Raw genomic sequence first — 56,888 nt, 5'->3', positions numbered from 1 at the left:
TCGATGTGCGGTCGGATCCGGTGCCGATCGACCTTGCGTACACGCCGGTCGCGCTCACCGCGCACACCGACCAGCCGTACCGCCGACCGGTACCCGGCATCCAGTTCCTGCACACCATCGCCAACGATGCCCCAGGCGGATCTTCGACCGTCGTCGACGGCCTCGCCGCTGTACAGGCTCTGTCGGTCGCCGACCCCGAAGCGTTCGAGGTGCTCAGCACGTTGCCGATCGAATTCCGCTACGACATCGGGACCGACGTGAAGATTGCGCGTGCGCCGCTGATCGAGTTGCACCCTGATGGCTCGCTGCGTGAACTGCGCTATTCGCCGCGACTCGACTTCGCCCCCGCCGCGGACCCGGCAGTGCTCGATATCTACTATCGCGGCCGCCGGTGGCTGGCCGCGCAGTTGAACAGCCCGAGTCGGCAGATCAACATTCGCATGGAGGCGGGCGACGCCCTCGTGGTCGACAACCATCGTGTGCTGCATGGACGGACGTCGTTCGATCCAACTCGGGGTCATCGCCACCTGCAAGGGTGCTATATCGACCATGACGGCCCCGAGACCAAGTGGCGTCTCGCCCGCCGTCGTCAGCACGCTCGACAGACAGGACACCAATGACGCCCCAACCGACGACCGCCGAACCGACAGCAGAGACACCATCCGGTGTCGTTTCCTTCACCGAGATGCAGCACGGCACAGCGGACGACTACGCACTGCTCGACGGCTTCGAGCGGCAGCACGCTGCAGGGTTGGCCGATCGGCTCCTTGGTGTGCTCGAGCGGCTCGATGATTCACTCGGCGGGTATCAAATCACGCGCCTCGAACATTCGCTGCAATCGGCAACGCGCGCCCGCTTGGCGGGCGCGGACATCGACTGGGTCGTTGCCGCCCTGCTGCACGACATCGGTGATGAGCTGGCCCCGTACAACCATGCCGAGTACGCCGCGAGTGTGCTGCGCCCTTATGTCCGCGAGGAAGTCGCCTGGGTGATCGAGCAACACGGTGTCTTCCAGAGCTACTACTTCGCCCACCACCTCGGGGGAGATCGCAACCGGCGCGACGAGTTCGCCGACCATCCATGGTTCGATCTGTGTGCCGCGTTCTGTGCCGAGTGGGATCAGAACTCGTTTGACCCGAACGTATCGATCCACGATCTCGCCTCGTTCGAAGCCGACGTGCGCGCGGTGTTCGCCCGAACTGCGTGGGACGCCGAAGTGACTGCCGCGGGTCCTGCGGAGCTCGTTTCATGACTGCCGTTGGTCCAGTTGATCCGGCAACCGTCCGAGTCGGATTCATCGGGTTGGGCAACGTCGGCGGGAAGCTCGCCGGGTCTCTTCTCCGCAACGGCATCGCCGTCGTCGCTCGCGACCTCGACACGGCCCTCGTTGACCACTTCGTCGCCCTCGGAGCCGTCGGGGCCGAAAGCCCGATGGCGGTGGCCGAGCAGTGCGATGTGGTCATCACCTGCCTGCCTTCGCCTGCGGCGTCTGCTGCGGTGATGGAAGCTGGCGACGGCGTCATTGCCGGTCTGCGACCAGGAACGGTGTGGATGGAGATGTCCACGACCGACTCGGCCGAGATCACACGGCTCGGCGCGTTGGTGGTTGCTGCGGGGGGCTCGGCCGTCGACTGTCCTGTTTCGGGAGGCTGTCACCGTGCAGCGACCGGCAATATCTCGATCTTCGCCGGAACCGACCGGCCGACGTTCGAGCGAGTACTACCGCTGCTCACCATCCTGGGTCGCCGGGTCCTGCATACCGGCGACCTTGGCTCGGCTTCGGTGCTGAAGGTGGCGACGAACTATCTCGCCACGGCAAACCTGATTGCCGTGACCGAAGCCCTGACCACGATGGCTGCAGCTGGCGTGGACCTCGCCACCACCTACGAGGCGTTCCGCATCTCGAGTGGCAACTCGTTCGTGCACGAGACCGAAGGGCAGGTGATCTTGAACGGTGGTCGGGACATCAGCTTCACGATGGATCTGGTGTTGAAGGACATCGGTCTCTTCCAGGACATCGCTGACGCGGCTGGTGTGCCGCTGGAGATGAACCCGATGATGATCGACATTTTCAGCGATGCTGCCGCCCGGTATGGCGATCGTGAATGGTCGCCAAATGTCATTCGGCGACTCGAAGATGCCACCGGCGTCGCGGTCACTGCGCCGGGGTTCCCCGACGAACTGTTCGACGACGAGCCGGAGGAGGCGGGAGCCGAAATCGTGGTGCGGCGATGAAGCTCACCCGACTGGGTGACGGTCCGATCGTCGGGCCCGAGACCCCCGTCCGGGGTGTCGGACCGCCGATCGGCGCCAACATTCAGGGCCCGTCGCTGATCCGCACGCCCGAATGGATCGACAACCCGCTCGGTGCCTACTCGCTCTACTTCGCCGATCACAAGGGTGGCTACATTCGCCTCGCTCATGCCGACACGGTGACCGGCCCGTGGACCGTCTTCGCCCCGGGCAGCCTGCAACTCACTGACAGCACGCTGATCACCGAGCCGCCCGAGGCAACACCCGAGCAGCTCAGGGAACTCGAAGCGCTCTACACCAAGCACCTCGGGGCGACGAAGGCATCGGTGGTCCTGGTGGACGCGACCACACCGCACATCGCTTCGCCGGACGTGCACATCGACACCGAGCACGAACGTGTCGTGATGTACTTCCACGGACTCGCTCGCCTCGGTGTGCAGCTCACCAAGCTCGCAACGTCAACGGATGGCATCAACTTCACAGGTCAGCCAGAGGTACTCGGGCGGCCCTACATGCGGGCATTCGAGCACGCTGGCATGACCTACGCGTTGGCGATGCCCGGCGTGATGTATCGCAGTGCTGATGGCCTGACCGGCTTTGAGGAGGGTCCCAGCCTGTTTGGGCCCGAGATGCGCCACTCTGCAGTGGTCGTGCGCGACCGCACACTGCACGTCTTCTGGACACGTGTGGGCGATGCCCCCGAATCGATCATGCGGACAACCATTGACCTCGACGGAGACTGGTCGACGTGGACCGCATCGGACCCTGAGATCGTGTTGCAACCGGAACACGACTGGGAAGGCGCTGGTGCTCCGCTCGAGCCGTCGGAGCGCAGCGTCGCCCATGGGCGCGTGAACCAGCTGCGCGACCCGGCAGTGTTCGATGACGTTGACGGCCGGAGCTACCTGCTTTATGCAGTGGCGGGGGAGTCCGGCATCGCGGTGGCCGAGATCGATTGGGAGGAGCGGTCAGCTCGTCGGCGTCATCACTGATGGAACGAGCGGTGCTCGAACCACGACAGGAATTCGGTAACGGCAGCGCTGTCGCTCGCGGTGGTCTCCGGCGCGGCGAGCACCCCCGTGAGGTCTGCCTTGTTTGCCATCAGCGCAGCCCACAGAGTGGTCGACGTCGAGAGCTGTAGTCCTTCGTCGGAACCGGTGGTCGGGACGGCCACACCGCGGCGAACATGTAGCCCGGCGCGGTCGCCGCTGACCTCGATGGTGAGTTGTTGGTCAACGTCACCGCACAGTGTTGGGTCGAGCATCACGCGAACCGTTGCCAAAACGTCCGCGACCTGGGCCTGTTCGACCTGCGCGAGAGAGAACCGGTGGGCATGAAAGCGGTCGGTGTCGGCAGTGCCATCGAGGTGGCGAGCGCGGACGAGGCACCAGTTGCGGATGTTCGCCGCGGTCGTCCGTCGGGCAACCATGCGCAAGAGGCCGGCGAGTTGGGCCCGATCATCGTGGTCGGCCGACTCAAGGCGGATGAGCCAGGTCGCCATTTCGATCGCCCAGCGGATGTCGTTCGATTCGGTGGCCTCGGCAATCTTGTCCCGGACGGCCTCGGCGCCGCCAAACCCGCCGACAAGCTTGGTCGCTCGCTCTGCCGGAGGGACGGGGAACAACGCAGCCTCGTCACCATCGAACCAGCCGCGCAGTCCGGCGTGGATCTGACGGACGTGGTGTTCGACGACGCCATAAAACTGTGTTTGGAGGTACGACTCGGCGTACAGATCCGGTAACTGCACGGCCTCGGTCAACTCGCCGAGGGTGAGGCCCTTGTTGATGCCGCGGACCGTCTGATCCCACATGAACTGGATGGCATCCCTGCTGCGGAGTACCTCGTTGGACACGGTGTCTGCGCCACTGAGCGGCGGGCCGTGTGCGCCCACCAGATGCTCCGCACCGAGCGTGGCGATGTGGTCGAGTCCGACCAAGAGACCGATTGGATCGCGATACTCCTCGCCACGAATAGGGAAAACGTTGAACAGGACCGGCCACACGATGTTGTTGACGCAGACCGACAGTTCGGGGAACCAGATCGTGATCGAATCGTCAGCGTCCGAAGGCGCGGGCGCCATCTCGACGGTGAGCCCTGCAATCGTTGCCGTGGTCGGCGCGTTCAAGGTGTCGGTCGGGTCGAGGAAGCCCTCGGTGAATGGAGCATGCTCGGCGTTGCGGAAGCTGAGCCCGAGACCAACGTTGACGAGAGCGTCAGGCCCCTCGGCCGGCAACGTGATACCGAACTGGTGCACGAGACCCGATCGCGCCACGGGACCAACTTCAGAGCTGTTGCGCCGACGGTTGCCCACCACCCCGCTGTGGCTCCAGATCGGAACGTCGCCGACCATGTCAATGACAGCCTGCGTTCCGCCGACGTAGTGAAAGTGCGTGTAGATCACCGCGACCACCGGTGTGTCTGTCTCGGCAGCGACGGCATCGAGCGCGAAACGCATCTCCTCGTTGCACTCGCCCGTGTCGATCGCGATCAGACCGCCCGGGCCCTTGACAAACGTCTGGTTGGACAGTCCGTTGCCGACCATGCACCAGACGCCATCGCGCACTTTCCACAGCTTGCGTTCGAAACGTTCGCCATGGTTGGCGCTGGCGCCGTGGATGAGGCCGCCATTGGCGGCTTCGACGGTGAGACCGTCATCTGGATGAAAGCTTGCGGGCAACGTCGGCGACATCGGAACATCATCGCATGCCGGCGATTCGCGCTACGTTCCCGAGATGACCGCTCAGCAACGCACTCCACAGCAAGCACTTGGCTCCGGATTCGGGATGCGCTCGACGCCATCGGAAGTCATTGCGGGCGCCGACCTTTCCGGCAAGCTCGCTGTTGTCACCGGGGGCTATTCGGGTCTCGGCCTCGAAACGACAAAAGGCCTCGCAGAAGCGGGCGCTGACGTCATCGTCCCCGCCCGCCGTCCCGATCATGCACGAGAAGTGCTGGCCGGACTGGGTGACACCGCAGGCACCATCACCGTCGACGAGATGGACCTGGGTGACGTCGCGAGCGCCGGCGGGTTTGGTCAGCGCATCGCCGACGGCGACCGGTCCGTCGACATCCTGATCAACAACGCCGCAATCATGGCGTGCCCCGAGACGCGGGTCGGCGACGGGTGGGAAGCGCAGTTCGCGACGAATCATCTCGGGCATTATGTGATGACCAACAAGATGTGGCCTGCCCTGGATGCCGACGGCGGTGCTCGAGTGGTCGCGCTGTCGTCGACCGGCCACAAGCTCTCTGATATTCGTTACGACGACATCCACTTCACGTCCGACTATGACAAGTGGATTGCCTACGGCCAGGCGAAGACCGCCAACTCTTTGTTCGCCGTCCACCTCGACGCCCTCGGCGCTGAACATGGCGTTCGCGCATTCGCCGTACACCCCGGGGGCATCATGACCGAGCTGCAGCGCCACCTTCCGAAAGAAGAGATGATTGCGATGGGCTGGATGGACGAGGCGGGCAACATCAACGAGTTGTTCAAAACACCTGAACAGGGAGCATCGACGTCGATCTTTGCTGCCACCTCACCACAGTTGGACGGAATGGGCGGTGTGTATTGCGAAGACGCCGACATCGCCAATCTCGAAGACCCCGATAACGCAATGGGCAGGTTCTTCGGCGTCAAGCCGTATGCCATCGACGCCGCCAACGCCGCCAAGCTGTGGGATGTGTCCGCCGCCGCCACCGGCGTCAACGCGTTCGTCTGAGGGTTGAGTGGTCGTCGTCGAGATGGCCAGCGACGCAGCACCGCCAACGCCGCTGGATCAGTTCCCCGTCCTGAACTCTGTGACGCGCTCGGGGGTGGGTCCCTGACGTCCGCCCTTTATCCAATTTGCCCATCCGTGGAGTTCCTGCATGGCATCTTCTGGAGCCATGATAGTGAAAGTTGAAGCCACGTATTGGTTGTAGATTTTTAGGAATGCAGCAACCGATGGGCTTTGACTGTACAGATACTGTGCACGCCAAAAGTTCGCTTCCGGCACGTATGCAGTTTTGGACCATGCCTCAAACGCTGCGGCGGCCTTGGGGTCCGTCGCGATCCGATTGGCGCGGTCGCTCTTTCTATCCGTACTTTGCCGTTCCTCACCGGGTTTTGGTGACAGAAACATTGGGTCGCCCAACGTCTGGGCTTCCGGCGAATTGATAAAGACGGGACCCGACATGGCGGAGTTTGTGAGCAATGCATACGTGTTCTTTCTCACGCTCGGCATGACTGCCCGGAAGATGTCATCAGCCGGGAACACTTGCCAATTTCCGCCCATGTCCTCCAAGCCCGGTTCGGCGTACTGTCCGTTGATCGAGACATTGGTCGGGCCGCTTATCTCGGAGCCTTTGGCGGGGGAGGCATCTTTTTTCTTTCCGCCAAAGAAGTTCGCGATCGAGTCCATGAAGCCACGCTGAACGACATCGGTATGACGCTGGATGCTGCCAGTCGATCGCTGCACTCGGCCGCCCTGTTGTACGGTGTGGGTCAGTTCGTGAGCGAGGAGATGTTGGCCTTCTCTCGATGAGGTATCAGGTGCGCCATCGCGAAAGTAGATGTCGCTGCCAACCGTGAACGCCTTGGCCTGAATTCGATCGTTCAACTCCGACGCCTTGGAACCTTCGTGAATCCGGATGTGCCCGAAGTCGGCTCCGAAGGCTCCCTCCATGCTGCTTCGAGCGTCAGCGCGCATCGCTCGGCCGCCGCCCCGCGTCGAGGTGATTTCCGCTTCTGTGTCCGAATCCAATGCCCCTCCGTCGACGCCGACCGTTGCGGACCGGCGAACCCGTCCGATTCGGGGCGCGCTTTCGACGGTCGCTGAAACGGACCTGGCTGTCGCTGAGCGCTGAGCGCGCGGACCCTCCGGAACTGCTGCCGCGCCTGCCGGTGCGGCCAATGACCGTACGACCTGATCCGCTACGGCGTCGGCTTCACGCTCATAGACGTCATCGGCAGGCCCAACGCTGAGCTTCGCCTGCACCACGGACTGACGACGCGTGGCCGCTGGAGCATGGCGCTGGACAGCTGCGGCCTTGCTCGGCTGCAGTTCGGCATCAACCTCGGAGCGCGTACGGCTCACCGACTGGCTGCGGGCAGCGTCTTTAAACATGCAGAAAGCCGACCACACCCAGGTCGCAGCTCAATGTTCTTCAGGTCGTTTGTTGGTAGCAATCCGGGCGTGCTGTGCCGGCTCAAGGCTGTGCGCAGGTTGCGTTCCCAGGCGTTCAAAATCGCTTCGAGGTACCGGCCACCTTGGGCGTTCGAGCCATCAGTGAGCGCCGTCCCTATCTACGTTTGCGACTGGAGCGTTTGCCGATCTGGCCTCGGGTCGTATTCGTGTCATATGGGAACTGCCGGAACCACAGGTTGCAGGCCCATTTTTGGCCACCCCACACAGGTGACCCGCCATGCAGCGAGTGGCGGTGGCGCGTCAAATCTTCGAGGTCGTTGTCGCCCACGTTGTGGAAGATCACCATGCGGCCGGGGCGGGCCTCGACTTCGAGGTCGAGCTTTGGAAAAATCGTGCCGCCGCCGTCCTCGACCTCGTTGAGGTACATCAGCGCGGTCACGAGCCGCTGGCCGCCCTTGGCGGTGCGCTGCTGTCCCTTCTCCGTCGTCATGTCGTACGCGTCGAAGTGTGGTTTGTACTCCTGGGTCTCCCCGTAGTGCACGACCTGCAGCGACTCAGCGTGCCGCACCGGAATGCCGACGAGGTTGCTCACTCGCTTGACCAAGCCCCGCACGATCGGTGTGTGGTCGTGTTTGACCCACGCCACCGAACCCGTCCGTCCGTCGCTGGTCTTTGCTGCACCGACGGCGCTGACCAGGGCAGTGTCGAGCTTGTCCGCAGTGAGCCGAATGATGTGGCTCCGCTCGGTCTCGGTGACGAAGTCATCGATCACCTGCACGAGCGGGTCGTCAGCAACTTGCTGGCCCAAGTGGTACGAGTCCTTCAACCGCATTGCCATGACGACATCATTTCATTTCGATCAGTCCGCTGCTTGCTGCTCAGAGCGTGGAGATGCCGCCGTCGACGGGAATGACGGTGCCGGTGGTGTAGGCGCTGGCTCGGCTGGACAAGAAGATCACGGTGCCGGCGATGTCTTGCGGCGTGCCCACCCGCTTGCGCGGGTTCGTGCCCTCAACCATGTTGCGGTTGTCCTCGTCGTCGAGCATGTAGGCCATCATCTTTGATGGGAACGGACCAGGAGCGATCGAGTTGAGCAGGATGTGCTCACCGACCAAGTGGGAGGCCATATGCCGCGTCATCATGTGAATGGCGGCCTTGGACGCCGAGTACGAGTAGTTGTCGCCGACCGGGACTCGGATGCCGTCGATCGATCCAATCATCACGACACGCGCCGGGTCCTCGTCCGAGGCGCCTGCTTTCAGCTGCGGGAGGAATGCCTGGGTCAGCATGAACGGCGCCTTGACGTTGATGTCCATTACCTTGTCGAAGCCCATCTCGGGGAATTCGCCGAGTGGAGCGCCCCACGCAGCTCCGGCGTTGTTGACCAGGATGTCGAGCTGGTTCTCGTTCTCAGAGAACGCACTGACCAGGGACGCAATACCGGCAGCAGTCGACATGTCGGCCGGAATCGAGATGCACTCGCCGTGTCCGGGCTCAGCCTGCGACAACTCTGCGGCCGCCGCATCACACTGTGCGGCTTTTCGCGCAGTGATGTAGACCTTCACGCCATTGGCAACCAGGCCGGCCGCGATCATGTAGCCGATGCCGCGCGAGCCTCCGGTGACTACGGCGACCTTGCCGGACAGACCGAACAGGCTCTTGAGATCGAGCGGCGCGTGGTCGGTGTTGCGGTAGTTGGCGTCTTGAGTCATGCCCCGGTTGTAGTCGGTTGACGCGCAGCAGCTCCAACCGGCTGACACCGTCGAACCGCGGTCTGTCATGCTGGAATGATGGATCACGCACTTCTCGTCGAACGCAAGGTCATCGGCACCACCAAGACCGTCGAGATGGCCGAACAGCCGCTCGATGAGAATCAGGTCCGGCTGCGTATCGATCGATTTGCCGTGACCGCCAACAACATCACCTACGCCGTGTTCGGTGACATGCTTGCGTACTGGGAATTCTTTCCCACCGAGCTGCCGTTCGGTCAGGTGCCGGCGATGGGCTGGGCCGAAGTCGTCGAGTCGAACAACCCCGACATCGCCGTTGGCGGTCGCTACTACGGATGGTTCCCCATGGCATCGACCACGGTCATCACCGCCACGTTGGTGAGCGACGGGTTCCGCGACGACGGTGCCCACCGGCAGCCGCACGCGCCGGTGTATCGCTCATACGTCGACACGAAGCGCGACGCGATGTACGACGCTGCCGACGACGGTGAAGACCGCCACGTGCTGCTCCGCGGGCTGTTCCTCACCGGCTACCTCGCCGAAGAGTTCTTTGCCGATTCTGGTGGCGGCACCGACAACGGCGAACCGGCCTACTTCGGCGCAACGCAGGTCGTCGTACTGTCCGCATCGTCGAAGACGGCAATCGGGTTTGCCCAGCGTGCTGCGGAACGTGGCGTCGCCAAGGTCATCGGACTGACTTCGGCTGGCAACGCTGACTTCGTGCGCGGCCTCGGCTACTACGACCAGGTCGTCACCTACGACGAGGTCGCCGACATCGATGCGTCTGTCGCAACAGTGTCCATCGACATGGCGGGCAATCCAACGGTGCTTGGATCGGTGCACACCCATCTTGGCGACCAGCTCAAGTATTCGATGACCGTCGGCCGCAGCCACCATGACGCGCCCGATGTCGATGCTGCAACTGCGGCTCAGTTGCCCGGCCCACAGCCAGAGCTGTTTTTTGCTCCGTCGGAGGTCGGTCGACGCTTGGAGCAGTGGGGACGCGAGGTGTACCAACAGCGATGCGCCGATGCGCTCACATCGTTCGTCGAAGGCAGCCGTACCTGGCTGTCGATCGACCACCGCACCGGCTCCGACGGAGCTGCAGCAGCGTGGGCCGACGTGCACGACGGCAACGTCGCACCGAGTGTTGGCGTCGTGGTGTTGCCGAACGCCTGACCGCCTGCCCGTTTCATCCCGAGGTAGAACGGACGGGGCGGCCGTAACCTCACCTGGTGCTCGAATCGCTCCCGCAGGTCTCTGACCGCCGCCTCGCCGTCCGCATCACCGCGGACGCGCTCCGGCACGTACGCGCGGGACACCCCTGGGTGTTTGATGAGTCGGTCGCATCGGTGAATCATGATGGTGCCCCGGGCGACCTCGCGGTCATCTTCGACAACGATCGACGGTTCGCCGCGATTGGCCTCTATGACCCGAACGGTCCGATCGCCATCCGCATCCTGCACGTCGGCAAGCCTGCAACCATCGATGCAGACTTCTGGACGCAAGCAATCGCCGCGGCTCGACAGATCCGCCAACCACTCGTGGACGCCGAGTCCGCTGGGCACCCGGCTTTCAGGCTGATCAACGGCGAAAACGACGGGTTGCCCGGCTTCGTGGTCGACCAGTACGACACCACGCTCGTCGTCAAGTTGTACTCGCCGGTCTGGTTTCCGCACCTGGCCCTGTTGACAGATGTGCTGATGACCACCACCGATGCAACGTCGGTGGTCCTCCGGCTCGGGCGCAACGTCGCTGCCGGTGAGACCTACGGACTCGATGACGGCGACGTGATTGCCGGAGAGATTCCCGACGGGCCTGTGTTGTTCACGGAAGGCGGGCTCATTTTCGAGGCCGACGTTCGCACCGGACAGAAGACGGGCCACTTCCTCGATCAACGTGCTAATCGGCTCCGGCTCGGACGGCTCTCTCGCGATCGCGACGTCTTGGACGTGTTCGCGTCAACAGGCGGCTTCAGTGTGCACGCCGCCGCAGGGGGAGCGCGCAGCGTCCACAGCGTCGACATCTCCGCCCCGACGCTTGCGATTGCCGAGCGCAACATGGCCCACAACGCGGCACGAGCCGAGGTGGCCGCGTGTGAACACACCACCGAAGTCGGCGATGCCTTCGATGTGATGATCGCCCTCGCCCGGGCTGGGAAGACCTACGACATCGTGATTGTCGATCCGCCGTCGTTCGCACAAAAACAGTCGAGTGTCGACGTTGCCGTGCGGGCCTACACCCGGCTCACCCACATTGGACTTCGCCTCGTGCGTCCCGGTGGAATCTTCGTCCAGGCCTCGTGCTCGAGCCGGGTCTCTGCCGACTTGTTCTATGCGACGGTGCTGGATGCTGCCGACGCGGCGGGCCGCGACCTCCGCCAGCTCGTCCGCACGGGCCACGACATCGACCACCCGGTCACCTTCCCCGAGGGCGCCTATTTGAAAGCCGGCTTCTTCCGCGCTCTCTGAGATGCTCGCGACCTCGCTGGCGTACGCTCGGCGACATGGCATCGGTGGAAGCAAACGGCATTACGATCGAATACGAGACAACTGGCGAAGGCGAACCGCTGCTGATGGTGATGGGCCTGGGTGGCCAGCTCACTGACTGGTCCGATGGATTCATCGACCGGTTCGTTGCTGCAGGTTTCCAAGTGATCACGTTCGACAATCGTGATCAGGGTCTCTCCACCGAGTTCGACTGGGAGCCGCCCACCCAAACGCGAGCGGTGCTTGCAACGCTGGTCAAGCGTCCGCCAAAGGCCGGCTACCTGATCACCGATATGGCCAATGACGCCATCGGTCTGCTTGACGCGCTCGGTATTGAGCAAGCACATGTCGTGGGGATGTCGATGGGCGGCATGATCGCGCAGACCATCGCAATCGAGCATCCGCAGCGTGTGCGATCACTGACGTCGATCATGTCCAACACCGGTGACCGCAAGAGCGGTCGGATCGCTCCGTCAATCATGCCGAAGCTGGCAAAAATGCCGACGCCGAACCGCGCGACCGCAGCGCAGCGCTCGGTCGACATGTTTGCCCTCTTCAGCGGGTCCCACTTCGACCCGTCAGAGCATCTGCGCCGCTCCCAGATCAGCGTCGACCGGTCATTTCGGCCTGCGGGCACAGGCCGCCAGACGGCGGCCATCATGGCGAGTCCGGACCGAACACCAGCGCTGCGCAAGCTTGACCTTCCCGCGCTCGTCATCCATGGGTTGATGGACAAATTGGTGCGGCCGAGCGGTGGTACGGCAACTGCTGCGGCGATTCCTGGCTCTCGGCTGTTGATGTTCCCTGACATGGGCCACGACGTGCCCGAGCCGCGCCAGCAAGAAATCGTTGACGCCATCCGGCGCAACGCCGACTCCGCCCGACCAGCCGCTCGCTCGTCGTCGACGAGTCGCTCGTCGTCGACGAGTCGCTAGTCGTCGACGAGAATGTGTCCGACCGGAACCGCGCGGCGGACGTAGCCGAGTACCGGTGAGGCCCGCACGGTTGCGTTCGCTCCCTGGGGGATGGCATTGCGCTCGCCTGCGCGCCATGCCACAACCGTGTCTGAGGTCCCATCGTCGATTGCCACGAACAGCGTGTATCGATCGCGTTCGATGAGCCTGCGAATCAAACGAGGTAGTGGCGCCACTTCGGCAGGTTGACGAGCCCGGAGCACGACGCCGGTCCGTTCGACGGTGCTGAACACGTCGGCAGCGCCAGCGATGGCAACGAAGACGCCGGCCAGGATGGGGGCGAACGTGAGCACGGTGAGCCCTGTTGCCACGTCTGCGATGAGCCAGTCCTGTTCCGGGAAGCGCTCGTACAACGAATCCAGAGTGTCGCCACGGGCGGCGTCGCTGAAGAACCGTCGGAGACGCAATCCGACGAACGCAGCGACGAGTCCGGCGACCATCGCGACCACGGGGTGCAGGCCGTACCCGAGACGCGTTGGATATTTCACTCGCACCAAACGTGCGTGCTGGCCAACGTTGCTCCACGCGCGGTGGTGGTCTTCGCGGGCCAAGGGCAGCTCGACCGCTGCGCCCTCGGCGAGGCACATCGCCGAGGCGTAGCCGAGACTGCGATCACCGACCTCGATCGCGCTGGGGGCCATCGGCCCGTAGTCGGCCTCGACCAGCTGCTGACGGACTGCCAGCCATTCTCGCGTCGCCGCAAGGCCCGCCTCGGTATGAGTGAGGGAGTGGTCGATGGCGTGACGAACGATGCGATAGCCAAGTGCCGCCACGCCGAGGAGCGCTGCGAAGAACCACGCCCGACGCTCGATCGAGTCGACGACGGCGACATCGACGTCACCGTCGCGCGCCGCCCAGATGATCAACCCAGCGAGAACGACGAGCACGGCAGGGGCAGCCAGCAGCTGCGCCGTCCAACGTCGACGCAAGAGTCCGGCCTGCTGGGCGTCGTCGACAACGAGGGAACGGAACCGACGCCACCATGCACCCTTGACGTCAACTGCCAGAAATCGCACGGGAATCGCTCGGTCGGTCGTGAACCGGGCCATCACGTGTTGCAGTACGAGGCGCTCGTGGGGGAGGAGCGCATCTCCCTCATAGGCCGTGGCAGCGGGTCGCACCCGACCCAGGTCATCATCGTCGTCGGCCGGTGGCAGTAGGCGCAGCCAGCCGCGAGCGGCCAGATCGATGAGGGTGGCCCGGAACCCTGATGCCGTCAGCGTTGCATCATTGGTCAACATGTTGACGACGGCGGGTGATTCTCTGCGGAGCTCGCCGGGGTGATCCGCCGGCTGCGGGCGAGTGGGAGCGACGTGACGTTCAGCGAACCAGAGGCCGATCGCCGCGATGGCGAGCAGGAGGATTCCAATGACGAGGCCGCGACCGGATGGCGTAGCGGAGACCACGTCCCAACCCAGCGCCACCATGCCGATCAACATTGCGACATTGTGGCAGCCGCCAGCGCGCGGCGCAGCTTCTTTGACGAAAGCCGGGGAATCTTGAAAGAGCTGGGCACGGTGGTCACGTGCCGGCGTGATCGCCGATCGTTTCTGATCCGTCGCCGGTGTTTGCCTCGCTCTCGCCGCGCATCCACACGGTGCGTTGTGGGAACGGAATTTCGATCCCGGCATTGTCGAACGACGATTTGAGTGCTTCACGCAGCCGTCGCTGCAGAGCCCACTGCGAGCCCGGTGTGGTCTTCACGATCATGCGCATCGTGATGCCGTCAGCACCCAAGGCTTCGACGCCGAGCACAATCGGATCCTCAAGTACGTCCGCCCTCCACGCTTCGGATCGGCACACCTCCTGTGTGGTGCTCAGCATCAGCTCACGCGTTTCGTCAAGGTCGCTGTCGTACGCGACATCGACATCGACGAGCGCAACCGACCAGAGTTGGGACGTGTTGCCGACCCGTCGAACTTCACCGTTGGGCACGTGCCAGACAGTTCCGTTGAGGCCGCGGAGCCTGGTGACTCGAAGCGTCACCTCTTCGACTTCACCAATTGCCTCGCCGAGATCGACGAAATCGCCAATCCCATATTGGTCCTCGACCAGCATGAACAGTCCGGCAATACAGTCCTTGACCAAACCTTGGGCACCGAACCCAAGAGCCACGCCAGCGATGCCAGCCCCGGCGATGAATGGGCCAAGATCGAAACCCAGTTCACCAATGATCAAGATGGTCGCGACCGTCCAGATCAACACCGCCAGCGTGCTGCCGACGACGTTCGCGATCGAGGCGGCCCGGGCCTGCCGGCGGGGATCGGGTTCCTCGCCGCTGATCGTCTCGGGGAGATCAATGCCGATCTGGCGGAGACGACGAGCAGCTGCTGAGCTGTCGGAGTCCACGAATTTCTCGACCGCACGAAAGACATAACGTCGGGCGAGCCGACTTGATATCCACGCAACGGCGAGAATGATCAGAATCGTGAGCGGCCGATGAAGCACCCAGTCAACGACTTGGGTCAAGTCCTCGTTGCCGTCAGTGAGGTCGTACACCTGCTCGCAAATGAACGAGGGGTCATCACCGCATCCCTCCTCGAGTGTTTCGAGCAATCCTGGCGTCGCGGCAAATGCAAGCACGCTTCGAAGGTACCCAGCACGAAGATACGGAAGCGGGATGCTGGCAGGGTCTCTTCGGCGTCCATGACGTGACGTGTGTCGTCGGGCCAACTTCGTGACGACAACGGCCTTCTGCGACACTGCACGAATGACCGCAACACTCAACGAGACCGACGCCGCTGCCGGATCGAGATCCGTCGATCCCGAGACGCAACGGGTCAATGATGCGCTCGACGCGCTGCTCGCCGCTCACGACCCCTCGACAATGGACAACGCCGAATTTCGTGGCGCTCGATTCGACGCCGGACTGGCCTGGGTCCACTTTGCCGAAGGTGACGGAGGACTCGGGCTGCGCCCCGAATTGAACCGCATCGTCGAGCGTCGCCTGAAGGAGGCCGGAGCGAAGCCGACTGACCCGAGCACGTTCTTCATGGCGCTGGCAGGGCCGACGATTGCGACGCACGGCGATGACGCCGTGAAAGAACGCTTTCTCCGCCCGATGTTCACCGGCGAAGAGAAGTGGTGTCAGCTGTTTTCCGAGCCTGGTGCAGGATCTGACTTTGCTGGACTCGGTACCCGCGCCGAGCGCGACGGCGACGAATGGATCGTCAACGGCCAAAAGGTGTGGAACACGTTGGCGCACGTCGCTGATTTCGGGATGCTGGTCACCCGCACAGATCCTGAGGCACCGAAGCACAAGGGCATGACCTACTTCGCACTCGACATGCGCGCCGAGGGTGTCGAAGTTCGGCCATTGCGTCAGATCACGGGTGAGGCAGAGTTCAACGAGGTCTACATGACCGACGTCCGCGTGCCGGACGACTGTCGCGTCGGAGCGGTCGGCGAAGGCTGGCGGGCCAGCCTGACCACGCTGATGAACGAGCGCAACGCCATTGGCGGCGGCGGCGGCGGTGTGCCCCGGCGCGGCGGCGCGGCGAACGACGCCGTCGAAGTATGGGAAGCCATGGACGAGTCACGCAAGGACCCGGCCACCAAGGATCGACTGATGCAGTTCTGGGTTGAGGCCGAAGTCGGCCGCCTGACCAACATGCGCGCAAGCCAGAACGCGCGGTCCGGAAACCCCGGCCCTGAAATGTCGATTGCCAAGCTGGCGTACTCGCAACTGAACATGGGGCTGTACGAGTTCTGTATGAACTTGCTCGGCGCCGACGCCTTGATTGACTACGACTACACCTTCCGTCGTCCTGAGGAATCCATTGCGAGCGGCTCTGCGCACGGACTGCGCTACGCGTTTCTCCGAGTTCGTGCAAACTCCATTGAAGGCGGCACGTCAGAGATCATGCGGAACATCCTCGGTGAGCAGGTCCTCGGACTCCCCGGCGAGCCCCGTGTCGACAAGTCCGTGCCCTGGAACGAAGTTCCGCGCAACTGATCAACAATCGGAACTCGCGGTCCACCGACTGCTCTCCGACTGCTCATTCCGACTGCTCTCGGAGGTGTCAGACGTCCGTGGCTCAGTTCGTGTTGGAGGAGCCGTCTCAAGTTCGTTGAGAATCGGCCGATATCCTGACGGGTCCTGACCTTCGTGGTGCCGGGACCGACGAACGGTTTCATCGGCACGAAAGGGCGGGCGCCATGTCCGACATCATCACTCGAGGTTTCACTCCTATGCCAGATTCGTCGATTCGTTTGGGTGTGGTGGGGACCGGCTATGTGGGTTTGACGACGGGTGCGTGTTTTGCGCATATGGGTCATCACGTGGTGTGTGGTGATATTGATCAGCGCAAGGTCGACATGTTGAATGCTGGCCATATTCCGATTGTGGAGGACGGCTTGGAGCAGGTCGTGACCGATGCTCGAGGGTTGGGTCGTCTCGAGTTCGTGTTGGGTGCCGAGGCTGCTGCGGTTGATGCCGACATCGTGTTTTTGTGTGTGCCGACGCCGCAGGGTGAGGACGGTTCAGCGGATCTGTCGTATATCGAGGCGGCGGCTGGGCAGATTGCGCCGGTGTTGAAGCCTGGTGCGGTGGTGGTGAACAAGTCAACGGTGCCGGTGGGTTCGACGATTGCTGTTGAGCAGGTGTTGCAGCGATCTGACGTGTTCGTGGTCTCGAATCCGGAGTTTCTGCGTGAGGGCACTGCTGTTGGCGATTTCTTGTTGCCCGATCGGGTGGTGATTGGTTCCAGTGACCGTGGGGCAGCGGAGAAGGTTGCTGCGCTCTATGACGGCATCGACACGCCGATCATCATTACGGATCCGTCCTCGGCGGAGACGATCAAGTACGCGGCGAACGGTTTCTTGGCGATGAAGATCTCTTTTGTGAATGCGGTGGCTGCGATGTGTGAGGCGGTGGGTGCCGATGTTGCAGCCGTTGTCGACGGGATTGGTTCTGATAAGCGGATTGGCCGGCAGTTCTTGAATCCGGGCCCGGGTTGGGGCGGGAGTTGTTTCCCGAAGGACTCTCGTGCGTTGGTCAAGATCGCCGAAGATCATGGCTACAACTTTTCGATGATGCGCGGTGTGGTCGAGGTCAACGACGAACAACGTGCCCGGATGGTCGACAAGGTCGCCAGGGCGGTGGGTCGACACCATTCGAATTTGGAGGGTGTGACTGTTGGTGCGATGGGGTTGACGTTCAAAGCTGGCACTGATGATTTGCGTGAGTCGCCGGCAATGGCGATCATTGCCGAGCTGCGCAAGGCTGGGGCGCGTGTGCGGGCGTTCGACCCGACAACGTGCGGTGAGCTCAGTCCACATCAGGCGGTCGCGTTGGATGGCATCGAGTTGTGTTCGGAGCTGATCGAGGTCGCTGACGGCGCTGACGTGCTGTGTGTGTTCACGGAGTGGCCAGAGTTCGCGAAGATCGATTTGGAAGATGTTGCTGAACGGGTGGGTGCGGGGACCACACTGGTGGATATGCGCAACATGTTCGATCCGTGGAACGTCAAGCGAGTCGGACTCGGTTACGACGGCGTCGGACGCCGATAGTGCGCGTCGTCGTTGCCGGCGGTGCGGGCTTCCTCGGATCGCATCTTTGTGATGCTCTGATCGACCGCGGCGACGAGGTCGTCTGCGTCGACAACTACATCACCGGTCGTGCCGCCAACGTTGCGCATTTGATCGGTCACGACTCGTTCACGTTGATCGAGCAGGACATCGTCGTGGCATGTGACGTCGACGGTGACGTCGATGCAGTGATGAACTTGGCCAGTCCGGCATCACCGAAGGACTACTACGCGTTCCCGATCGAAACGCTTGATGTCGGCAGCATCGGTACACGCAACCTGCTCGAACTCGCCGATCGCAAATCGGCAACGTTCTTCATGGCGTCGACGAGTGAGGTCTATGGAGACCCGCTGGTGCATCCTCAGCCCGAGACGTACTGGGGTCACGTCAACTCGATCGGTCATCGTTCGATGTATGACGAGGCAAAGCGTTTCTCTGAGGCGTTGACGATGGCTTATCACCGCAGCAAGGGCGTTGACGTGAAGATCGTTCGGATCTTCAACACCTATGGTCCGCGCATGCAGCCCGACGATGGTCGGGTCGTGTCGAACTTCATCGTGCAGGCGCTGCGTGGTGAGGCGCTCACGATCTACGGCGATGGTCAACAGACACGCAGCTTCTGCTACGTCGCTGATGAGGTGCGCGGTTTTGTCGCCCTGCTCGACAGTGACCAGACCGGGCCAATCAACATCGGCAACCCTGTCGAATTCACCATGCTCGAGCTCGCTGAAATTGTGGTCGAACTGACCGGCTCCACCGCTGGTCTCGTCCACGAACCGCTGCCGAGCGACGATCCGAAGCAACGCCAGCCCGACATCACCCTCGCAACACGGCACCTCGACTGGGCGCCGACGATCGCACTCCGCGCAGGGCTTGCGAAGACGATTCCGTACTTCGCCGACGAGCTCGCTCGTCAATCCTGACCGCGCCCGGCTGCCAAGCTGAACGCATGAGGCGATCGAGCCGCGGGAGTGTCAGGCCTGCATCGAATTGGCCAGTTGAGCGACAAACTTGAACAGACTGCGACGAAGCCGGCGCAGCCTGCGAAACATGTTGTGTTGAAGGCGTAGAGTCGGAGGTCGTGTGGCGACCCAAGGTGATGACGGCGATGACGCCCGCCGCCTTCGACATCCGCACGGGCGAACTACGCGACCTTGTTCGGCGATCACGCGAAGTCGTGTTGCTGGCTGCGGTCACCGGAGCAATCACCGGACTCGGCGTCCGTTTCTTCGAATTTGTCGTCGCCGAGGTGGCTTTCGACAGAGTGCTGCACGGTCCACTCTGGTTCGCCGCCATCGCGCCGGGCCTCGGACTGGTTGCGGCGGCACTCATCCTCCGGATCGTTGGCAACGGCGCATCGCCAGCTACCTCGGATGAATACCTGCGCGCGTTCCACGACTCGGAATACCCACTCCGACCCCGAGCCTTCATCGGTCGCATCATGGCGGCAATCGCGACGCTTGGCATGGGTGGGGCAATGGGGCTGGAAGGCCCGTCGATGTACGGCGGGTCGGCGATGGGTGCGTTCATCCAGCGGCGGCTCCCCGCTGCCTTTCGAGGCGCCGACTACCGAACGCTGCTCGTCGCGGGGGCCGCTGCTGGTGTCGCGGCGATTTTCAAGGCGCCCGCCACCGGTGCGATCTTTGCTCTTGAAGTTCCGTTTCGCGACCAGATGGCACGACGCATGCTGCTCCCGGCGCTGGTTGCGTCGGCATCGGGCTATCTCGTCTTCGTTGCCTTCAGCAGCACCAAACCCATCTTCTCCTTCGACACCGACCGGGCCGTTGCGTTCCAGTACAAGGACCTGGCGGGTGCTGTGTTCATCGGTATCGGGTGTGCGCTCGGCGCACGCGCATTCTCGCGACTGATCCGCATGGCCAAGGCCTTCACGCTTCGCCCGATCACGGTCCGACTGGTGATCACGGGAGCGTCGCTCACCGGTCTCTTCATGCTGACCCGGGCACTGACCGGCGAGAGCCTCACGCTCGGGTCCGGCTATGAGGTGTTCGGCTGGCTGGGTGAGGAGCATGCCATCTGGCTGCTCGCCGCGATCTTCTTCATTCGATGTCTCTCGACGGCAGTGACCCTCGCCGGCGGCGGCGTCGGCGGTGTATTCATTCCGCTCGTGGTTGGCGGAGCCATCGTTGGGCGCGGTGTGGGCGACATCATCAACCCGCTTGACCCCACCTTGTACGTCATTCTTGGCGTGGCGGCATTCCTCGGCGCCGGCTACCGCGTGCCGCTCGCCGCTGTCATGTTCGTTGCCGAAACGACGGGACAGCCAGGTTTCATTGTGCCCGCGCTTTTCGCAGCTGTCGCCGCTGAACTCGTGATGGGGGATCAGTCGATCACCACCTTCCAACGCTCACCTTCGTAGCACGCTGACTTCAGCAGACGGCCAACAGACTCACCGCTTCGGGGCAGAGGGGGCGAGTGCTGTAAACACTGGCGATGACGATTGACGTGGTGTCGGAGTTGCAGGGAACCGTGGTGGCGTTGTTGGCGCGCCCGGGTGAAGCGGTGCGGTTTGGCGGGGCTCTGGCGCTGGTTGAGTCGATGAAGATGCACCACGAGGTGGTTGCTCCCGCTGATGGGGTGGTCGCGTCGATTGCGGTTGTCGAAGGCGCGACGCTCGCTGTTGGTGACGTCTTGATGTCGCTCGGCGACCCGGTGGACTCCGATGACGACGCAACGCTGCCGCCCCCCGACATTTCCTCGGCGATGGCGCTGCCGACTGGACTCGACCGGCCCGATCTGACCGAAGTCATCGAGCGACATGAGGGTGGGCTCGACGCGGCGCGACCGGAGGCCGTGGCGAAGCGTCGGCGGCGCGGGAGGCGCACGGCGCGGGAGAACGTTGCTGACCTCGTCGATGAGGGGAGCTTGATCGAGTACGGGCCGCTCGTCATTGCCGCGCAGCGTCGGCGACGGGACCTGGCCGACCTGATCGAGAACACACCGGGCGACGGACTCGTTGCCGGTATCGGAGACGTCAACGGGGATCTGTTTGCTGACGAACGCACACGCAAGTGCATTGCGATGTCGTACGACTACACCGTGCTTGCCGGGACCCAGGGTACGCAGAACCACCGCAAGAAGGATCGACTGTTCGAGCTGGCTGAGCAGCTCCGCTTGCCGGTGGTGTTCTTCACCGAAGGTGGTGGCGGCAGGCCCGGCGACACCGACCAACTCGGGGTGAGTGGCCTCGACTGCCTGGCATTTCTCTGGTTTGCCGAGTTGTCGGGGACGGTGCCGCTCATCGGCGTCAACGCCGGCTATTGCTTCGCCGGCAACGCAGCCCTGTTGGGGTGTTGCGACATCGTGATCGCCACGGAAGATTCGAACATCGGCATGGGCGGTCCAGCGATGATCGAAGGCGGCGGTTTGGGTGTGTACGAGCCGCTCGAGATCGGTCCGATCGAGGTGCAGCGTGCCAATGGCGTGGTCGACATCGTCGCTGCCGACGAAGCCGAGGCCACCACAATCGCGAAGCGGCTGGTCGGGTACTTCCAGGGCTCGGTTGAATTGTGGGAGTCGCCGGATCAGACCGCCCTGCGCGACGTCGTGCCGCTTGACCGACTCCGGGCCTACGACATCCGGCGCGTCATCGATGGCCTCTTCGACGTTGGCTCGGTCACGGAACTGCGGCGCGACTTTGGCCTGGGCATGGTCACGGCATTGGCGCGCGTCGAGGGGCGGCCCGTGGGGGTCGTCGCCAACAACCCGCACCACTTGGCTGGAGCGATCGATTCCGATGGTGCCGACAAGGCGGCTCGGTTCATGCAGCTTTGCGATGCACACGGGCTGCCGGTGATCACGTTGTGTGACACGCCCGGCATGATGGTCGGCCCCGACGTGGAAGAGACAGCGTTGGTTCGCCATTGCAGCCGCCTGTTCGTGACGGGAGCCAACCTCTCGGTCCCGATGGTGACCGTCGTGACGAGGAAGTCCTACGGCCTCGGCGCCCAGGCGATGATGGGCGGTTCCACGAAGGCTCCGCTGGCTTGCCTGTCGTGGCCAACGGGAGAGTTCGGAGGCATGGGACTCGAAGGTGCGGTGCGGCTTGGTTACCGCAAGGAGCTCGAGGCCGCAGCGAGCGACGCAGAGCGTGAAGCGCTGTTCAACACGATGGTCGATCGGATGTACGAACACGGCAAGGCGGTCAGCGTCGCCACACACTTCGAAATCGACGACGTGATCGACCCGGCCGACACGCGGCGCTGGATCACCACGCTGCTCGCTGCAGCGCCCCCGTCGCGCGGTGAACGGCCCAACATCGACACCTGGTGAGTGTTCGCCTCGCTGCTCAGCCGAGGTCGGGCCAGGTGCGCTTCTGTCTGCGGCGCTTGCTGGCAGCCCCGAGTTTGCGCCGGTCCGCAAGGTCCCAGTCACGTCGCCAGCTGGTGTGCTCCGGGCCGGTCAATGCCGGGCTCGTGCCGCGGGCAGCTCGTTGGCGGGCAGACCAATAGTCGGTGATCGCCTCGTCGCCGAGCACGGTGACGGCAGCTTCGATACGAGCGTTGAACCGCCGGGTCGATTCACCTTCGAGGGGCGAGAGGGCCGAGCCGAACACGATCTTCGTGCTGCCGGGCTTGGGCCACTTCATACCCTTGCCGAAGATGGCGCCGGTGCCGTCGATGAACACGGGCACCACCGGTGTAGCGGTCTTCGACGCCAGGTACGCGGCGCCGCCCTTGAAATCCTGGCCCCAACCGTCAGGGGAGCGGCCGCCCTCTGGGTAGATCACCAGGCTGTAGCCATCAGCGATGAGTCCCGACAGCAGGTCGCTCGAGGTTCGCCCCGTCGACTCGCGGTCGATCGGCACCGCGTTGAGTGACAGCGCCGAAATTGCCGACTTCCACTTCTTGTCGAAGAAGTAGTCAGCAGCAGCGGCGACGACCAGCTGGCGTCGCCACACGGTCGGGATCGACCGGATCATCACGCCGGTGTCGAGGTGACTGTGGTGTGTCGGAGCAAAGATCACCGGGGGCGGATTTTCCAACCGGGTGAGGTCGCTCAACCGGTCGACGCCAGTGACCTCGGGGTTGGTCAGTGCACGCGCTGCGAGGCGAATCGGGCCTTCGGTGATGATTCCGCGCACGCCCGACGCAAGTGGACGGCGTGCCCATTCGGTGTCGTAGTGGGCGCCAAGTCCCGATACCTCGGGTGGCACTTCGACGCCACGCGGCACGGTCGGGGTGCGGTACGGGAACCCGAAGTTGCGCAGTGGTGTGGTGGCCTGACTGAGCGCGCGTTCGGCGGTGCCAGCGAGCCGTTGTGCCCGTTTGATGTGTGAAGAGGCCATTGCCGGAGCGCCCTACTTGACGTCGGCGACCAGGACCGAGGGTACGTGGAGGTGGGTGATCGACGGTGACCGGCCGACAACGTCGCTCGCGATCTCCAAGGCGTCGTTCATCGTCGAAGCGGGCGTGAACCCCAAGCGTCGAACCGTGGGGGCGTCACCGCCGACGATGATGACCTTGCCCGCGTGCTGTTGGCCGTGAGCTCCCCAGTACCAGGCGTAGAACGGATGCACGCCGTGATACGCATTGCCCGTTCGGTAAAGGTGTCGGTACCACTCATCCTCGGCGTACTTCTTCTCCCACTTCTCGCTCATCACCGCAGGGTCGGTCGAGTCGGGCAGCACCTCTTCGAAGAAGTCGATGTAGCTCGGATGGTGGATGGGGTTGAAGTCGGGATACGTCGGGTGCGTCATGATGATGACACCGCCCTCGCGCACCAGCGGTTTGCCGCGGTACATGTTGAACAGGTATCCCAAGCCCATACACATGACGAGGATCGGGTTCATGATGCCCTCAGGGTTGTACGGGCAGATGTAGGGGATGCCCATGGTCAAGATGTCGGTCTGGCCCTCGACTTCAACAAGGTGCTGGGCGTAGACGTTCTTCAGCGTCTCTTCGTGCACGGTCGGTGTGAATCCGGCCTGGACGCTGGTCATCTCATATGGCGACTCGATGCTGTGCATGATCTTGCGGCGTGCCTTGACCGGCATCGCGCTCAGCGATTTCTGCGTGGCGAGGTACGTTGCCCGGTCCTTGGCGTTCCACTCCCATTCGCGCTTCGCGAGGAAGTCAAAGGGCTTGGGGAACGTGTTCGTGTTCAGCGTGGTCTCGACCGTGAACACCTGCGGACCGCTGTCGCGCAGGACCTTGCCCATTCGCCACAAGCTCTTGTGGAGATCGCTGTGATGGCGATCCATCAGGCTGCGGGTGTTCTGCAGCGTCTTCGGGTTGTGGTGAAAGCTCAGGCACCGATACGAAGCGACGCCAGTGGTGATCGACTTCCAGCCACCATCCATGGCGACTTGGTTGACGTTGGCGTAGACGACGAGGTCGGACTCAGCGACACGCTTGTTGATCTCAAGGACCTCGCCTTCCTCGGTCTCGCCGATCACTGCCAGGTTGTCGTAGTCCTCGGCGTCGTGCTGATACAGCGTGCCGCGAGGATGGAAAGCGTCGAAGATGCGATCGCCGAGCACGTGCTTGAGTTCGTAGTCGTGCATCCGCCGGTGCAGACCGAGCGCAGCGATGAGATGGACGTCGTCGACGCCAGCCGCTGCTGCCATTTCGAGCACGGCCTCGATGATGCGTTGACGCGTGTCTGGCTGGCGCATTTTGGGCAAAGAGAGCGACGCGTCGTCAAAGCAAATGGTGAGCTTCATGTCTGGCTTGAGCAGCGTCGGGAGCGGCTCGGCATCCATGGGATTGAGCAGCGCGTTGCGAATGGCGCCGTCGACGTCTTCGATGCCGGCCAGCGGTTCGGGTGGATAGATGACTCGGCTGCGGTCGGCGGGGAGACGTTCGAGGCTGAAGTTCTCGCCGCGCCAGAAGAGCATGGGTGGTGTCGAACGATCGACGTCGAGAACGAATCCTGGGCGTGGCATCAGTGAACACTCTTTCGCAAGGGGGAGTGGGCGTGGAGGGGGGAGTCGGCGTGGAGATGGCGATTCGCTTGGGAATCGGCGAGCGGCATCATGAGTGCTCCCGCATGTCGAAAGCGATCTTGACAGCGCCGCGGCGACCTGCCGAGGCCGCGTGCGCAATGGCGTCGACGTGATCGGCGAGCGGGTAGGTGGCTGAGAGCAGTCGCTCGGCTTCGAAATGGTTGGCGGTGTCGATGGCCAGGTCGAAGGTCGACGTGGTGCGTCCGTCGGCCAGTGTCTCGGTGCCGTAGGTGTAGGCGCCCTTGAGTTCGGTTTCTCGGTGCCACAGCCCGGTCAGGTCGAGGGTGACATCACCGGGCATCCCGAGGAGAACAACTCGGCCGCGGGGTTTGGTCATGCCCAACGCATCGCTGACCGACGAGTTGGAGCCGACGGCGTCGATGGTGACGTGTGCGCCCGAGGTGAGTTGGCCACCCACCAGCATGCCGCCCACTTCACGGCGGACAGCCCGCTGAAGTTCGCTGCCCGGAACAACGACGTCGGCGCCGAGCGCCTTGGCGTATGCCTGCTGGTGCGGGTAGCGGGCGCCGACAACGACGCGAGCCTCGGGCACGTAGCGCTTGAGTCCAGCGACCGCAGCGAGTCCCATCGTGCCAGCGCCGAGCACGGCGACCACCGGATTCTCGACGCCGATCATCGACGGTCGAGCCAGGAGCGCAGCGTGAATGCCACCAGCGAGCGGTTCGACGAGCACAGCCCGCTCGTCGGGCATGTCGTCGTCGATGTGATGCAGCTGAGATTCGTGCGCCCAGAACCAGGGAGCCCATCCGCCGCCCGTCGAACAGCAGAAGCCGGTCTGGATTCCGGGGGCGAGCGCTCCGCCGTGTGCGTCCATGGCGAGATGGGCGTAGTCGTCGCCGTCAGCGGGTGCTGCGCCGTCGAATGGCAGCGGGAGTCCGCGGGCCGCATGGCCGAGCACCGGCTCCAGAATGACTCGCTTGCCCGAGTCGAGGTCGCCGACCACCTCGTGGCCCGGGACGAATGGAAAGCTCACCCAGTCCTCGAAGTACGTCGAGGCATGACCCTCAACCAACGCAATGTCGGATCCGCAGATGCCGGCGAGCCGGGTGCGAACGCGATGCCAACCTGCAGCGTTGGCGCCCCCTGGGCACTCCGGGTCGTCAATGGTACGCATCTCGAGCGGGCCCATCTTGGCGGCTATCACGGGCGACATTGCCGAGGCAATACGGGCCATGCCCAGCATGGCGATGTTGCGTCGGACTTGGAGCGCTCTCATGAGACGAATGCCTTCCGCTCGCGCTCACTCAACAGTTTGCCGATGGGGAGCAGTGGTTGCGGTGATCCGGAAGCCTTGCTCCAGTTCTCGACCAACCAGCCCCGCTTGCGGGCAATGGCGGCGAGCCGCGTTTCGGGGTTGACCGCGACCGGGAAACCGACTGCTTCGAAGAGCGGCAAGTCTGATGATGAGTCCGCATATGCAACGCACTCGTCGAGGTCGAGGCCCTCCTGATCGCAGTAGTCGGCGAGCAGCTGCGCCCTGGCTTCGCCAGTCGGCGGGACCACCGGCATCTCGCCGGTGTAGGTCCCGTCGGGTTTGACGGTCATTTCTGCTGCGAAGATCTCGTCGAACAACGGCCGCAGTCCTTCCACATTGAAGCTGAGCGCGCCGGTGATCAGCACCGTGCGATGGCCAGCGGCGCGGTGCTCGCGTACCCGCCGGAGTCCGTCGGGGAAGCTCTTGGCCATGATCAGTTGCGTCATCATCTCGCGGGCGTCTGCCTCGACCTGAGCAACCGGAGCATTCTCGTAACGGCGATAGAAGTGACGTAGGAAGTCGGTGCGGTCTTGTCGATCGATTTTGATCAGATTCGGTGCTTCGAGCAGCGTGCGCAAGACGTAGCGGAACCGCTCCGGAGTGTCGAGCCGGCGTGTGGCCAGCCACGAATAACTCTCGACCACGTTCGAGGCGATCAGGGTGTTTTCAAGATCGAACGCCGCCACCTGACGCTTCGGATCGAGGACTTGCTGGCGCATGCGCCCCATGCGATCGGTGCTCTTCGACTTGCCCGGTGTCGACTTGACGCGAGCGTGCTGGACGATCGACGGGAGATGGATGCGGTTGACGTAGTGGTCCCAGTCGACCACCCGCGGGTCGAAGTTGAAGTCGCGCTGGTCGTCGGCGTCGAGCGATTCCCACAGACCGAGCAGGTTGTCGACCTGATAGATCGCCTCGCATTCGGTGTACAGGCCGTACAGCTCGACGTACTCCAGTGCCCGCTCGATGTCCTGACGCTTGGATTCCAGTTCGGCGGCGAAGTTGGCCTGTTTGCCACGCAGCGGTAGCGCTTGCAATGCCTTCTCAGCGGTGGTCAGTGTCTTCTGGGCGCGCGTGAGTTGCTTCTGCACTCGACCGCGGCCGGGGAACCGCCACTCGGGCACGATGATCGGCTGGCCGTCCTTGTCATACAGCGGATTTGCTGTGAAGAACGCAGTGGTCCAATCGACCATTGCCCGATATCGGAGCGGGTTGACGCCACCGGAGGCCACCTGACTGATCGCCGGTGCCCGCTCGGGGCCGGCGCCTGCGACGCCGATGATTGCTGCAACGACGATGTCGACGGGAATCACGTCGACGGTGCCCTCGGGGACGCCCGGGAACTCCTTGAGCAGTCCACCGGCGAAGGAGATGATGACCGGCTCGGCCATGCGAAACCCGCGGATCCAACCCGGGTTCGGTTCTGCCCACGCCGACTCGATGATCGACGGCCGCACGATCGAGACCGGCACGGGGCCCTTCACCTCGGTCAAGGCCTGCTCGCCGAGGGCTTTGGTGTAGGCGTAGGCGTCTGGCCAACCGAGGCTTGCAGCGCGCGACCGGCCGGCATCGACGAGTTCGGCACGCACCCAGCGTTCGCGAAGCTGTTCGGTCTTTGCGGCGAGGGCGGGAGCGCCAGCAGCGCCGAGTTCTCCACGCGCCTCCTTGCGGAAGCGTTCAAGATTGTCGCGAGTGCGACTGATTGCTTCGGTATCGCCTTTGAGCCGACGGGCGGAGGCCACCTCGTTACGCCAGTCGAGACCGATGTCCCAGGGGCCCTCGCTGACGAGTTCTTCGGGGGCGCGGCCGCGACGGTTGCCGGCGACGTAGCACGTCGACACGGCCACGATGTGGGGCGTGATCTCAAGTTGGTTACACAGCTCGGCGATGCGGACCGGGCCGAGCAGGTTGATTTCCACTGCGGAGTTGAGTGGTGAGTCGAATGACACGGCTGCTGCTGAGTGGATGACGGTGCTGCAGCTTGCAAAGATCGCCCGGTCGGTGTCGTTCAGGTCAAGGCCATCGCGGCTGACGTCGCCGGCGATGGTGGTGATTCGCCGGTCGGTCATCTCGGCAAACGTCTCGGTTGCATCGGGCGCGCCATGGGATTCGCGCAGCCGATCGAAGGCGTTGTTTTTCAGAATTTCTTTCTGTGTCCGCTTGGCCGCAGGTGTTCGCTTGCCGTCGCGGACGAGCAGGACCAGCTCGCAGTCCGGGACCGAGCGAAGCATGCGCTCGACGAGTGCTGTGCCCACGAAACCGGTGGACCCGGTGATGGCAATTCGTTTGCCTGCAAGGGATTCAGCAATCACGGGTGCAGTTCTAGCATGATTCTCTACCAATTGGTAGAGAGAGCTGCCAAGATGATGTGATGCGCGATGGCGACACGGGTGGCGAGGGTGATGACAACAGCGATCCAGAGTGGGATCGAGAGTGGAATGAGAACTGGGACGCCGATGCCTGACCGAACCACTCGGGAGCGCATTCTCGACGCAGCGCTCGACCTGTTCGGCGCACGCGGCGTTGATGCCGTGTCGCTTGACGAGATCGCTCGTCATGTCGGTGTCCGCAAGCAGACCGTTCTCTACTGGTTCGACTCCAAGGAGGTGCTCGTGGACGCGGTGTTGGAGAAGGTTGCTGCGGAACTGGTCGTCGTCATCGACGCCGCAGTCCGCGCTGCGCCAGATGACCCGCTGGATCGTGTTGACGCAGTGGTGCGTGCGGTCTTCCGCCCCGCAGTTCGTCGTCCGGCTCTTCTCGGCCTGGTGCGCGAAGTCAGCCGGCTCAATCAGTCGCAGGCCGATCGCCTGGCAGCGCACATCTCACCGCTTGTCGAGCGTGCCGTCCACTATCTGGCAGCGGAGATGGAGACCGGCCGTCTCCGCACAGGAGACCCTCGATTGATCGCAGCGTTGAGCTACGCAACGGTGACCGGCATCGCAACGGAACCCGAAGCGCTCCGCACTGTCGGGTGGGTCGCTGATCAGGCTGGCCTTCGTGCGTTGCGCGATGAGCTGCGCGCGTTCCTCCGTGCTGCCCTCACCCCATCCTGACCGAACCCCATCCTGACCGAAAACCTGACCGAAAAATGTGGGATGAGCGTCGCCGCGCGACGTTCTTCCCCCATATTTCGGGTGGATCGGGTGGATCGGTGGGTCTGGGCAGACTTGGCTGCGGCGGTGTGCGGTGCTTTAGTGCGCAGTGTTGCGCCGGCGTCGCGAGTGGCGTTCCAGTGCAAGATCGACGAGTCGGTCGATGATCTCTGGGTAGCTCACTCCGTCGGCGATCCACATCTTCGGGAACATCGAGATCGGGGTGAAACCCGGCATCGTGTTGACCTCGTTGAGCAGAAAGCCACGTCCAGGTTTGCCGTTGATCTCGGTGGCAGGATCTTCCCAGAAGAAGTCGACTCGCGACAGACCTTCGCACCGCAAGGCCCGGTACGTCTCGATTGCGAGCTCTTTCGCCGTGGCGAGGGCGTCGTCTCCAATCGGGGCAGGAATGACCGCATATGACCCGTCGGCCAGGTACTTGTCTTCGTAGCTGTAGAAGTCATCGCCTGGCACGATCTCGCCCGGCGTCGCTGCCGTGGGCTGGTGATTGCCGAGCACGGCGACTTCGATTTCCTTACCGACTACGGCTTCTTCGACGACGACCACTTCGTCGTAACTGAGGGCGACGTCGATCGCAGTGTTGAGCTCATCGACGCTCGACGCTTTCGAGACGCCGACCGATGAGCCCATGTTTGCCGGCTTCACGAACACGGGGAGCCCAAGGTCATCGACGATTGTGGTCGCGAGCGACGGCGTCATCTCGTGTTCGGCGAATGCCCGGTACCGAGCCTGGGGGATGCCCGCGGCAGCGACGACCTGCTTGGCCATGGCTTTGTCCATTGCGACCGCAGAACCAAGGACGCCGGTGCCGACGTAGGGCAGGTTGGCGAGTTCGAGGAGTCCTTGGATCGTTCCGTCCTCACCCATCGGGCCGTGGAGGAGCGGCATGACGACCGTGGTTGAGGGCTCGGCTGAGGCGGCGGAAAGGATCGGCGTCGGTGATACGTCAGACCCCGTCGGGTCGAGTTGTGCTGGCAATCTGCCCCCACCTGAAGCCAGCGCAGCAACCGCCTGGTCGGCAATCGCCCACTGTCCGTCGGTCGAAATTCCGATCGGGGTGATGCGGTACTTGGCCGGATCCGCCGCGGCCAACACATGGGCGGCGGTGGTGCACGAGACGTCATGTTCGGCGCTTTCGCCACCGAAGACGACGATCAGGTGGATCCGTTCGTCCGTGTCGATCGGGGTGCCACTCATCGTCCTCCACCAATCGTCATAGTGCGAACGGTACCGTCGACGCCCGTGAGGATTCTGGCATCAGCAGCAGCAACCGGCATCGGTGGACGACTGGTCGGGCCCGATGTCGAGTTCGACGGCGCATCGTTTGACTCGCGCTTGGTGCGACCGGGCCAGTTGTTCGTGCCGATTGTGGCTCATCGGAACGGCCACGAGTACATCGAAACCGCCCGGTCAGCCGGAGCGGTCGTGCATCTCACGAGCCAGCCGGGGCAGGCTGCGGAGGGGGCCACCTCGATTGAAGTTGCTGACACCGCCGCCGCGCTGATGGCGCTTGCGGCGTGGGCTCGCGGTCAATCGGTCGGCAAGGTCGTCGGTGTCACCGGCAGCGTTGGTAAGACATCGACCAAGGACCTGATTGCCGCCGCGTGCGCATCTGAGCTTCGGACAGCGGCCAACGAACGCAGCTTCAACAACGAGCAGGGGTTGCCGATCACGGTGCTGAATGCGCCCGATGACACCGAGGTCCTCGTGTTGGAGATGGGGATGCGCGGCTTTGGCGAGATCACGAGACTCTGCGACGTCGCCCGACCGGACATCGGCGTGGTCACCGCCGTTGGCCACTCTCACACCGAACGAGTCGGTGGCATCGAGGGTGTCGCGAAGGCGAAGAAGGAGCTGGTCGAGGCGCTGGACGCGTCGGGTACAGCGATCCTCAACGCCGATGATGAGCGCGTGCTGGCGATGGCTCGGCACACGGACGCCACTGTTCTCACGTATGGCGCTGCGGGCGATGTGCGGGTCAGCGGCCTCGCACTTGATGCGCTGGCCCGCCCTCGATTCTGCGTCGACACCCCGTGGGGAAACGCCGACGTCGAACTGGCGACGAGCGGCGCGCACATGGCATCAAATGCCGCAGCCGCAATCGCTGTTGCCGGGTCCGTCGGCGTGTCGCTTGACGCTGCAGTCGAGGCATTGGCGACAGCGTCGATCTCGGGCATGCGGATGGAAGTGTCGACGGCGCCGTCCGGAGCCACGGTCATCAACGATGCCTACAACGCCAACCCGACATCAATGGTCGCGGCGCTCGAAGCCCTGGCAGCGATGGAGGCAGATCGTCGTATCGCCATCCTCGGCCTCATGGGGGAACTGGACGATGACGTCGAGGGCCATCGTGAAGTTGCGCGCATCGCTGAGACGCTTGGTGTTCAGGTCGTCGCCACCGGAACGGATTTTTACGGCGTCCGACCGACCGACGATCCGGTCGCGCTCATCGGCAAATTCCAAGCGGGCGATGTGGTGCTGGTCAAGGCCAGCCGGTCGGCCGGCCTCGAGCGCATCGTTGACCAACTGCTCAGCTGAGTCAGCCCGAGTTACTTTGGGGTCGGACCCATCCGTCACTCGTTAGATAAGGCGGCTGGCGTTGACCGGTGTGTATTTCTCTCCGCCTTCGCTCTCGGGCAAGAACGCGTTGCGCTGCAAGTGGCGCAGATCGACCCAGTACGCAAGGAAGATCGCAAACGCGGCGCCAAAGCCGAGCACGGCACGAGCGCCGACCCACTCGATGACCACGCCGAAGAACAGGTTGCCGATCGGCACGGTGCCACCGAAGACCATGAACCAGAGTGGCATCACGGCGGCCCGCTCGGTGTTCTTCAGATTCAGCTGCAGCTCAGTGGTGATCGCTGTGGCGGTCATGAAGTACGCGAACCCAAGCAGAAAGCCTACGGGGTACGGCAGGAACGAGTCGCGGAGCTGCGAGAAGACGGCGAGGACAACAGCGAAGCCGGTGAACCCCCGAACGATCAGTGTGTGGCGGCGCACGTCGGCCAGCCAGGTACCGACCGAGATGGCACCGAAGAAGGCACCGAGCCCCCACGTTGCGTACAGCGCCCGGTATTGGTTGCCGAGCGCGTCGAATCCGAAGTTGAGCTCGGCGATCGACGGGAACAGTCCGACGAACGGCAAGCTGAACAGTGAGAACAGGAACATGCCGAGAAGGAGTCGGGAGAGCACCTGTCGCTCGCGGACGATGTGGAAGCCGGTCAGCAAACGACGCCAGCCGACTTCAGTGAATGTGCCTCGGACGTCGGGCATCCGCACGATGAGTAACGCAACGATGAAGAAGACGTAGGTCGCCGCATTCACGGTGAAGATTTGCGCGGTGCTCATGCCGGTCGCGGCGAGTACAGCAGCGAGGACCGGTCCCATCACTCGGCTGCCGTTGATCATCGCAGAGTTCAGACTGATGGCTCCGGGCAAGTCCTGACGGTGCACGAGGAGGGGCATACTCGCCTGGAAGGCCGGCGCATTCAACGCGTTGGCGATGCCGATTGCGAGTTGTGTTCCGAAGATCGCGACCAGCGCTGCGTCCTGTGCCACGAAGAAGGCAAGACACAGCGTGAGTACAGCGGAGATCGACTGCATCGTGAGCTGCAACTTCTGCTTCGACACCTTGTCGGCGAGCACTCCGGCGGGAATCGACAAGATGAGGAGCGGCCCGAGCTGCATGAAAATCGCGACGCCGACGAACGCTGGTCGGTCGGTGCGGTCTTGGATATAGGCGGGCAGAGTGAAGTTCTGCATCCACGTGCCGATCTGCGACAGCGCCAAACCGACGAAGATGATGCGGAACGAGCGGTACGACCACGCAGCCTTGGCGCTGCCGGGTACACGGCCGTGCTGAGGGGGTTTCGGGTCGGTGTAGTCGAACGCAGTCAGAAGGTCCGACGTTAGCGAGCCGCTCGATGAAAGGGTCGGAACATCATTCTGATCTCTTTGACATAGGTCTCTGGCACCTCGAACGCTGCAAAATGACCGCCACGGTCATACTCGGCCCAGTGGACGATGTTGGTGTAGCCATCCTCCACCCACTCCCGCACCGGCGGGGCGATCTCCTCGGGGAAGACCGCGAAGCCGGTCGGAATGTCGACGGTATGGCGGGTGCCTTTGCCGAAGCTCTCCCAGTACAACCGGCCGGAGGAGGCGGCGTTGCCATTGATCCAATACAGCATGATGTTGTCGAGGAGTTCGTCGCGTGTGAGGACATCTTCAGGGTGGCCACCGCGTTCGGAGTCGCGGGTGTCAGTCCACGCCCAGAACTTCTCGAGGATCCAGGCAGCCTGTCCGGCAGGTGAATCGACGAGGCCGTAACCGACGGTTTGGGGCCGTGTCGCCTGCTGCTTTGAATAGCCCGAGTCCCAGTCTCGGTAGTACTGCAGGTGCTCGAGCGTCCGTTTGGCTGCATCGCTCAGTTCGCCGTCGAGCTTCGGGCGCGCACCCATGGCGAGGGTGACGTGGATCGCAGCGCAGTGTTCGGTATCGAGCGCGCCGAGCGCCGTCGTCACGCCGGATCCCCAGTCGCCGCCTTGCGCGACGTAGCGGTGGTACCCGAGGCGCGCCATGAGTTCGGCGAAGGTGGTCGCGATCTTGTCGACGCCCCAGCCGGTGACCGTCGGCTTGCCGGAGAACCCGTACCCGGGCAGCGAGGGCGCAATGACGTGGAACGCATCCGCTGCATCGCCACCGTGGTTCGTCGGGTCGGTGAGTGGTTCGATCACCTTGTGGAACTCGACAATCGAGCCTGGCCATCCGTGCGTGAGCAGCAGGGGAGTTGCATCGGGATGCGGTGATCGTTGGTGAATGAAGTGGATATCGAGGTGGTCGATGGTGGTGACGAACTGATCGAACCGGTTGAGCTCAGCCTCGCGGGCTCGCCAGTTGTACTGCTCGGCCCAGTAGCCGCAGACGTCCTGCACATAGGTGAGCGGCGTGCCCTGCGACCAATCGTCGACCAACTCGCGTTCGGGCCAACGCGTGTTGCGCAGCCGTGATCGGAGATCGTCGAGGATCTCGTTACTGACGTTGATCGTGAAGGGTCGGATGTCAGTGCTCATCGCGTCACCGTAGGGCGAGCGACCTTGGGGTCGATCAGCCGAGCGGTGCCCACTCTGGACCGATATAGAACGAGTCGATGCGTTCAGCGCGGTAGGTGGCGACGAACTGCCCAGGCGCACCAGCGTCGAACTGCCACACGATGTCACCGCCGGAGGGGCCGTCGGGAACGACCTCGATGATGCGGGTGTGGAGGAAACTCGTGGGATTCATGAAGTCGGCCCCGCCGTGTGTGATCAGGACGTTGCCGTTGCTGACGCGGTCGGCGTCGCCGATGAACGCAGCGAAGAGTGGTTCACCGTCGACATCGTCGGTACGGTGCTCCCACAGCTGAGTGACCTGCCAGTCGGCCGGGACGTCGCTGCGATCGTCCACGTCGTACAACACGGCCCGACTGTAAGGCGGGTTCTCGGGGTCGGCCGGGTCAGTGCCAGGGCGGCCGTTGCCATTGTCGTAGAGCAGGATTGAACCGTCGTCTTGGACCTCGACGGCGTGCTGGTAGCGGGGGCCGTCGCCCGTGAGGGGCAATGTTCCGTTGTCGCCGAACGTCCAGAGAAGTTCGGTCTGCGGTCCGAGGTCCTCGCCATGCTGCATCGCGATGACTTGACTGGTGTGACGAGCGGAGAAGATGACCGCATCGCGGTCAGGGTCGTAGACCACTGCATTCGCATGTGTCCAGTCGCGGGCTCCGTCGACGGCGAAGAAGGCATTACACATCTCTTCGCCTGGCACGTCGTCGATATCGATGACGTCCCACAGGTCCCACGTGCGCAGGATCTCTCCTTCGGGGGTGAACTCGACAGCGACGTCGCTGAGCGCGTTGAACGGCAGATCGTCGCCGGGGCAGATGGCGGCTCGTTGTTCGTCGGTCAGGTCATGCGATGTTGCCGAGAGCGCGAGGTAGTTGCCGTCGACTGTTCGTTGAGCCTCGTGATGGATGAGGTTGAAATCTTCGGAGATCAGTGGAATTGGGTCAACGGCGTTGAGGTTTGTTCCACCGGGGATTGAGTCCGGAGCGTCGTCGAGAGTTGTCTCCACATCGGCCGCGGTCTCAGCGTCGACCGGCACGATCCATTCGCCGATTTCGTTGCCGAGCATGTCGAACTCGCGGATGCCATTCGGCCAGTAGATCGAGCTGAAGGTGCCGTCGACTGTCTGCTCAACCGCGCCAATAACCGGTCCATTTTGGTAGTACCAGACGATCTCGCCCTCGTTGTCGACGGCAATGAGGTACTGGAACTGGTCGAACGGACGGGCCGGTGTTGCGCTCGCAGGGTCGAGCAGTTCCTGTATCTCGATGATCGTGTAGCCGGCGGACGCGCGTGATAGGTCGGACTCGAACTCGTAGGGCACGAACCGATCAGGAACCGACCCCGTGGTGAACTCGGCATCCAGGACATCAAAGTCGGTACCGTCGGCAGTGGAGAGCGCGGCGGAGATCTCGTAGGTGCGGTCGCTCCGCATGCCGACGAGTGGGATCGAGACGGTGTCGATGGCCTGAGCGGTTGGCGGGAGCTCGACTGCATGGTCGCCCGACACGGCGGTGATGGTGATGATTGCGGGCTGACCAAGCTCGAAGTCGAGCTGTGCGCTCAGGGTGTTGTTCGCGTTGTCGAGCACGGTCAGCGTGTTGCGAGCCGATTCGTCGGTCAGGTCTGTCGGAGGTTCGGTCGCCGGTGCAGCTTCGGTGCTCGGAATGACCGTAGGAGCGGCTGTTTCGGGCGCAGAGTCGGCCGGCGCAGCGCCATCGGAGTCGGACGTGCACGCGGCGAGGCAACCGAGCACCCCGAGGAGGAGTGGGATTCGGACCACGTGTCGTCGAGGCTTGGTGAGCACCCACCAATTCTGGCCGGTGGACGGCCGAGTTGCACACCTCTTCTCGGATCACTGGCGAAAGTAGGGTTCGTTGTCATGACCGATGCCTCAGCAGCGATGCACAAGCGTGACCATGTTGCCAAGGAGCTGGGCATTGAGATCACGCATGCCGAAGTCGGGTTGGCGGTGGTCTCGATGACCGTGGAGGAACGCATGACCAATGGTCTTGGTGTGTGTCATGGTGGGCTGCTCTTCACGCTGGCCGACACCGCGATGGCGCATGCTTCGAATGCTGGCAACGAGCGGACGCTGTCGACGACGGCATCGATTGAGTGGATCTCGACCGCACGTATTGGCGATCACTTGGTGGCGACGTCACGCGCTGTTGCTCAACGCGGCCGCAACACGGTGCACGACATCACGGTGACAAACGGCAATGGCGACACAGTCGCACTGGTGCGCGGCCAGACACTCACACTCGGTGGGCCGGTGCTCGATGCCTGACGAATTCGAACAGCGCGCGACGGAGCGTGTCGCCGAGCTCGGCGACGGTGTCGGGGGTGGCTCCAGTGGGGAGATCGATCTCGAGAGCTTCGCGGCGTCGTTCGACTTGTTTCGGTTGGCCACGCGGACGATTGGAGACTTCGACACCGAGGTGCATCGACCGCTGGGGTTGTCGATGGCGGGTTTCCGGGTGCTGTTTACGGTGTGGGTCTTTGGTTCGTTGGAGGTGCGTGACATTGCTCGACTTTCCGGCGTGTCGCGTGCTGCAGTTTCGGGAGTGGTGACGACGTTGGAGCGCGAGCAGTTGGCGCTGCGTCAACGAGATCAGGCTGATGGTCGCCTCGCCAGCGTGACGGTGACCGATGCCGGTGTCGAGAAGCTGCGCCTGGCCTACGGTGGCCAGCATCGTCGCGAGCGACAACTGTTCGGCGTGCTTGATGAGGCGGAGTTGCATGCCTTCACCGCGACGCTGCGCAAGCTGCTTCGAGTGCGCCTGGACGATGACGCCGGGCAGCTCAATCCGGAAGATCGTTAAGGGCTTGACGATCACCGAGAATCCTCTACACTGAGCCGGACACGACATCGGTTCGAGGGGGACTGTTGCATGCACACACTCGCTGACCCACCAACTCGACGCGGCCGATCGTGGTCGGACCTTGATGACTTCCAAGCGTTCATCGACCGCGGCGGCATGGTCGAGCCGGGCGATGACATGCCGACGGAATATCGCGATGAGGTGTTCCGTTTCATCGAGTTCCATGCGAACTCGGAGTTGATGGGTGGGCTCACCGAACGAGATTGGATCCCGCACGCACCTGGGCTACGCCTGAAGCAGATCTTCCTGGCCAAGACGCAGGACGAGATCGGACACGCGCACCTGCTCTACATGGTGGCGGCTGACATGGGCGTCAAAACGCGAACTGAGATGCTTGAACAGCTCTTCGATGGTCGCTCACGATTCCACAATGTGTTTCACTACCAAGCGGTCACGTGGGCCGATCAGGTGGCGATTGCCTTCCTCGTCGATGCCGCAGCCTTCGCCAGCCAGCGGGCGGTCTTCGCTGAGTGCACGTACGGCCCGTACAAGCGTGTTCTCAAACGCATCGTCGCCGAGGAGGGCTTCCACATGCGTCACGGTGAGGAGATGCTGCTGCGCCTTGCCACTGGGACGCCGACGCAACATGAAATGTTCCAGGCCGCGCTCGACCGCTGGTGGTGGCCCGCCGTGCAGTTGTTCGGTCCCGACTCGCCTCCGGGTGACGCTGACCCGCTGATCCGCTGGAAGATCAAGTCGCAGCGCAACGAAGATCTCCGTCAGGCATACGTTCAAAAGTACGTGCCGTTGCTGCATGGCTATGGGTTCAAGGTTCCTGACTCCGAGCTGCGTCAGGATGCCGAAGGCGTGTGGCGGGCTGGAACGATTGACTGGGAACCACTGAAGGCCACGATGCGCCAGGGCGGCCCGGATTCGAAGCGGCGCATCGCGACCGCCGCCGCAAACTGGGCAGACACCGCCTGGGTGCGCGATGCACTCGAGGTGAGCCAGTGACCGCCACCGCCACCTTCGCAGCGAGCGGGCTCTCTGTCGAGAGTGCCGTGCGCGCCGCGGTCGCCGCGGTCAATGACCCCGAGTACCCCGACGTGTCGATTCTCGACCTTGGGCTGCTCGAATCGCTGCGCGTCGAATTCGTGACAGAGCATGGCGCTGAAGGTGCGGTTGCGCATGTCGGCTTGATCCCGACGTTCAGCGGTTGCCCAGCGCTGAAGATGATCGCGGACGACGTTCAGCAATCGGTTGAGTCGCTCGAGTGCATCGATCGCTGTGTCGTCTCATGGCTCGCCGGTCCGGTGTGGGACAGCAGCCGGCTGAGCGCTCCGGCGCAATCACGACTTGCCGAGGAGTACACCGTCGTGCTCCGGCGCAAAGACGGAAGCTTGCTGTGCCCGGTCTGTGGATCGGACGCGGTTGTAGACCAGGCGATGGCGGGGCCGACTCGGTGCCGCTCCGTGGCATGGTGTCCGTCGTGTCGGAACCCGGTCGAGGTGATGCGATGAGCGTCTCGACAACGCACGGGGCGCGGCGATGAAGACGTACGAGGTGTTTCTCAAGAAGGCAGGGCGCGATGAGTTCCGTCATGCCGGGTCGCTCGAAGCTCCCGACCCTGAGATGGCGGTGATGTACGCCAGCGAAACGCACGCTCGACGTGCTGAAGGCGCCGAGATGTGGCTCGTCGAACGTGGCAATGTGCTGGTTGCCGATCCTGCGATCCTTGCGGTCAACGACGACAAACCGCACCGTCACAACGATGGAGCGCGAGTCGCAGCGCGCCGCAAGGAACGACGCGAAGGAGACGAGACATGAGCCTCAAGGCCGCAGAGCGCGCACACCTGTTGGCGCTCGCTGACGACGAGCACATGGTGGGCGCTCGACACACCAACTGGATTGGCCTCGGCCCCTTCCTCGAAGAAGACCTCGCGTTCTGCTCGATCGCGCAAGACGAACTCGGTCATGCAATCGGTCTCTACGAGATCCTTCTCGCGGATGACCCAGACCGTGACAGTGCTGATCTCGACGGATTTGCGATGCTGCGCGACGCCGCTGACTACCGGAGCTGTTGGCTCGCCGAAGTCGACTGCAGTGACTGGAACGACTCGCTGGTCCGTCACTGGATGTACGACCGGGCCGAGTCGCTGCGGTGGGGAGCATTGTCCGATTGCTCCGACGAGCGGGTGGCCGCGCTGGCCAACCGGGCGCTTCGTGAGGAGACGTTCCATCTCGACCACGCCGAGCGCTTCATGGGCCGTGTTGCGGGCGCCGATGTGACTGGCAAGATCGCCGCGTCGATCAACCGGCTGCTGCCGATTGCTCGCGGGCTCTGGGACGAACTCGCTGAGGGTGATCCGGTGGCGACGGGCTTCGCGTCCCGGTCTGTTGCCGAGCTGGCTGCTGAGTGGGAAACGCTGATCGCTGATGACCTCAACAAATGGGGCGTCGACATCATCCTTCCCGACGGGAATGTGTCGACCGGTCAGGCGCATCGGTCGATACGCAGTGACGGTTTCGATGCGTTTCACGCAGATCTGCAGCGTGTGATTCTGCTCGACACATCCGCCGTGTGGTAGCCGCGCGTCCGCCCCTGAATCCCGCGAAATTTCAATCCACTACCAATACAGGAGACATCCATGGCCACGCTCACTGAATTTTGCAAGATCGAAGCAAAGCTGCGCTTCACCCCTGTTGGTGCCATCGGCACCGGCTTCCGAGTCGACGTTCCGTTCGAAGGGACAGCGACATCGAGTCACTGGGAGGGTGAGCGCAAGGTTGCCGGCACCGACGTGGTGCGTATTGGCTCAGACGGTGTGCAGCAGCTCGAGATTCGCGCTCGCATCGGCGAAGGCGGCGACATGGTCGCCTACCAAGCGATTGGTCGCGGCACCGACGCCACCGGTCCGCAGGAACTGCTGGTCTTCGAGACAGCGAACGAAGACTTGGCATTTCTCAATTCGGCGATCGCTGTCGCTGTGGGCGGCATGGACGGCAACAAGCTCAGCTTGACCGTCTCGCTCGTCTCGGCCTGATCGAGGACCCGGACCCGGAGCGACGTTGTCGCCCGGCTCTGGGCACCTGTTCATCTGATCGCTGAACGGGGGCAGCCTCCGTGGTGGTCGTCAGCCCTCGTCGTCCATGTCGTCCATGGTGGACTCGTCAAGGCCGGCAGCAATCGCGGCGTCGATCGACCCGGGTTCATCCTCGATGAAGTCGACGCACGCGATCTTGTTGTCGATGAACTCCATTGGGTGCACCACAAATGCCACGGCGGCGGTCCCGGCGATCTTGGCGTTCTCGGCGGTCATGAAGCCGTTGCCATCGTTGTCGCTGGTGAACGCGAGATGGATTTCGTTCGGTGGGAACTCTGAGCCTCCGACTTCGAACTGGTAGTGCGGGCCCGCGTTGCCGTCGTCGCAGGCTTGAGCGTGGGCGTGACTGATGTAGTCGACGTTCGGTAGTAGACCGGTGAGCTCCGTTGTGATGGTCGTGCCCAGGGGCGACCGAGCGATCACTGCGGTGCCTGCAACGCCGTCATAGCCCTCGGGGCGGGTGTCCATCAGTGAGTACTCACCCCGAGCCAGCGCTGCGCCGACGACGTCGTCGGCGGGTGTGGCGTCGGGGTCGCCCATGTTCATGTCCATGTCCATGTCCGTCGTCATGGGTCCGGTGTCGGTGGAGTCGCCGGCATCTGAGCCGCACGCGGCGAGTCCGAGAGCGATGAGTGCGGGCACGACACTGGCGCGTCGAAAGGTCGAGGTCTTCATGGTCTTCTCCTGAGAAGTCTGCGGCGTGTGAATGGTTGAGCTGAGTGGTTTCAGCGCACGGGTGAGCCACTCACGCGGCGATGTGATGACACCGAGCGGGTCCGAATGGTGTTCGGCATTCATCGCCCCAACGGTAATGCTGCCTTGGCCGCCAGCGATGTCGCCCGCCCACGGCATTTCGGCTCAGCCCATGGTGCCGCGGAGATACTTGCCGACGATGCCGCGGCGGACTTCCTGGGTGCCAGCGCCGATCTCGAGGAGCTTGGCGTCTCGGTACAGACGGTTGATTTCCATCTCCCACATGTAGCCCGCGCCGCCGTGGACTTGTACCGACTCGTCGGCGACCTCGCGCATCATCTTCGTCGCGTACAGGATGGCGGCGGCAGAGTGGGCGTGGATCGCTCCGTGGCCGGCATCGCTCTCGTCGGCTTCGGCGCACATCGCCAGGATTCGGTAGGTGTAGGCCTTGGCCAACTCGACGCCGATCCACATGTCGGCGAGCTTGAACTCGATCGCTTGGAAGTCAATGATGGGCTTGTCGAACTGTTTGCGTGTGGTGGCGTGTTCCATGCTCAGTTCGAGGCAGCGCTCGGCCATGCCGACCGCAGCTGGGGCGAGGAAGATCCGCTCGACGTCGAGGCCGCTCATCACGACGCCCACGCCGCCGTTCAGTTCGCCCACGATGTTGGCTGCGGGGACACGGCAATCGTCGAAGACGAGTTCGGCGGTGGGGCTCCCGCGGTAGCCCATCTTGCTCAGCTTCTGCGCGACGGCGAAGCCGGGAGTGTCGGTCTCCAAGACGAAGGCAGTGATTCCCCGGTGGCCGGCGGCGAGGTCGGTCTTGGCGTAGACCAACACGATGTCGGCGATTGGGCCGTTGGTGATGTAGGTCTTGGCCCCGTTGAGGATGTATTCGTCGCCGTCTTGCACCGCGGTTGTGGCCATCGATCCGAGGGCATCGGAACCAGCACCGGGCTCGGTCAAGCCGAGCGCGCCGATGATCGACCCATTGCACATCCCTGGCAGGTAACGCTGCTTGATGTCGTCGTTGGCGTTCCGGTAGATGTTGTTCGCGCACAGGTTGTCGTGCGCGCCCCACGTCAGCATTGCCGAAGCGTTGTACTTGCCCATTGCTTGACAGATCAGTCCTTGCTCGAAGAGGCCAAGTCCCTGTCCGCCGTACTCCTCGGGAATGGTGATGCCGAGGTAACCGTGCCGGGCAAACAGATCGAAGAGGTCGTCGGGGCACTCCTCGGTGTCATCCATCTTCTGGGCGAGGGGGAGCAGTTGTTCGCGGCTGAATCGTTCGGCCTCATTGAGAATCTGCTGCTGGACGTCGTTCAGTTCGAACGCTCCGGGGGTCAGGGTGGTGGTAGTGCTCATGACGTGCTCCTGTTCGAGAAAGTGCCAGCGGAGGGTCCGCTGGTCGCGCCGCCGGCGAAGGCTTGGGCGATGTGCATCCAGTCGGTTGCGATGTCGCCCTGCACGGTGAGGTCGGTGTCGTCGACGTGGCGTCGCTGCGTGGTGACGAGGCAGAAGTCGACCGCCGGGCCCGTGATCGAATCGGCGGCGTTGTCCGGGCCGAACACCCACGATTCGCCGGAGGGCGCCACAAGTTCGACGCGGACGGGCCCCGTCGGAGCGTCCATCTGGCGGTTGATGTAGCTCCACTTGTGAGTGATGAAGCCGAGTTGTGCGATGTGTCGGAGTCGGTCGGTGGCGGGACGATCGGCATGGGCGATACCTGCCGTGTCCAGGGTGTCGATGATGTCCTGGCCGTGTGCCCACGCTTCCATGAGTCGTGCGGTGAGGAATGACTTCGAACCCATCGAGGGGCCGTACCAGATGACGCGATCATCGTCGGCAAGCGATGCGGCCGCCTCGGAGAGCACGCCGCGGTTTGTGCGCCACGCATGGCACAGGTCCGGTGGCGTCATGGCGCGGTAGTCGCCGAGCGTTGCGAGGTCCATGGCGTCTTCGTTTCCGCTGGTCATCGCGCCCATCAATTCGGCGGTGAGGGACGTGAATCGATCCGGGTCGGTGATGGCGAGCGCTGCGGTCCAGTCGAAGTACGTGAGGTGGCCGATCTGGTCCGCAATCGTCCAGCGTGGGCTGGGGGTGTCGAGTGCCCAGAGTTCGTCGTTGAGGTCGCCGACGACAGCATCAAGCGCATCTTGCTCAGCGATGAGGTCATCGCGAACTGACGCAGCGGTTGGTGGGGTGGGTCCGGTCATTGAGTGCTCGATGTCTGTTGCGTCGGTGAGTGGATGGTCGAATGAAGAAGTGATCGCAGGACGATGTCGGTCATCTCGTGGCTCGCTTCGTCGCGGGTCATGCCCACATCGTCGAGAATGCCGGGCTGGCTGAAGTAGAGGCCGCTTCCTGCCAGCATGCCTGCTGCAACTCCGGGTGAGACAGATCGAAACTCGCCGGCCTCGATGCCGCGTTCGATCAGTGATTCGCTGACCGACATGACGTAGCGAAAGTGGCGATCGAGGAGTCGGCGCGCGGCGGGGTCGTCGGCCAGGTCGTCGGCGAACGCTGCGGTCAACCGCTGGAGTTCGAGCGCGCCGTTGATGTAGGAGCGGACTTGCTCGGCAATCGACTCGTTGGGGTCGACGTTGTTCAGTGCGGTGCGTCCGACGCGGTGGAGGAACCGGTCGAGCACGATGAGGACCAGCGCGTCCTTCGATGGTGCGAGTTCGTAGAGGGTGCGTCGGGAGCAGCCGACCGATGCGGCGAGTTGGGTCACTGTGACAGACGAAAACCCCTCTGAGAGGAACACCATTTCAAGCTGGTCGAGAATCTCGCGATGGCGCGGCCCCAACCGTTCCTCGGTCCGACGGGGGAGCAGCGGTTTTGGTGGGGTACCAATTGACACTATGTAGTACCGTAGTTACTGTCAGCCACACAAGCAAGCCATCACCGTCGGGGCCAGACCCCAGTGTGATGCCAAAGAGAATGAGAAACGATGGCCATCGGCAGTGTGATTCAGAGTCGACTTGACACGAAGTCAGACGACTATCGGGCGAATCTCGCCGAGATGCAGAAGATGTGGGACGAGGTCGCCGCCGAAATGGCAAAAGTGCCCACGATTGGCGGGCAGCGCTACGTCGACCGCCACCGCAAGCGAGGAAAGATGCTGGTGCGCGAACGCATCGAGAATCTCATCGACCCCAACACCCCGTTCCTCGAGCTCAGCCCGCTCGCGGCTTGGGGTACCGAGGACCCGATCGGCGTCGGCATCGCGTCAGGCATCGGCACGATCGAAGGCGTCGAGTGCCTCATCACGGGTACCGATATGACGGTGCGTGGTGGCTCGGCCAACCCCACCACCTGGAAGAAAAGCCAGCGGTTCACCGAGATTGCCAAGCAGAACCGTTTGCCCGTCATCAACCTCAATGAGTCCGCCGGTGCTGACTTGCCGCGCCAGGCTGACCTGTTCATTCAGGGCGGCGCGAGCTTCCGTGACCTCACGCAGCTCTCGCAGATGGGTATCCCCACCATCACGATGGCGTTCGGCCCCAATACGGCCGGCGGCGCGTACACGCCAGGTACCAGCGACTACACCGTCTTCGTCAAGGAGAAGGGCACCGCGTACCTCGGAGGGCCGCCGCTGGTGAAGATGGCAATCGATGAAATCGTCGACGAAGAATCCCTGGGCGGCGCCGAGATGCACTCTCGAACGTCGGGCCTGTCCGACTTCCTTGCCCACGACGAAATGGATGCGCTGCGCATTACCCGTCAGATCGTCAAGCACCTCCAGTGGAAGAAGCTGGGCCCCGGCCCGTCCGAGCCGGCCGATGAGCCGATCTATGACCCGGCCGAACTACTTGGATGCGCATCGGCAGATGTCCGCATCCCCTTTGACATCCGAGAGATCTATGCGCGGCTGCTCGACGGCAGCCGGTTCGAAGAGTTCAAGCCGCTCTACGGCGAACGGCTGGTGTGCGGTTGGGCCTCAATTCAGGGCTTTCCGGTCGGCGTGCTCGGCAACAACGGCATTCTCTTCTCCGAGGAAGCGAAGAAGGGTGCGCAGTTCATCCAGTTGTGCAACAAAACCAACACACCGCTGGTGTTCCTCCACAACATCACCGGCTTCATGGTCGGCTCGAAGGCCGAGCAGGGTGGCATCATCCGTAACGGCGCCAAGCTGATCAACGCCGTGTCCAACTCGACCGTGCCGCACTTCAACCTCATGGTCGGAGCGAGCTACGGCGCAGGGAACTACGGCATGGCCGGCAAGGCCTACAACCCCCGGTTCATTTTCACCTGGCCAAACCACCGCATTGCCGTGATGGGCCCGAAGCAGTTGGCGGGGGTGATGGACATCGTTGCCCGCAATAGCGCCGCTGGGCGAGGCCTCGAGGTTGACGAAGAGGCCTTGCAGGCGCAGACGTCGGCGCTCGAGGCGCAAATCGAACGCGAGTCGACGGCGCTCTTCTCGACAGGTCGTCTCTGGGACGACGGAATCATTCACCCCGCTGACTCGCGTACTGCACTGGGCATGGCGCTCTCTGCGGCACATAGCAACGAAATTGTCGGCGCCACGAGCTACGGCGTCTGGAGGCACTGAGATGGAATCTTCGAAGATGCAGTGGGCTGCACCAGAGGGAACCGAGCCCGTACCGCAGCGCCCGATCAACAAACTCCTCATCGCCAACCGCGGCGAAATTGCGGTGCGTATTGCCCGAACGGCACACCGCCTGGGGATCGGTACCGTTGGCGTGTATTCCGAACCTGATGCGAACGCTCTGCACGTTGACAGTGTCGACGTGGCGGTTTCGCTTGGTGGCGAGACACCAGCCCAGTCGTACCTGCGCGGTGATGCAATCATTGCGGCCGCGAAAGCGACCGGCGCCGACGCGATCCACCCCGGCTACGGCTTTCTTGCCGAGAACGCCGACTTCGCTCGTGAGGTCGAATCCGCGGGACTGATCTGGGTCGGGCCGACCCCAGACCAGATCACGCTGTTGGGCGACAAAGTGGCCGCGAAGCGAGCTGCGCTGGACGCGAACGTACCGACAACACCAATCTGGGAGATCTCTGACGAGCAGATCGCGAACGGCGTGGCTCCCGATGGCGTCCCGATGCCGGCGCTGGTCAAGGCCGCCGCCGGCGGTGGCGGTCGAGGGATGCGCATCGTCACCGATACAGCGTTGCTCGCCGACTCGATCACGTCGGCGAGCCGCGAGGCAAAGGCCGCTTTCGGAGATGGCGCGGTCTTCATCGAGCCGTATATCGAGCGCGGCCGACACATCGAAGTGCAGATCATGGGCGACCAGCACGGCAACGTTGTCCATCTGGGCGAACGCGAGTGCTCAATCCAACGTCGCAACCAGAAAGTCGTCGAGGAATCACCGTCGTCCGGCATCTCCGAGGCCACTCGGCAGGCAGTCTGTGACGGAGCCATCGCGTTGGCCACTCAAGTCGGATACGTGGGCGCGGGAACCGTCGAGTTCTTGGTCGGTCACAACGGCGACGGAACGGACACGATCAACTTCCTGGAGGTCAACACCCGCCTCCAGGTTGAACATCCCGTCACCGAGGCCGTCACCGGCTTCGACCTCGTCGAGATGCAGCTGCGCGTCGCGGCAGGCGAGCCGCTTCCGGTCGCGCAGGGCGACGTCCGCATCAGCGGTCACGCCATCGAGGTTCGAATCGTTGCCGAGAACCCGGCCACGAACTGGATGCCCTCGACGGGGTTGATCACGGCGTTCGAGATCTCCGACGATGTGCGCACCGACACCGGCATCCGGTCCGGTGCAGAAGTTTCACCGAATTATGACTCGCTGCTCGCCAAGGTCATCTCGTTTGCGCAGACACGCCACGACGCTGCGCGTCAACTCGCACGAGCCCTCCGGAGCGCACAGATCACTGGTGTCGACACGAACGTCAACATGCTTGTTGCCACACTTGGCGAGCGAGATTTTCTCGCCGCAGATACGCCGACGGCGTATCTTGCCGAGCATCCCGCTGTCCTCACGCCAGCCGGTCCGATGGGCGATGACCGAGTCGCTCTGCTGCTCGGGGCTGTCTTCGCCGCCGAGCGGCGGAATCGTGAAGCTGACCCGCACCACGGCTTTGCCCCGTCCGGCTTCCGCAACCTCCGAACGTTGGGTCAGCGTCAGGTGTGGTCTGACGGAGTCAGCGAGCATCACGTCGAATACGTCGTCGAATCACGCACCGCGGCAAGCGTTCTGCTGGGCCCGTGGCCGACTCCTGGCGACGATGGATCCGTACCGGATGACGCTCGGCGCCGAGTCGCGGTGCGATTGCTGGCCCGCTCCGACGATCGCGAAGTGATCGAAATCGACGGTGTCCGTCACGGGGTTGACGTCACGCCTGACGGAGACACAGTGCGCTGCCGTTCCACCGCCGGTGCGGTCGCGTTCAGCCTGCAGCCGCGTTTCGTTGAACATGCCACCGACGTTGCCGGGGGCGGCCCGGTGTGCCCGCTGCCGGGGACGGTCATCGCTGTACATGTCGAGGCTGGTCAAACGGTGTCGGATGGTGACGTGCTGATGGTGGTCGAGGCGATGAAGATGGAGCACAAGATCACTTCGGCGGGTGCAGCCACCGTGTCCGAGGTGCGCTTTGCCGTGGGTGATCGTGTTGATCAAGGGGACCTCCTTGTCGCCCTCGAGATGGCGGAATGAGGGGGCCGATCTCGTGACCGATCCCATTCGTATTGCCAATTGTTCGGGGTTTTTCGGGGATCGCCCGAGTGGTGCCCTCGAGATGGTCGACGGTGGCCCGATCGACGTGCTCACCGGTGACTGGCTCGCCGAACTGACGATGCTCATCCTGAGTCGTATTCGTGCCAAGCGCCCCGGGCAGGGGTACGCCCGAACGTTTGTCGGCCAAATGGAACAGGTCATGGGGACATGTCTGGACAGCGGCATCAAGGTGGTCTCGAACGCCGGTGGTCTCGACCCTGATGGGTGTGCCGAGGCAGTCAAAGACGTTGCCGACAAGCTCGGCCTGTCGCCGACTATCGCATACGTCAACGGCGACAACTTGCTCGGCCGCATCGCCGAACTCGCTGAGGTCGGAGCACTGCAGCCGTTCCCGGGCGCTGATGGTGTTTCGGGCGATCTTGGCGATCTCTCCGACTACCTCAGCGCCAACGCATACCTCGGTTGCTTCGGCATCGTCGATGCGCTGACCGCTGGCGCCGACATCGTCATCACCGGCCGCGTCACCGACGCCGCCGTGGTGTGTGGGCCGGCAGCGTGGCACCACGGCTGGCAGCGAACGGACTTCGATCAACTCGCCGGGGGAGTCGTTGCAGGTCACCTCATCGAGTGCAGCGCTCAGGTCACCGGGGGCAACTATTCCTTCTTCACCGAGATCGACGGGCGCAACGAAGTTGATGGCACAGCCCGTTTCGGATTCCCGTGGGCTGACGTTGCCGCTGACGGCTCGTCGATCATCGGTAAGCATGACCACACCGGTGGTCAGGTGTCGGTCGGCACCGTCACCTCACAGCTGCTGTATGAGATCGGCGGCCCCGAGTATTTGGGGCCTGACGTCACCGCTCGCTTCGACACTGTCGAGCTCGAACAGCTCGGGACCGATCGTGTGTGGGTGTCGGGCGTTCGTGGCCAGGCCCCACCAACCACGCTGAAGGTCGCGATGAACGAGTTGGGTGGGTTTCGCAATTCGTTCACGGTGGCTCTCACTGGTCTCGACATCGAGGCAAAGGCCGACTTCGCTCAGGCCAGCTTCTGGACTGCCTGCCCGTATGGCCCCGACGATTTTGACTCGGTCACCAGCCGTGTCATCCCGACCAACAAGCCTGATCCGGCGACACAGGAGGAGGCGACTGCGATTTGGCGCCTCACCGTGAAGGACACCGATGAGCGCAAGGTCGGTCGTCCTTTCTCGGACGCGATGGTCCACACCGCACTCGCCGGAATCCCTGGAATGTACGGCCTCGGGGGAGGCCCGGGGCCAGGTCAGCCGTTCGGCGTGTACCGGCCGGCGACCGTTCCGTCCGACCTGGTTCCCCAGTACGTCACGATCTTGGGGAAGGACACGAAGCAGGTCGATTCGGTGGCCCCAGTGGGCAGCCCGATTGAGGTCGAGCTGCCCGACTCAGGCTTGCCATCCGGCAACTCCGAGACGCGGGCGGTCCCGCTCGGCACGGTCTTCGGAGCGCGCTCGGGCGACAAGGGTGGCAATGCAAACCTCGGGATCTTCGCTCGGTCCGAGGATGCATGGAACTGGCTCGACAACGAGCTGACGATCGATCGTCTTCGCGCGCTCCTGCCCGAAACGACGAACATGTCGATTGATCGGCACCGTTTCCCGAAGATCCGTTCGCTCAACTTCGTGGTCCACGGTCTTCTCGAGGAAGGCGTTGCCGCATCCACGCGGCAGGACGCGCAGGCCAAGGCGCTCGGCGAATGGCTGCGCGCCCGAGTGGTCGAGCTGCCGACATCATTGCTCTGAAGAGGCGAGTGGGTCCCTGATTTTGCGTCGTCAGACGCGTACGGGCCGTGCGAAGCGGGCCTGAACCGGTTGTGCCCACCGCACGATCGGGGCGCCGACCGGGGAGGGCAGCCCGGGGGCGGTCATGGCCGTGTCGCTGAGTTCAACGACCGTGGCGTCGTGCAGGGTCCACGGTTCGTGATCGACAGCGTGGAACCACAGCCGACCGAGTGATGCCGCGACTGTGCCCCAGCGAGCGGTGAGGAACAGGTCAAGGTCGTTCGGCTCGATCTCATTGCCGACCTCGATGCTGATCGTCGTCGACGCGGCAGGGGCGCGTGGCCAGCGTCGCTTCGTTGTGACGTAGCGGCGGCGGCGTCCGGTGACTTGGACGTCCATGTCGGCCCAGAAGTACGGGAAACCGATCGTCCAACGGGCAAACGCGACGACCAGCAGCCGGACGCAGTCGAGGGACAGGAACCACACCGCCCGGTTGCCTGCTGAGTCGATGACGTACGTCCGTACGTTGGTCTCCCAGAAGTTGGACACGTACGGGATTGGTGGCAACCACGTCGGGCCGGCACGGCGCATCTGAAATGGCACGAGCGAGACCCATGCCTGATCGTCATGCAGGTCAACCGTGAGCCCTTCAGGGAGGAGCGCTTGGATCGTCTCGGGGTCGTAAGGCCAATGCAGAAAAGCGAGTTCGAGCCAGTCATTGCGGAGCCAACCTTGCTCGATCGGCTCGGGGCAGGTCGGCGAGAGGGCCTTGGGCTGCGGTGATTGGTTCACGTGCGCCCGCCAATGTCAGTCGGCTCGGCGGATCGGACCGTCGACAGGCTTGCCGAACACCTTCCGGTCGGCTGGATCGTTGTCGTCGTCGTCCTCGCGTTCGTCCATCCACTGGCGCAGAACGGTCCACGCGTAGATGCCGGTCGAGTGGCCGTCTGACCAGTCGAGGCTCAGGCCCCAGTTGCCCGCGAGTTCAGCGTCGGTGATCGAGATGGGGCCGCCTTCCATCACCGGCTTGCTCACCGGTTCGCCCTTTTGCCGCCGCGAGTTGCACTCGGCGCAGGGGCAAGCGAGTCGGAGTGGTGCGAGTTCGAAGCGGGCAATGACGCCGTCTTCGAACTCGATCTCGACGTGTGACGCCCGGTCGACTTCGATGTTGAGAACGTCGTGGCGTGCCATCGAGTTCAGGCTATGGGTCTCAGCCAAGGATGATGTCGGCGTATTGGGGAAGCATCACTGCCGGACCGCTCAGGAGGAGTTCGGTGATGCAGCTGTCCTCCCACTTGCTGAGTTCCTCTTTGATCTTGCCGGCCGGGCCAACGAGCGCAACGTCTTCGACCATCTCGAGTGGAATCGACGCAGCCGCCTCTTGCTTCTTGCCTTCGAGGTACAGGTTTTGCACCTTGTCAGCCACATCGCCGTAGCCCATCCGCTCGAACACCTCGTAGTGGAAGTTCGCCCCCTTGGCGCCCATGCCGCCGGCGTACAGCGCAAGGAAGGGCCGGATCATGTCGGCGCATTCCTGCACGTTGTCGCCGGGCACGATCGACACGGTGGCGGTGACGGCAAAGTTGTCTTTCTTGGCGGGGTTGCCTGACGCGGCGAATCCCTTGTCCAATTGGTCGCGGTAGAACGCGTCGTCCTTCGGTGAGAAGAACAACGGGAGCCAACCGTCGGCGATTTCCGCGGACAACGCAACGTTCTTTGGCCCCTCGGCAGCGAGATAGATCGGGATGTCATTGCGCAACGGATGGACGGTCGGCTTCAGCGCCTTGCCGAGATTGGCGCCACCGTCAAATGGCAACTGGTAGTGCTTGCCGTCGAACTTGACCGGCGCTTCTCGGGCGAATACCTGCCGCACGATGTCGATGTACTCGCGGGTGCGCTCGAGTGGACGGGGGTAGGGCTGGCCGTACCAGCCCTCGACCACCTGTGGTCCCGATGCGCCGAGGCCGAGAATGAACCGGCCGTCCGACAGGTGGTCCATCGTGATCGCGGCCATCGCCGCAGCCGTCGGGGTTCGCGCCGACATCTGCATAATGGCGGTGCCGAGCTGGATGTTCTGCGTCTGGGCACCCCACCAGGCGAGCGGCGTCAGCGCATCGGAGCCGTAGGCCTCAGCGGTCCAGACCGAGTTGAACCCGAGTCGCTCAGCCTCCTGCACTGCCTCGAGCGCGCCGTTGGGTGGGCCGGCCGACCAATATCCAGTGTTGTATCCGAGCTTGAGTTTCGCCATCTACCAACCGTAGGTGAGCGCACGATCTCGCAATCAGTCCGGCCTCAAGACGGTGACCGATGCGACACTGGTCCCATGGGTACCGAAGGAGATGATCGATTGGTGGTGACTGATGCAGTTCGCATCCCTCGCTACGAACTCGTCACCGCCTTCAGCGCCTCGGGCGGCCCAGGTGGCCAGCACGCAAACAAGGCAGCAACGCGCGTCGAGCTGACGTTTGACGTCACGATGTCATCGGCCTTCACCGAAGCCCAACGTGAACGCGTGATCAGCAAGCTTGGCGAAACGGTTCGCGTGGTTGCCGACGATGAGCGATCACAACTCAGGAACCGCTCGCTTGCTGAAGAACGGCTCGCCGCCAAACTGCGGGGGTCACTCCAGGTTCAGCGGCGCCGTCGGGCAACAAAACCAACGCGCGGCTCACAACGGCGCCGTTTGCAGGCGAAGTCCGAACGATCCGAGGTCAAGCGCCAGCGCAAACGTCCAGGACCCGAGGAGTAGTCGGAAACGGGCTGCCTGCGTCTCTGATCGGGCGGGCGGCTCGGCGAATCAGGCAGTGGGGGTGAAGGTGACCGGGAGGCTGTCGGGTCCGAAGATTGCTGTTCCAGGGGGCTTCCACTTCACGCCATCGGCCAGGGCAAGGTCGGGCATCCGTCGGGCAAGAATCGGGAGAGCCTCCTGGAGTTCGGCGCGTGCCAGCCACGCTCCGAGGCAGTAGTGAATGCCCGAACCCAGCGTCAGATGGGGGGAACCTGCTGGCTCCTTACGAATGTCGAACGTGCTGGCGTCGGGAAACACCGACTCGTCACGGTTGCCGGTGGCCGTGGACGGGAACACGAAGGTGCCTGCAGGAAAAAGTATGTCTCGGTACACGATGTCCTCGCTCGCGAATCGTCCGGTCCCGCGAATTGCGCCGAAGTGGCGCATCGACTCCTCGATGGCGCGGGGTGCGAGCTCGGGATCGTCGGCGAGCAGCTTCCACTGGTCGGGATGTTCGGCGAAGAGCGCGACTGAGCAACCGAGCTGATTGCGGGTGGTGTCGGTGCCGCCGATGATCACCGCGTTGACCATCATCACCAGTTCTTCGGTGTCGAGCGTGTCGCCGTCTTCCTCCGCAGCGATCAGATCGGTGAGCAGATCCTCGCGCGGGTCGTTGCGCCGCTCGGCGATCATTTGGATCGTGTACTCGGTCAGCTCAGTGCGGGCCTTCTTGATGATGTCGAGCTCGTCGAGCACGGTGCCGTTGAAGATCCGGAGCACGTCCTCGGCCCATCGTGAGAACAGCTGCCAATCCTGCTTTGGCGCACCGAGCAACTCACAGATGATCGGAATCGGGTATGGCTCGGTGATGTCGGCCACGATGTCGGCGGAGCCGGTCGGGGCGACAGGATCGATCAGCCCGTTCATCACCTCGCGCATAAATGGCCGAAGTCGGTCGGCCGACCGGGGTGAGAACGCTTTGGCGACGAGGCGGCGCAACCGCGTGTGCACGTCACCTTCGGCAGCAAGGATCGACGGCTTGTCAGGATTGCCGATCAGCTCCGGGTCGGTGATGCCGCGCATCTCGGGGATCTTCGATGCAGCGTTGTGCCACCGTTTATCACGCAAGATCGCCGTGACATCGGAATACGTCAGGATCGAGTAGCCGAACAGGCTCTTTGCGATCCAGGTGTCATCGGCAAGCTGTGTCATCGACGCCAGCGCTTCGTCGTGCGACATCTCGAACGTCGCAGGGTCGACTGATGGAATGTCGAGTTGGTCGACCGGCGTGATTCCCATAGCGCGACATTAGGTATGGGATGACCGGTCTGGAGAATTGGGCTCGGAGTTGAGCGGGCCCGACGGTCAGGCCTCGAAGACGTTGACGGCAGTGGCGTCGAGCGACTCGGCAACGATGGCGTTCGTGTGCTGACCGTTGACCGTGTTGATGCCGTGCTCAATCGCTGTGTCCCGCCGACCTGCCGCGACGGCGCCGTGGAGCGCGACCTGGAGCTGGAACGGCAGCGTCGCGTTGGTGAGCGCGTAGGTGCTCGTGTGAGGTACAGCGCCTGGCATGTTGCCGACGGCGTAGTGCACCACGCCGTGCTGTTCGAAGACCGGATCGTCGTGGGTGGTCTCACGCGTCGTGGCGATACAACCGCCTTGGTCGACGGCGACGTCGACGATGACCGAGCGCGGTTTCATCTGCTTGACGAGATCTTCGCTGACGACGACGGGCGCTCGCCCGCCGGCGACGAGGACTGCGCCAATCACGAGGTCGGCCTCCATCACGGTGCGCTCGATCGAGCCTTGGTTGGACGCGAGTGTCGAGATGCGGCCCTTGTGGATCTGATCGACGTATCGCAGCCGCTCGAGGTTCATATCGAGCACGGTGACTTCGGCTTCCATGCCGGCGGCGATGACGGCTGAGCTCCAGCCGACGTTGCCGGCGCCGAGCACAACGACCTTGGCCGGGCTGACGCCAGGGACGCCGCCCATCAAGACGCCGCGTCCGCCCTTATGGCGTTCGAGGAAATGTGCACCCATCTGGGGGGCGAGCCGCCCGGCTACTTCGCTCATCGGTGCGAGGAGCGGGAGCGAACCGTTGGCGAGTTGGACCGTTTCGTATGCAACGCTCGTCGTCTTCGATGCGAGCAATGCATCGGCGACGGCGGGATACGCAGCAAGGTGGAGGTAGGTGAACAGCGTCAGATCCTCGCGCAGGTACTGGAACTCCTCGGCTTTCGGTTCTTTGACCTTGACCACCATTTCTTGCGCCCAGGCGTCCGCAGCGGTCGGCACGATGGTCGCACCGGCTGCTGCGTAATCGTCGTCGGCGATTGAAGCGCCGATGCCGGCACCGGTCTGCACATGAACCTTGATGCCGCGGGCGTCAAGCTCGCGCACGCCATCGGGCGTCAGGGCCACGCGGTGCTCCGCTGTTTTGACTTCGGTCGGAACACCGACGGTCGAAATCGCTGGTCCGGCAGCCGTGTTGGTCATGTTGCCAATCGTGCGCCCTCGATCACACTCGTTTCCGGCCGATATCCATGTCACAATGTCGGTATGGACACCATTTCGTCGACGATTGACAGCATGGACGCTCGAATCCTTGGTGAGATACGTCGTGAGGCTCGGATCAGTTGGCGCGAACTGGGTGATCGCGTGCATCTTGCACCCACGTCGGTGGCCGAGCGTGTCCGTCGACTTGAGCAGCAAGGCGTGATCCAGGGCTACGAGGCACGCATCGATCCGGCGATGGTTGGGCGAACCGTACGCGCGATCGTCGACGTGAGCCTCGTGCCGGGCGACGGCGCGGACGCCTTCGAGGCTCGCGTCGAGGCCCGTGATGAAGTGGTGTTCGCGGCGTACGTCACTGGATCGGCCGACTACAAGGTCATCGTGGAATGTGCTGGTGCCGACGGCCTCGACCGCTTTGTCCGCTGGTTGCGCGCCGATGAGGTGGTGGCACGAACCGAATCACAGTTGGTACTCCGCACGATTGTCGATTGAGCGCCCCACCCTTTGGTGCGGCACGATGCGCCCCGAGGGGTCGTGGCCGTTAGCGTCGTGCGCTGGTGCCCGTGCAAACTCACTATCACGTGCTCGGCATTGAGCCCGAGGCTGACAACGCCACGGTTCGTGCCGCCTACCGGCGCCTTGCGAGGGATCACCACCCTGATCGCGTCGCCAGTTCGTCTGCCGTTTCGGGCAGCCGCGACATGCCTGCCATCAATGAGGCCTACCGAGTTCTCAACGATCCGGGTCGTCGCGCGCTGTATGACCGTTCCCTTGACGGACCCGCACGCCACCGAGCTCCAACCACCACGGGGCACTCGGGCGGCGACACGGTTGACTCCGACGAGCTGCGGGACGACTGGCGCCCCCACATGGATCGCCCCGCACGAGTTCCGTGGCGATCGTTGATGGTGTTCGGGTCGTTCGCCGTGGTTGGCATCTTGGTGCTGGCCCAATTCAGTGGCGTCGACAATGAGGTGGGGCCGGATGGGATTCTTCGCAACGGCGACTGCGTCGAGATCCAGGTCAACGGCGATGCCCGCGAAGTTCTGTGCGCTGGCGAACTTGATCTGGTGGTTCGTGCCTTCGTTCCGTTCGACGGCACGTGCCCGGGCCTGACCCAACCGCATCGCGACCGGCAGGGCATGGGCGTGGCCTGTGTCGAACTGCCGGATTGATCAGTGGTTTTCGTGACGCACTGATAGATTTCGGAACTCGCACGGGCGATTAGCTCAGATGGTAGAGCGCCTCGTTCACACCGAGGAGGTCACAGGATCGATGCCTGTATCGCCCACCCGTGAAGGTCCTGGTCAGAGCATTTGCTCAGGTCAGGGCTTTCGTCGTTTTCGACTCCGATGAACTCGCAGCTGTTCCCTGTCCGAGGATCCAGCGCCGGGCGAACAAGGAGGGCTAGTGTCAACCTCGATGGAGCGACTGTGCGAGCGACCTGGATGCTCAGACACAGCTTCAGTTGCGTACGGGATGCGGCCCGAGGATCTGGTGTTCTGGCTCGATCAGCTGGACGCTGCTGCGCGCGAGAGCGGGGGCGTTCTCTGCCGTCGACACGCCGATTCGATGGTCGTGCCACGGAGCTGGACACTCAACGATCTGCGTGACCCTGACCTCCATCTCTTTCGCCCGCCCGAAGCGGACCCGTCTCGTCGGCGCTCCCGTCGTTCAGCAAGCACGAACGCAGCCGATAGTGCTGATGCCGAACAGCTCGCACTCGGCGTCGAGGAAACTGCAGCTCCGGACACCACCGCCGAGCGGGCGGGTGACGACGCCGCGCCGATTGTTGACGCCTCCAGTCCGACGGATCCAGCCGAATCGTGGTCGCCCTCATTTGACGACGGCGACGACCTCGACGGGCTCCTCGCAGCGCGTAGTCCGCTCCTCGCCCGTGCCTTCCGCGGCGACGACCGCCCGCGATCCTGATTACGTCGGTTGCCGGGTCGGGACCTCGTGGAGATTCGCCGCAGCTTGTCGGCTCCGTGTGGGCCCGATCGGCTTTTTGCCTGGGTCGAAGACCTTGCTGTGTACCCGCAGT

Annotated in this window: 52 protein-coding genes and 1 tRNA gene (1 of these 53 running past the window's edge); 30 read left to right on the top strand and 23 right to left on the bottom strand. The window is 63.4% G+C overall.

The features are described 5' to 3' along the window. The 4 genes in view from ACH2DW_RS06950 to ACH2DW_RS06935 are tightly spaced (each overlapping or abutting the next) and all read left to right on the top strand, a layout consistent with a single transcriptional unit that may run on beyond the window. Window positions 1-620: the 3' portion of a TauD/TfdA family dioxygenase gene (locus ACH2DW_RS06950; RefSeq protein WP_394929000.1), read on the top strand. The gene continues 580 nt to the left of window position 1, outside the view; only the last 620 of its 1,200 coding nucleotides appear in the window; the start codon falls outside the window, past its left edge; the stop codon is at window positions 618-620. Then, a complete protein-coding gene (locus ACH2DW_RS06945; protein WP_394928999.1) occupies window positions 617-1,252 on the top strand; it encodes an HD domain-containing protein in 636 nt (211 codons plus the stop codon). Before ACH2DW_RS06950 ends, ACH2DW_RS06945 begins: the two co-directional genes overlap by 4 nt. After that, window positions 1,249-2,235 (top strand): NAD(P)-dependent oxidoreductase, encoded by a 987-nt coding sequence (locus tag ACH2DW_RS06940; RefSeq protein WP_394928998.1) that lies wholly within the window; start codon window positions 1,249-1,251, stop codon window positions 2,233-2,235. Before ACH2DW_RS06945 ends, ACH2DW_RS06940 begins: the two co-directional genes overlap by 4 nt. After that, window positions 2,232-3,245 (top strand): hypothetical protein, encoded by a 1,014-nt coding sequence (locus ACH2DW_RS06935; RefSeq protein WP_394928997.1) that lies wholly within the window; start codon window positions 2,232-2,234, stop codon window positions 3,243-3,245. The genes ACH2DW_RS06940 and ACH2DW_RS06935 overlap by 4 nt, the downstream gene beginning before the upstream one ends. On the opposite strand, the gene ACH2DW_RS06930 is transcribed toward ACH2DW_RS06935, so the two are convergent. Continuing rightward, complete coding sequence (locus ACH2DW_RS06930) at window positions 3,239-4,942, bottom strand: alkyl sulfatase dimerization domain-containing protein (protein ID WP_394928996.1); 1,704 nt, start codon at window positions 4,940-4,942, stop codon at window positions 3,239-3,241. The genes ACH2DW_RS06935 and ACH2DW_RS06930 overlap by 7 nt on opposite strands. Before the next feature lie 43 nt (window positions 4,943-4,985). Between ACH2DW_RS06930 and ACH2DW_RS06925 the strand changes: the two genes are divergently transcribed. Further along, complete coding sequence (locus ACH2DW_RS06925; protein ID WP_394928995.1) at window positions 4,986-5,975, top strand: SDR family NAD(P)-dependent oxidoreductase; 990 nt, start codon at window positions 4,986-4,988, stop codon at window positions 5,973-5,975. A gap of 57 nt (window positions 5,976-6,032) precedes the next feature. On the opposite strand, the gene ACH2DW_RS06920 is transcribed toward ACH2DW_RS06925, so the two are convergent. The 3 genes from ACH2DW_RS06920 to ACH2DW_RS06910 all read right to left on the bottom strand — a co-directional run bounded on the left by ACH2DW_RS06920 (window position 6,033) and on the right by ACH2DW_RS06910 (window position 9,094). Further along, complete coding sequence (locus ACH2DW_RS06920) at window positions 6,033-6,944, bottom strand: DUF4157 domain-containing protein (RefSeq protein WP_394929013.1); 912 nt, start codon at window positions 6,942-6,944, stop codon at window positions 6,033-6,035. Between the two features lie 592 nt (window positions 6,945-7,536). Next, complete coding sequence (locus ACH2DW_RS06915) at window positions 7,537-8,220, bottom strand: prolyl hydroxylase family protein (RefSeq protein WP_394928994.1); 684 nt, start codon at window positions 8,218-8,220, stop codon at window positions 7,537-7,539. Between the two features lie 40 nt (window positions 8,221-8,260). Next, on the bottom strand, window positions 8,261-9,094 hold the full coding sequence (locus ACH2DW_RS06910) for an SDR family oxidoreductase (RefSeq protein ID WP_394928993.1): 834 nt from the start codon (window positions 9,092-9,094) through the stop codon (window positions 8,261-8,263). Between the two features lie 78 nt (window positions 9,095-9,172). On the opposite strand from ACH2DW_RS06910, the gene ACH2DW_RS06905 reads away from it, so the two are divergent. The 3 genes from ACH2DW_RS06905 to ACH2DW_RS06895 are packed head-to-tail and all read left to right on the top strand — an operon-like array spanning window position 9,173 to window position 12,536. Continuing rightward, window positions 9,173-10,291, top strand: coding sequence for a DUF2855 family protein (locus tag ACH2DW_RS06905; protein WP_394928992.1), 1,119 nt, complete (start codon window positions 9,173-9,175; stop codon window positions 10,289-10,291). A 56-nt stretch (window positions 10,292-10,347) separates the two neighbouring features. Next, a complete protein-coding gene (locus tag ACH2DW_RS06900; protein ID WP_394928991.1) occupies window positions 10,348-11,583 on the top strand; it encodes a class I SAM-dependent rRNA methyltransferase in 1,236 nt (411 codons plus the stop codon). A gap of 35 nt (window positions 11,584-11,618) precedes the next feature. Next, the gene (locus ACH2DW_RS06895) at window positions 11,619-12,536 is read left to right on the top strand and encodes an alpha/beta fold hydrolase (RefSeq protein ID WP_394928990.1); all 918 of its coding nucleotides are present in this window, start codon (window positions 11,619-11,621) and stop codon (window positions 12,534-12,536) included. On the opposite strand, the gene ACH2DW_RS06890 is transcribed toward ACH2DW_RS06895, so the two are convergent. Beyond that, the gene (locus ACH2DW_RS06890) at window positions 12,533-14,014 is read right to left on the bottom strand and encodes a hypothetical protein (protein WP_394928989.1); all 1,482 of its coding nucleotides are present in this window, start codon (window positions 14,012-14,014) and stop codon (window positions 12,533-12,535) included. The two genes, ACH2DW_RS06895 and ACH2DW_RS06890, sit on opposite strands and share 4 nt — an antisense overlap. An 82-nt stretch (window positions 14,015-14,096) precedes the next feature. Further along, entirely contained in the window at window positions 14,097-15,158 is a 1,062-nt protein-coding gene (locus tag ACH2DW_RS06885; RefSeq protein ID WP_394928988.1) for a mechanosensitive ion channel family protein, read from the bottom strand. A gap of 127 nt (window positions 15,159-15,285) precedes the next feature. On the opposite strand from ACH2DW_RS06885, the gene ACH2DW_RS06880 reads away from it, so the two are divergent. From ACH2DW_RS06880 to ACH2DW_RS06860, 5 genes are all read left to right on the top strand, one after another. Next, the gene (locus tag ACH2DW_RS06880) at window positions 15,286-16,530 is read left to right on the top strand and encodes an acyl-CoA dehydrogenase family protein (RefSeq protein ID WP_394928987.1); all 1,245 of its coding nucleotides are present in this window, start codon (window positions 15,286-15,288) and stop codon (window positions 16,528-16,530) included. A 236-nt stretch (window positions 16,531-16,766) separates the two neighbouring features. Beyond that, window positions 16,767-18,086, top strand: coding sequence for a UDP-glucose dehydrogenase family protein (locus ACH2DW_RS06875; RefSeq protein ID WP_394929012.1), 1,320 nt, complete (start codon window positions 16,767-16,769; stop codon window positions 18,084-18,086). Beyond that, window positions 18,086-19,027, top strand: a complete 942-nt coding sequence (locus ACH2DW_RS06870; RefSeq protein ID WP_394928986.1) for a UDP-glucuronic acid decarboxylase family protein — start codon at window positions 18,086-18,088, stop codon at window positions 19,025-19,027. The genes ACH2DW_RS06875 and ACH2DW_RS06870 overlap by 1 nt, the downstream gene beginning before the upstream one ends. 158 nt (window positions 19,028-19,185) lie before the next feature. Beyond that, complete coding sequence (locus ACH2DW_RS06865) at window positions 19,186-20,481, top strand: chloride channel protein (RefSeq protein WP_394928985.1); 1,296 nt, start codon at window positions 19,186-19,188, stop codon at window positions 20,479-20,481. Window positions 20,482-20,555: 74 nt separating this feature from the next. Next, window positions 20,556-22,394 carry a carboxyl transferase domain-containing protein gene (locus ACH2DW_RS06860; RefSeq protein ID WP_394928984.1) on the top strand — a complete coding sequence of 613 codons (1,839 nt, stop codon included), beginning with the start codon at window positions 20,556-20,558 and terminating at the stop codon, window positions 22,392-22,394. A gap of 16 nt (window positions 22,395-22,410) precedes the next feature. Here the strand turns inward: ACH2DW_RS06860 and ACH2DW_RS06855 are convergent, their stop codons facing one another. From ACH2DW_RS06855 to ACH2DW_RS06840, 4 genes are all read right to left on the bottom strand, one after another. After that, window positions 22,411-23,409 carry a lysophospholipid acyltransferase family protein gene (locus ACH2DW_RS06855; RefSeq protein WP_394928983.1) on the bottom strand — a complete coding sequence of 333 codons (999 nt, stop codon included), beginning with the start codon at window positions 23,407-23,409 and terminating at the stop codon, window positions 22,411-22,413. A gap of 12 nt (window positions 23,410-23,421) precedes the next feature. Further along, window positions 23,422-25,008 carry a lactate racemase domain-containing protein gene (locus ACH2DW_RS06850; RefSeq protein ID WP_394928982.1) on the bottom strand — a complete coding sequence of 529 codons (1,587 nt, stop codon included), beginning with the start codon at window positions 25,006-25,008 and terminating at the stop codon, window positions 23,422-23,424. 88 nt (window positions 25,009-25,096) lie between these two features. Then, a complete protein-coding gene (locus ACH2DW_RS06845; RefSeq protein ID WP_394928981.1) occupies window positions 25,097-26,305 on the bottom strand; it encodes a zinc-binding dehydrogenase in 1,209 nt (402 codons plus the stop codon). Further along, window positions 26,302-28,656: an HAD-IB family hydrolase gene (locus ACH2DW_RS06840; RefSeq protein WP_394928980.1), complete on the bottom strand. Its 2,355-nt coding sequence runs from the start codon at window positions 28,654-28,656 to the stop codon at window positions 26,302-26,304. The genes ACH2DW_RS06845 and ACH2DW_RS06840 overlap by 4 nt, the downstream gene beginning before the upstream one ends. Window positions 28,657-28,800: 144 nt before the next feature. Here ACH2DW_RS06840 and ACH2DW_RS06835 point away from each other — a divergent pair, with 144 nt between their 5' ends. Then, window positions 28,801-29,397, top strand: a complete 597-nt coding sequence (locus tag ACH2DW_RS06835; protein WP_394928979.1) for a TetR/AcrR family transcriptional regulator — start codon at window positions 28,801-28,803, stop codon at window positions 29,395-29,397. Between the two features lie 138 nt (window positions 29,398-29,535). Here ACH2DW_RS06835 and ACH2DW_RS06830 read toward each other — a convergent pair whose 3' ends face one another. Continuing rightward, window positions 29,536-30,654: a D-alanine--D-alanine ligase family protein gene (locus ACH2DW_RS06830; RefSeq protein WP_394928978.1), complete on the bottom strand. Its 1,119-nt coding sequence runs from the start codon at window positions 30,652-30,654 to the stop codon at window positions 29,536-29,538. A gap of 45 nt (window positions 30,655-30,699) precedes the next feature. Between ACH2DW_RS06830 and murF the strand changes: the two genes are divergently transcribed. Further along, a complete protein-coding gene (murF, locus tag ACH2DW_RS06825) occupies window positions 30,700-31,995 on the top strand; it encodes a UDP-N-acetylmuramoyl-tripeptide--D-alanyl-D-alanine ligase (RefSeq protein ID WP_394928977.1) in 1,296 nt (431 codons plus the stop codon). Window positions 31,996-32,037: 42 nt separating this feature from the next. Here the strand turns inward: murF and ACH2DW_RS06820 are convergent, their stop codons facing one another. From ACH2DW_RS06820 to ACH2DW_RS06810, 3 genes are read right to left on the bottom strand one after another with little or no spacing between them, the layout of a single operon-like run. Continuing rightward, a complete protein-coding gene (locus tag ACH2DW_RS06820) occupies window positions 32,038-33,354 on the bottom strand; it encodes an MFS transporter (RefSeq protein ID WP_394929011.1) in 1,317 nt (438 codons plus the stop codon). 11 nt (window positions 33,355-33,365) lie between these two features. Further along, window positions 33,366-34,529: an epoxide hydrolase family protein gene (locus ACH2DW_RS06815; protein ID WP_394928976.1), complete on the bottom strand. Its 1,164-nt coding sequence runs from the start codon at window positions 34,527-34,529 to the stop codon at window positions 33,366-33,368. A gap of 34 nt (window positions 34,530-34,563) precedes the next feature. Further along, entirely contained in the window at window positions 34,564-36,363 is a 1,800-nt protein-coding gene (locus ACH2DW_RS06810; RefSeq protein WP_394928975.1) for an aryl-sulfate sulfotransferase, read from the bottom strand. Window positions 36,364-36,438: 75 nt separating this feature from the next. On the opposite strand from ACH2DW_RS06810, the gene ACH2DW_RS06805 reads away from it, so the two are divergent. The 7 genes from ACH2DW_RS06805 (at window position 36,439) to ACH2DW_RS06775 (ending at window position 40,425) form a co-directional block, all read left to right on the top strand. Beyond that, window positions 36,439-36,846 (top strand): hotdog fold thioesterase, encoded by a 408-nt coding sequence (locus ACH2DW_RS06805; RefSeq protein ID WP_394928974.1) that lies wholly within the window; start codon window positions 36,439-36,441, stop codon window positions 36,844-36,846. After that, window positions 36,839-37,381 carry a MarR family winged helix-turn-helix transcriptional regulator gene (locus ACH2DW_RS06800; protein WP_394928973.1) on the top strand — a complete coding sequence of 181 codons (543 nt, stop codon included), beginning with the start codon at window positions 36,839-36,841 and terminating at the stop codon, window positions 37,379-37,381. Before ACH2DW_RS06805 ends, ACH2DW_RS06800 begins: the two co-directional genes overlap by 8 nt. A gap of 69 nt (window positions 37,382-37,450) precedes the next feature. Further along, the gene (paaA, locus tag ACH2DW_RS06795) at window positions 37,451-38,395 is read left to right on the top strand and encodes a 1,2-phenylacetyl-CoA epoxidase subunit PaaA (protein WP_394928972.1); all 945 of its coding nucleotides are present in this window, start codon (window positions 37,451-37,453) and stop codon (window positions 38,393-38,395) included. Continuing rightward, window positions 38,392-38,901: an iron-sulfur cluster assembly protein gene (locus tag ACH2DW_RS06790; protein WP_394928971.1), complete on the top strand. Its 510-nt coding sequence runs from the start codon at window positions 38,392-38,394 to the stop codon at window positions 38,899-38,901. The genes paaA and ACH2DW_RS06790 overlap by 4 nt, the downstream gene beginning before the upstream one ends. Before the next feature lie 28 nt (window positions 38,902-38,929). Continuing rightward, complete coding sequence (locus ACH2DW_RS06785) at window positions 38,930-39,208, top strand: hypothetical protein (protein ID WP_394928970.1); 279 nt, start codon at window positions 38,930-38,932, stop codon at window positions 39,206-39,208. Then, complete coding sequence (gene paaC, locus ACH2DW_RS06780; RefSeq protein WP_394928969.1) at window positions 39,205-39,969, top strand: 1,2-phenylacetyl-CoA epoxidase subunit PaaC; 765 nt, start codon at window positions 39,205-39,207, stop codon at window positions 39,967-39,969. Before ACH2DW_RS06785 ends, paaC begins: the two co-directional genes overlap by 4 nt. Window positions 39,970-40,029: 60 nt before the next feature. Beyond that, complete coding sequence (locus ACH2DW_RS06775) at window positions 40,030-40,425, top strand: hypothetical protein (protein ID WP_394928968.1); 396 nt, start codon at window positions 40,030-40,032, stop codon at window positions 40,423-40,425. Window positions 40,426-40,515: 90 nt separating this feature from the next. On the opposite strand, the gene ACH2DW_RS06770 is transcribed toward ACH2DW_RS06775, so the two are convergent. From ACH2DW_RS06770 to ACH2DW_RS06755, 4 genes are read right to left on the bottom strand one after another with little or no spacing between them, the layout of a single operon-like run. Beyond that, a complete protein-coding gene (locus ACH2DW_RS06770) occupies window positions 40,516-41,283 on the bottom strand; it encodes a superoxide dismutase family protein (protein ID WP_394928967.1) in 768 nt (255 codons plus the stop codon). Between the two features lie 60 nt (window positions 41,284-41,343). Continuing rightward, entirely contained in the window at window positions 41,344-42,543 is a 1,200-nt protein-coding gene (locus ACH2DW_RS06765; RefSeq protein ID WP_394928966.1) for an acyl-CoA dehydrogenase family protein, read from the bottom strand. Beyond that, window positions 42,540-43,394 (bottom strand): TIGR03084 family metal-binding protein, encoded by an 855-nt coding sequence (locus ACH2DW_RS06760; protein ID WP_394928965.1) that lies wholly within the window; start codon window positions 43,392-43,394, stop codon window positions 42,540-42,542. Before ACH2DW_RS06760 ends, ACH2DW_RS06765 begins: the two co-directional genes overlap by 4 nt. Further along, complete coding sequence (locus ACH2DW_RS06755; RefSeq protein ID WP_394928964.1) at window positions 43,391-44,041, bottom strand: TetR/AcrR family transcriptional regulator; 651 nt, start codon at window positions 44,039-44,041, stop codon at window positions 43,391-43,393. Before ACH2DW_RS06755 ends, ACH2DW_RS06760 begins: the two co-directional genes overlap by 4 nt. 90 nt (window positions 44,042-44,131) lie before the next feature. Here ACH2DW_RS06755 and ACH2DW_RS06750 point away from each other — a divergent pair, with 90 nt between their 5' ends. Genes ACH2DW_RS06750 through ACH2DW_RS06740 form a run of 3 tightly spaced genes read left to right on the top strand, consistent with a single transcriptional unit; the run spans window position 44,132 to window position 49,617 of the window. Then, complete coding sequence (locus ACH2DW_RS06750) at window positions 44,132-45,736, top strand: acyl-CoA carboxylase subunit beta (protein WP_394928963.1); 1,605 nt, start codon at window positions 44,132-44,134, stop codon at window positions 45,734-45,736. A 1-nt stretch (window position 45,737) separates the two neighbouring features. Continuing rightward, window positions 45,738-47,819 carry a biotin carboxylase N-terminal domain-containing protein gene (locus ACH2DW_RS06745; protein WP_394928962.1) on the top strand — a complete coding sequence of 694 codons (2,082 nt, stop codon included), beginning with the start codon at window positions 45,738-45,740 and terminating at the stop codon, window positions 47,817-47,819. 13 nt (window positions 47,820-47,832) lie between these two features. After that, window positions 47,833-49,617 carry an acyclic terpene utilization AtuA family protein gene (locus tag ACH2DW_RS06740; RefSeq protein ID WP_394928961.1) on the top strand — a complete coding sequence of 595 codons (1,785 nt, stop codon included), beginning with the start codon at window positions 47,833-47,835 and terminating at the stop codon, window positions 49,615-49,617. A 30-nt stretch (window positions 49,618-49,647) separates the two neighbouring features. Here the strand turns inward: ACH2DW_RS06740 and ACH2DW_RS06735 are convergent, their stop codons facing one another. Genes ACH2DW_RS06735 through ACH2DW_RS06725 form a run of 3 tightly spaced genes read right to left on the bottom strand, consistent with a single transcriptional unit; the run spans window position 49,648 to window position 51,844 of the window. After that, complete coding sequence (locus tag ACH2DW_RS06735) at window positions 49,648-50,388, bottom strand: YqjF family protein (RefSeq protein WP_394928960.1); 741 nt, start codon at window positions 50,386-50,388, stop codon at window positions 49,648-49,650. A 15-nt stretch (window positions 50,389-50,403) separates the two neighbouring features. Beyond that, a complete protein-coding gene (locus tag ACH2DW_RS06730; RefSeq protein WP_394928959.1) occupies window positions 50,404-50,787 on the bottom strand; it encodes a DUF971 domain-containing protein in 384 nt (127 codons plus the stop codon). Window positions 50,788-50,806: 19 nt separating this feature from the next. Next, complete coding sequence (locus tag ACH2DW_RS06725; RefSeq protein WP_394928958.1) at window positions 50,807-51,844, bottom strand: LLM class F420-dependent oxidoreductase; 1,038 nt, start codon at window positions 51,842-51,844, stop codon at window positions 50,807-50,809. Window positions 51,845-51,919: 75 nt separating this feature from the next. Here ACH2DW_RS06725 and arfB point away from each other — a divergent pair, with 75 nt between their 5' ends. Beyond that, window positions 51,920-52,345, top strand: coding sequence for an alternative ribosome rescue aminoacyl-tRNA hydrolase ArfB (gene arfB / locus ACH2DW_RS06720; RefSeq protein ID WP_394928957.1), 426 nt, complete (start codon window positions 51,920-51,922; stop codon window positions 52,343-52,345). 48 nt (window positions 52,346-52,393) lie between these two features. Here the strand turns inward: arfB and ACH2DW_RS06715 are convergent, their stop codons facing one another. Beyond that, entirely contained in the window at window positions 52,394-53,623 is a 1,230-nt protein-coding gene (locus tag ACH2DW_RS06715; RefSeq protein WP_394928956.1) for a cytochrome P450, read from the bottom strand. 66 nt (window positions 53,624-53,689) lie between these two features. After that, the gene (gene ald, locus ACH2DW_RS06710) at window positions 53,690-54,826 is read right to left on the bottom strand and encodes an alanine dehydrogenase (protein ID WP_394928955.1); all 1,137 of its coding nucleotides are present in this window, start codon (window positions 54,824-54,826) and stop codon (window positions 53,690-53,692) included. Between the two features lie 93 nt (window positions 54,827-54,919). On the opposite strand from ald, the gene ACH2DW_RS06705 reads away from it, so the two are divergent. The 4 genes from ACH2DW_RS06705 to ACH2DW_RS06690 all read left to right on the top strand — a co-directional run bounded on the left by ACH2DW_RS06705 (window position 54,920) and on the right by ACH2DW_RS06690 (window position 56,776). Further along, the gene (locus ACH2DW_RS06705; protein ID WP_394928954.1) at window positions 54,920-55,336 is read left to right on the top strand and encodes an Lrp/AsnC family transcriptional regulator; all 417 of its coding nucleotides are present in this window, start codon (window positions 54,920-54,922) and stop codon (window positions 55,334-55,336) included. A gap of 65 nt (window positions 55,337-55,401) precedes the next feature. Further along, window positions 55,402-56,019, top strand: coding sequence for a J domain-containing protein (locus ACH2DW_RS06700; protein WP_394928953.1), 618 nt, complete (start codon window positions 55,402-55,404; stop codon window positions 56,017-56,019). Window positions 56,020-56,062: 43 nt separating this feature from the next. Beyond that, window positions 56,063-56,135: transfer RNA gene (locus ACH2DW_RS06695), tRNA-Val, on the top strand. 131 nt (window positions 56,136-56,266) lie between these two features. After that, window positions 56,267-56,776, top strand: coding sequence for a hypothetical protein (locus ACH2DW_RS06690; protein WP_394928952.1), 510 nt, complete (start codon window positions 56,267-56,269; stop codon window positions 56,774-56,776). Window positions 56,777-56,888 lie beyond the last annotated feature (112 nt).

It is taken from the genome of uncultured Ilumatobacter sp., from assembly GCF_963980585.1.
Lineage (GTDB): Bacteria > Actinomycetota > Acidimicrobiia > Acidimicrobiales > Ilumatobacteraceae > Ilumatobacter_A.
The sequence above is the reverse complement of the archived record's forward strand: the minus strand, read 5'-3'. Positions and strand labels throughout refer to the sequence as shown.

Excerpts from the sequence above, each read along its gene's own strand:
- ACH2DW_RS06845 (WP_394928981.1), bottom strand. The coding sequence starts at position 26,305 with ATGAGAGCGCTCCAAGTCCGACGCAACATCGCCATGCTGGGCATGGCC.
- ACH2DW_RS06850 (WP_394928982.1), bottom strand. The coding sequence starts at position 25,008 with ATGCCACGCCCAGGATTCGTTCTCGACGTCGATCGTTCGACACCACCC.
- ACH2DW_RS06860 (WP_394928984.1), top strand. The coding sequence starts at position 20,556 with ATGACGATTGACGTGGTGTCGGAGTTGCAGGGAACCGTGGTGGCGTTG.
- ACH2DW_RS06730 (WP_394928959.1), bottom strand. The coding sequence starts at position 50,787 with ATGGCACGCCACGACGTTCTCAACATCGAAGTCGACCGGGCGTCACAC.
- ACH2DW_RS06940 (WP_394928998.1), top strand. The coding sequence starts at position 1,249 with ATGACTGCCGTTGGTCCAGTTGATCCGGCAACCGTCCGAGTCGGATTC.
- ACH2DW_RS06775 (WP_394928968.1), top strand. The coding sequence starts at position 40,030 with ATGGCCACGCTCACTGAATTTTGCAAGATCGAAGCAAAGCTGCGCTTC.
- ACH2DW_RS06945 (WP_394928999.1), top strand. The coding sequence starts at position 617 with ATGACGCCCCAACCGACGACCGCCGAACCGACAGCAGAGACACCATCC.
- ACH2DW_RS06785 (WP_394928970.1), top strand. The coding sequence starts at position 38,930 with ATGAAGACGTACGAGGTGTTTCTCAAGAAGGCAGGGCGCGATGAGTTC.
- ACH2DW_RS06750 (WP_394928963.1), top strand. The coding sequence starts at position 44,132 with ATGGCCATCGGCAGTGTGATTCAGAGTCGACTTGACACGAAGTCAGAC.
- ACH2DW_RS06745 (WP_394928962.1), top strand. The coding sequence starts at position 45,738 with ATGGAATCTTCGAAGATGCAGTGGGCTGCACCAGAGGGAACCGAGCCC.
- ACH2DW_RS06920 (WP_394929013.1), bottom strand. The coding sequence starts at position 6,944 with ATGCGCGCTGACGCTCGAAGCAGCATGGAGGGAGCCTTCGGAGCCGAC.
- ACH2DW_RS06690 (WP_394928952.1), top strand. The coding sequence starts at position 56,267 with ATGGAGCGACTGTGCGAGCGACCTGGATGCTCAGACACAGCTTCAGTT.
- ACH2DW_RS06910 (WP_394928993.1), bottom strand. The coding sequence starts at position 9,094 with ATGACTCAAGACGCCAACTACCGCAACACCGACCACGCGCCGCTCGAT.
- ACH2DW_RS06715 (WP_394928956.1), bottom strand. The coding sequence starts at position 53,623 with ATGGGAATCACGCCGGTCGACCAACTCGACATTCCATCAGTCGACCCT.
- ACH2DW_RS06855 (WP_394928983.1), bottom strand. The coding sequence starts at position 23,409 with ATGGCCTCTTCACACATCAAACGGGCACAACGGCTCGCTGGCACCGCC.
- arfB (WP_394928957.1), top strand. The coding sequence starts at position 51,920 with ATGGGTACCGAAGGAGATGATCGATTGGTGGTGACTGATGCAGTTCGC.
- ACH2DW_RS06770 (WP_394928967.1), bottom strand. The coding sequence starts at position 41,283 with ATGAATGCCGAACACCATTCGGACCCGCTCGGTGTCATCACATCGCCG.
- paaC (WP_394928969.1), top strand. The coding sequence starts at position 39,205 with ATGAGCCTCAAGGCCGCAGAGCGCGCACACCTGTTGGCGCTCGCTGAC.
- ACH2DW_RS06925 (WP_394928995.1), top strand. The coding sequence starts at position 4,986 with ATGACCGCTCAGCAACGCACTCCACAGCAAGCACTTGGCTCCGGATTC.
- ACH2DW_RS06835 (WP_394928979.1), top strand. The coding sequence starts at position 28,801 with ATGCCTGACCGAACCACTCGGGAGCGCATTCTCGACGCAGCGCTCGAC.
- ACH2DW_RS06890 (WP_394928989.1), bottom strand. The coding sequence starts at position 14,014 with ATGTTGATCGGCATGGTGGCGCTGGGTTGGGACGTGGTCTCCGCTACG.
- ACH2DW_RS06805 (WP_394928974.1), top strand. The coding sequence starts at position 36,439 with ATGACCGATGCCTCAGCAGCGATGCACAAGCGTGACCATGTTGCCAAG.
- ACH2DW_RS06935 (WP_394928997.1), top strand. The coding sequence starts at position 2,232 with ATGAAGCTCACCCGACTGGGTGACGGTCCGATCGTCGGGCCCGAGACC.
- ACH2DW_RS06705 (WP_394928954.1), top strand. The coding sequence starts at position 54,920 with ATGGACGCTCGAATCCTTGGTGAGATACGTCGTGAGGCTCGGATCAGT.
- paaA (WP_394928972.1), top strand. The coding sequence starts at position 37,451 with ATGCACACACTCGCTGACCCACCAACTCGACGCGGCCGATCGTGGTCG.
- ACH2DW_RS06905 (WP_394928992.1), top strand. The coding sequence starts at position 9,173 with ATGGATCACGCACTTCTCGTCGAACGCAAGGTCATCGGCACCACCAAG.
- ACH2DW_RS06880 (WP_394928987.1), top strand. The coding sequence starts at position 15,286 with ATGACCGCAACACTCAACGAGACCGACGCCGCTGCCGGATCGAGATCC.
- ald (WP_394928955.1), bottom strand. The coding sequence starts at position 54,826 with ATGACCAACACGGCTGCCGGACCAGCGATTTCGACCGTCGGTGTTCCG.
- ACH2DW_RS06830 (WP_394928978.1), bottom strand. The coding sequence starts at position 30,654 with ATGAGTGGCACCCCGATCGACACGGACGAACGGATCCACCTGATCGTC.
- ACH2DW_RS06760 (WP_394928965.1), bottom strand. The coding sequence starts at position 43,394 with ATGACCGGACCCACCCCACCAACCGCTGCGTCAGTTCGCGATGACCTC.
- ACH2DW_RS06815 (WP_394928976.1), bottom strand. The coding sequence starts at position 34,529 with ATGAGCACTGACATCCGACCCTTCACGATCAACGTCAGTAACGAGATC.
- ACH2DW_RS06725 (WP_394928958.1), bottom strand. The coding sequence starts at position 51,844 with ATGGCGAAACTCAAGCTCGGATACAACACTGGATATTGGTCGGCCGGC.
- ACH2DW_RS06895 (WP_394928990.1), top strand. The coding sequence starts at position 11,619 with ATGGCATCGGTGGAAGCAAACGGCATTACGATCGAATACGAGACAACT.
- ACH2DW_RS06875 (WP_394929012.1), top strand. The coding sequence starts at position 16,767 with ATGCCAGATTCGTCGATTCGTTTGGGTGTGGTGGGGACCGGCTATGTG.
- ACH2DW_RS06915 (WP_394928994.1), bottom strand. The coding sequence starts at position 8,220 with ATGGCAATGCGGTTGAAGGACTCGTACCACTTGGGCCAGCAAGTTGCT.
- ACH2DW_RS06930 (WP_394928996.1), bottom strand. The coding sequence starts at position 4,942 with ATGTCGCCGACGTTGCCCGCAAGCTTTCATCCAGATGACGGTCTCACC.
- ACH2DW_RS06765 (WP_394928966.1), bottom strand. The coding sequence starts at position 42,543 with ATGAGCACTACCACCACCCTGACCCCCGGAGCGTTCGAACTGAACGAC.
- ACH2DW_RS06800 (WP_394928973.1), top strand. The coding sequence starts at position 36,839 with ATGCCTGACGAATTCGAACAGCGCGCGACGGAGCGTGTCGCCGAGCTC.